Raw genomic sequence first — 55,042 nt, 5'->3', positions numbered from 1 at the left:
ATCCGGCCGACGCCGCCGACTATGTCACCGAGCGGGTTGGAGGTGGCCGACGGGGACGGCGCGGGTGCGAGGGCGAGGGTCAGCGCGAGAACGACGACGGTAGGCATGACGCCACCTCCGATGTGCCGATATGCCACGCACCGTACTTCATCGTGGGATCTCGTGGGTGACACCGGGCACACCGGGGCGGGGACGCGTCTGGCGCTCGCCCCCGCCCGCGATGTCGCTGATGGTCAGACCGGCAGGCCACCCACCTGAGTGGAGATCCACGATCGGATCGACGGCAGGTCGACGTAGATGGACGGGCCGGTGGCGCAGGTGGAGTTGTTGTTGCCGGCCCGACTCGTGGCGCCGATCAGGTTCCACACTCCGTTGACCCGGCGCACCTGCGGGCCACCCGAGTCGCCGTAGCAGGCGCCGGAGTTGCCGTTGGTGTTGTTGGTGCAGATCTCGTACGGGCCGTTGATGCCGGAGCACCGGCTGTCGGCCACGATGGACGTGTCGAGTTCGTTGGCCACCGCCGGGGCCGAACCACAGCCCCGCGGGGCGCAGGTCTGACCCCAGCCGATGATCCGGGTGGCAGTACCGACCGCACCCGAGGTGCTCGGGATCGGGGCCGGCGCGTACGTGACCGAACTGGCCAGTTGCAACAGCTTGACGTCGACGCTCGGGTGGTTCACCGCCCGGGTCACCCGCACCACGGTCCCGCCGCTGGAGCGGTTGATGCTGCCCACCCGCACCGAGGACGGCGTCGAACAGTGCTTGGCGGTGACCGCCCAGTTGCCCTTGATCAGCGTGCCGGTGCAGCCGGAGACGTACACCATGAAGGGGTAGTTCTCCGTGGCCGGCCGGCCGCCGACCACCAGCGGGCTGATGTCCGAGGCGCCGTTCCAGGTGTACGTCGTGCTGGCCGGCGCGGCCAGGGTGCCGGCGAACAGCGAGTTCACCCGGCTCGCCTCGGCCGCGCTGGGGTTCGCGTTGCGGCAGGAGACCGGTGCGCTGCTACCGGACATCAGGTCGGAGCAGAGGCCGGTGCGCCGGTCCGGCAGGCCCAGGATGTGGCCGACTTCGTGGGTGGCGATGCGGGTGCGGTCGTAGCCCTGGTTGACGGCCGTGCGGCCCATCCAGATCCGGCCCGAGCCGAGACCGCTCGGCTGCGCGCGGGGCCAGCCCTCGTCGACGTAGATGGTGATGCTGGCCGGGGTGCCGGCCAGGAGTCGGACGTTGCTGACCCGGCTGTTCCAGATCTGCGCCGCCTGGTCGAAGTTGGTGCGGAACTCGCCGGTCCGGCTCGCGTCGTAGTAGACGGTCCGGACGGCGGCGGCCGGCGTACCGGTGGCGAGCTGCATCCCGGCCGCCGCCAGGATCGCCACCAGCATGGCCAGCGCCGCGCGTCTCAGTTGTCCTCGGAACATCGGGCACTCCCCTGCGGTCGTCCGGCGGCCGTCGACCACCGGGTCATCGATGAACGTAGATATTAATGTGACGGCGGTCGATGTTCGGCATAGCGGAAGCGTCATATCGGCGACGTGGACGCTGTTACCCAGCGGTTACGCCGCGGCGAAGCGCCCGTGCCGGGGCAGGACGACGGTGGTGGCAGAGGGTCACCGGCAGCGCCGCCGCGACGTGACCCCGGTACCGAACGGAGAAACCACCATGAGGATCAGGAGCGCACTCACCGCATTGGCGGTCGTCCTCGCCGGGCTGGTCGCCAGCGCCGGCAGCAGCACCGCCGCGGGCACCACGACCACGGCGGCGTACTGCGGCATCACCTGGGGCAGCGCGGACAAGACGGCCGGCGCGCTGAGCGACGCCCCGCTGATCGACGTACGGACCGGCCGGCACGACTGCTACGACCGGGTGGTGTTCGAGTTCAACGGCCCGGTCGACGGTTACGCGATCGGCTACGGCGAGACGTGGACCGAGGGTGAAGGCCTGGCGCTGTCGCCGTACACCGCCGGCGGAGCGCTGTTGCGGGTCTCGCTGCGGGCCCCGACGTACGACGACGACCACCTCGGCACCGTGCAGTACGCGGTCGGCGAGCACGTGGCGAACCTGCTGCGCTACCCGACGCTGCGCGACGTGGTGTTCGGCGGCAGCTTCGAGGGCTACAGCACCTTCGCCGTCGGCGTACGGGCGCGGTTGCCCTTCCGGGTGCTCGTGCTCGCCGGTCCCGGCACCCACAGCCGGGTGGTGCTCGACGTCGCCCACCAGTGGTGATCGGAGCCGGCCGATCCGCTTGGCCGTCCGCCCAGTTGAGGCGGACGGCCAGGCGAAGCGCTAACCCGGCTGGGCGCGGCGAGCCGTAGCGAACCGGCGTTGGTAGGCGGCCGGGCTGATCGACAGCTTCCGGGCGAAGACCCGTCGCATGCTCTCGTAGCTGGGGAAACCGGCGAGGGTCGCGGCCTGCGTCGCGGTGTGGCCCTGGTCGAGCAACGCCCTCGCCAGGTCGAAGCGGATGTTCTCCACGTAGCGGGCCGGCGTGGTGGACAACTCGTCGTGGAAGAGTCGGGTGAGCTGCCGGGTGCTCACGTTGAGGTGTCTGGCGAGTTCGGTGAGCGAGTGCTCCCCACGGGGGTTCGCCGTCACCACGTCGGTGATCGTCCGTAGCGCCGCCGAGCGGGGCGGCGGTCCCTGCAGAGGCGCGGAGAACTGGGACTGGCCACCCGCGCGCTGCATGTACACCACCAGGGCGCGTGCGACGTCGCGCGCCAGGTCGGGCCCGTGGTCCTCCTCGACCAACGCGAGCGCCAGGTCGATACCGGCCGTCACCCCCGCCGAGGTGTACGTGGTGCCGTCGCGAACGTAGATCGCGTCCGGCTCGACGCGGCACGCTGGGTACCGCGCGGCGAGCTCGTGCGCGACCTGCCAGTGCGTGGTCGCACGCTTCCCGTCGAGGACACCAGCGGCGGCGAGCACGAACGCCCCGGTGCAGATCGAGGCGACCCTTCCCGCCGCCGCCACCGGTAGGCGTACGGCGTCGGCCAGGTCCGCGGGCACCTGGGCGCGCGGATAGTGGTCGGACCCGGCCACCAGGAGCGTGTCGAAGGCGGGCTCGGCAGAAACGGCACCATCGACCGCCAACCGAACCCCGAGACTTGACGTGACATCTTCCCCGGTCGGCGACAGCAGCACGATCCGGTAGTCGGCGCCGAAGCGGTTCGCCTCCTTGAACACCTCCGCCGGACCGGCGACATCCAACAACGTCACCCCGTCGTAGACGAAGATCGCGACGCGATGCGGTCCGGTGTTCAGCACCGCTCATTGGTAGCACGCCGTTACCGACCATGAACCGTGTCCGGATATGAGGGATTCCTGGCCGGACGAGGGCGGCGGCGTAGAACGATCGGTGGGCAGCATGGACGACGTCAGCACGTCCGCACACTGCCGGAAGGTCGGAGGACATGTCAGAGGTCATCGGGGGATTGGAGATTCCTGAGACGGCGGCGGTAGCCGCAGCGACCAGGCACATCCAGGAAACGACCAGACCGGTCATTTACCACCACTCCCGGCGGGTCTTCCTCTTCGGTCTGATTCACGCTCGCAGGCTTGGCGTGAAACCGGACCCGGAGCTGCTCTATCTGGCGGCCATGTTCCACGACACCGGCCTCCTGACCCCGTTCTCCGACGTCGAGCAGCGCTTCGAGATCGACGGCGCCGACCACGCGCGCGCGTTCCTTCTGGGCCGGGGTTTCTCCACCGCCGCCGCCGAGACCGTGTGGACGGCGATCGCGCTGCACACCTCGCCGGGCATTCCGGACCGGATGGGTCCGGAGATCGCCACCACGTACCTCGGCGTCCTGACCGACGTGCTCGGCCTCGGTCTGGACGGGCTGGAACACGATCAACTGGGCGACATCCTCGCCGCCCACCCGCGAGGGGACTTCAAGAACGAGTTCCTGCGTGCCCAGGTCGACGGGCTGAGGAACCGCCCGGAGACCACGAACGGCACCGTGAACTCCGACATCCTCGAACACTTCATCCCCGGCTTCCAGCGCGTGACGACGGTCGAACGCATCGTCGGTTCGCCCTGGCCGAGTTGATTGGACGCCCATGCGAGCGATCACCGTAAGCGACCGTCACGCGGGTGTCGGCGGGCTCACCCTCACCGACATGCCGTACCCCCATGCCGCGGAGAACGACGTCATCGTGCGCGTCCACGCCGCCGGTTTCACCCCCGGCGAACTCGACTGGCCGGCGACGTGGACCGATCGCGCCGGCCGCGACCGGACACCCACCATCCCCGGGCACGAGCTGTCGGGAGTCGTTGTCGAACTCGGTTACGGAACCACCGGGCTCACCGTGGGCCAACGGGTGTTCGGGCTGACCGACTGGGCGCGCAACGGATCCCTGGCCGAGTACACGGCGGTGGAGGCTCGCAACCTCGCTCCGCTGGCGGCAGACATCGACCACGCCGTGGCCGCGGCGCTGCCCATCTCCGGACTGACCGCATGGCAGGCACTGTTCGACCACGCCCACCTCGCGCCGGGCCAGACCGTCCTGATTCACGGTGCCGCGGGCGGCGTCGGCTCGATCGCCGTTCAACTCGCGCGGGAGGTGGGCGCCCACGTGATCGGCACCGGCCGAGCCGACGACCGTGATCTCGCGCTCGCTCTCGGCGCGCAGACCTTCGTCGACCTGGACGCTGACGACCTGCACCAGGTCGGCGAGGTGGACGTGGTGCTCGACGTGATCGGCGGTGACATCCTCCAGCGATCGACCGACCTGGTACGCCCGGGCGGCACCGTCGTCACCATCGCCGCGCCACCCACCGTTCAACCGAAGGACGGGCGAGCCGTCTTCTTCGTCGTCGAGCCTGATCGCGCCCGGCTGATCGACCTCGCCCAGCGTCTGCGGAGCGGACGGCTCAAACCCATCGTCGGCGGCGTCCGGCCGCTGCACGAAACGGCCTCGGCGTTCGCCCGTCACCACCGCGCGCCGGGCAAGACGATCATTCAGGTCGCGGACGTACAAGCACCGCAGCACCCGAGCATGGACAGCTGACTTGCGCGGGTGCCGACAGGCTGGGCTGTTTTTCCGTTTGGGCAACCACGTCGACATGAGGAGACGCGCATGGCCAAGGTGATAGTTGGAGCGACCCCCTTTCAGGGGCACGTGAGCCCAGTCCTCACGGTCGCGGCGGACCTGGTCGGGCGTGGTCACGAGGTGGTCGTGTACACCGGTTCCCGGTTCGCGGAGCGCGCTCTGGCGATCGGGGCGCGGTTCCAGGCGCTACCTCCGGAAGCCGACCTCGACGACCGGAGGTTGGACACACTCTTTCCGGCACGGGCCACACTGCCGCCAGGGCCAGCCCAGCTGTCGTTCGACTTCGAGAACTTCTTCCTGGGCCACCTGCCCGCCCAGCTACGGGGTCTGCGGGCACTGCTGGCCGAGTTCCCCGCGGACGTGGTGCTGGGTGAGCTCGGATTCTGGTCGATACCGGCGCTCAGCCTCGCCATGGCGCCGGAGGAACGCCCCACGCTCGTGACGCTGGGCTCGGTTCCCCTGCTGATCCAGAGCGAGGACACTCCGGCGTTCGGCCTCGGAATACTGCCGACGTCGGGCGAGGAGGCACGCGCCCGCAACCGAGCGATGAACGCTGAGGCGCGCCAGATCTTTGCCGCTCTGCAGACAATCGGCGAGGCAACGCTCGCGTCATTGGGCGTGACGCTGCCGGACTACCTTTTCGACGCGCCCTTCCGCCGTACGGACCACTACCTGCAGCTGACCGTGCCTGGCTTCGAGTACCCCCGCAGCGACCTTCCGGCGCACCTGCGCTTCGTCGGTACGCTTCCTCCTTCCCGCAGTGACGAATACGAGGAGCCGGCATGGTGGGCTGAGCTGTCGTCCGGTCGGCCGGTGGTTGTCGTCACCCAGGGAACTGTCGCCAACAGCGATCTGAACGACCTGGTCATCCCCACAGTGCGCGCCCTTGCCGATCTCGACGTCCTCGTCGTGGCCGCCACCGCACGGGAGGACGGCCCGGCCCTGGTACGCCAGGCCCTGCGTGACGTGCCGGACAACGTGCGGGTGGCCAGCTTCGTACCGTTCGACCGGCTGCTCCCGCACGCCGACGCGCTGGTCACCAACGGCGGTTACGGCGGGGTGCAGACCGCCCTGTATCACGGAGTGCCGTTGGTGGTCGCCGGTGCCAGCGAGGACAAGCCGGAGGTGGCCGCCCGCGTCGAGTGGACCGGCACCGGAGTCAATCTGCGTACCAGCACGCCGGGGATCACCGAGTTGCGCGCCGCGGTGCGGACGGTGCTGAACGACCCCGGCTACCGCTCCCAGGCGGAGGTCTTGGCCAAGGAGATTGGGCAGTACGACCCGTTCGACGCGATCGCCGACATCATCGACGGGGCGGCGTTTCTCAAGCAGGGGTAGCGGTGCACGGATGACTCAGACGTGCAGGGTGGGCCGATAGACGAGCTCCTGGGTGCGACCGTCGAGGGTCCGGCTCTCGATCAGCTCCAGGTCGAAGTCGGCCGCTCCCTGGAAGATCGGCTCGGTGCCGGTCTGTCCGGTGATCACCGGGAAGAGCGTCACCTGGACGAGGTCGACCAGCCCGGCGGCCATCAGCGCCCGGTTCAACGACAGACTGCCGTGCGATCGCAGGGGCACGTCGGACTCCTCCTTGAGCCGGGCGACGACGTCGACCGCGTCACCGCGCACGACGGTCGCGTCCGGCCAGTCGAGGGGGCCTTCCAGCGTGTTCGACACCACGGTCGCCGGGAGGTTCCTCATCTGGGTCACCCAGGCGTCGCGGACCTCGGACTCCTCGGTGCTCGCGGCCAGCATCTGCGCGAACACCCGGTACGTGTGGGCCCCGAAGACCATGCGCTGCTCCGCGCTGTAGACGGACAGGCGGTGCGCGAGCAGTTCGGGGCCCTGCTTCCCCCAGTAGCCGCCCCAGTTGCCACTGGTGGTTCCGAAGCCGTCGAGGCTGGAAAAGACGTCGACGGTGTAGGTAGCGGTCATGATGTTCTCCGTTCACGGGTGAGTTCGGTGCGACGGGTCTGCAGGTAGGCCCGCTCGGTCTCGTTGGTGGCCAGTGCCGCGGCCTGGTCGTAGGCGGCTCGGGCCTCGTCGTTGCGTCCGAGCCGGGCGAGCAGTTCGGCCCGGGTGGCGGGCAGCCGGTGATAGCCCGGGAGGTCGATGCCCTCCAACGCGGCGAGGGCCACCGCCGGTCCGTGCACCTCGGCGACGGCGACCGCACGGTTGAGCGCCACGACCGGGGTTGGCGCGAGAGCGAAAAGCTGGTCGTACAGTGCCAGGACCTGCGGCCAGTCGGTGGCGGCGCCGTCGGTGTGCACCGCGCTGATCGCGGCCTGGATCTGGTACGGGCCGGGCCGGTTACGGCGCAGGCAACGGCGAACGAGGTCATGGCCCTCGGCGATCAGCGGCCGGCTCCACAGTGATCGGTCCTGGTCGGCCAGCAGCACCAGGTCGCCGGTCGGGCCGAGCCGGGCCGGGCGGCGCGCCTCGGTCAGCAGCAGCAGGGCGAGCAGGCCCAGGACCTCGGGCTCGTCGGGCATCAACGCGGCGAGTTCGCGGGCCAGCCGGATCGCCTCGGCGCACAGGTCCGTTCTGATCAACGGGCCGGCGGTGGACGCGTAGCCCTCGTTGAACATCAGGTAGAGCACCGCGAGGACGGGCGGCAGCCGGTCCGGCAGCTCATGTTCGGCCGGCACCCGGTACGGGATCGCGGCGTCGCGGATCTTCTTCTTGGCGCGCACGATCCGCTGGGCGATGGTCGCCTCCTGGACCAGGTAGGCACGGGCGATCTCCGGTACTTCGAGGCCGCCCAGCAGGCGCAGGGTGAGAGCCGTCCGCGCCTGCGGAGCCAGCGCCGGGTGACAGCAGGTGAAGATGAGTCGCAGCTGGTCGTCGCGCACCGGTCCCACCTCCGAGGGCTCATCCTGGTGATACAGCAGCAGGGCCTGGGCGTGCCGGGCCTCGCGGGTCGACTCCCGGCGAAGACGGTCGACGGCACGGTTGCGTGCCGTGGTCACGATCCAGGCCCCCGGGTTCGGCGGCAGGGTCTGCCACTTCTGCAGTGCCGTGGTGAAGGCGTCCTGGACGGCCTCCTCGGCGAGGTTGATGTCGCCGAGGAGGCGGGCCAGGGTGGCGACGCAGCGGCCGTACTCCGCGCGGTAGATGCTCGCCAGGTCCATGTCGGGAGACCGGCTGCTGGTCAGGCCTGGGACAGGTCGTCGAAGGGGCGCACCTCGATCGGGCCGCAGGCCGCCGCGCACCTCTCGGCCCAGGCCAGCGCCGCGTCCAGGTCCGCGCACTTGATGACCCAGAACCCGGCGATGTGCTCCTTCGTCTCGGCGAACGGCCCGTCGCTCATGGCGGTGGTGCCGTTCTCGACCCGGACGACGGTGGCGCTGTCCGGCGAGGTGAGTCCCCCGCTGAAGACCCAGGCGCCCGCGGCCTGCATGTCGTCGTTGATCCGGCCGGTCTCCCTGAACATGGTCTGCGTCTCCTCGTCGGACGGCGTCGGTGCGCCCTCGACGAAATGCACGGACAGCAGGTACTGCTTCATGACGATCCTCCGGTAGCTCGGTGGGAAGGGAACAGGTCAGGCGGCCAGGCGGCGCGCCACGGCGGGGATCACGATCGCTGCCGCGACGAGGTGGGTGAGCATCAGCAGCGTCTTGGTGGTCGCCCCGGCGTCGGCGATCACGTCCGGCACCAGGGACAGGACCGTCAGGACCACGGTCGTGCGGACGAACGTGAGCCGGGGGCGCCGGGCGAAACGCGCCAGCGACGCGGCGATGATCACGCCGATCAGCGAGAAGACGGCGGTCAGCACGCCGAACCCCGTCACGGGGATCGGGGCGCCGCCCAGCTCGAGGCTGATCCCGGCCAGGTGTCCGGCGGCGGCGACGGCCATGGTGGCGATGCTCGCCGCGACCGTGGCGGCGACACCGGTCCGGATCAGCGCACCGACGTTCGACGTGGTGGCGTGGGTCGTGTTCGCAGTGTCGGTCATCGTGCCCTCCAGTGGGTGTGCGGCCCGTCGTGATGCCGGGCTCTCACCAGGGCTACGAACTGAACCGATCCCAATCGACAGCACGCCCACAATTCTTTCGACAATTTTCGAGACGACGCAGTCTCGGGACATAGCGGACGAGCCAGACCACCGATTCTCGCAGCTCGGCTGCCCAACGGCCGACGGCACGCTGGCTTCGAGGACTACAGCGCGTTCGGCGCGGTTGCCCGCGTGCTCGTGCACGCCGGCACCGGCAGCCACAGCCGGGTGGTGCTCGGCGTGGGCCACGCGGTCGACCCACCATGGACGGTGAGTAACGAGCGCCGAACTCCCCGCCTCGTCGATCATGGAGTTGTGGTGGGCGACAAAGCGACCGCCAGTCCCCGAAACGGGCACCACAACTCCATGATCGACACTGTTGACCTAAGCCTCGTCGGCCAGGTGCCAGACCTCGCGCATCGGGGCCCACCAGTCGCCCGAGCCGGGCTCGGCGATCGACTCCTGGCACGGGTCAGTCAGCTTCCACCACTCCTGCGTCTGCGGGTCCGCCGCGATCAGCCGCAGGTCGGCCTCGTAGTCGTCGCCCACGTACTCGTAATAGCCGAAGAGCAGGTCGTCGTGGAGAAAGATGGTGTAGTTGCGGAAGTTCGCCTCGCGCAGCGTCTTCTCCACGCTCGGCCAGACGGCGGCGTGCAACCGCAGGTAGGTCTCCCGCTGCTCGGGGCGGAGTCGGATCACGCAGCCATGACGTTTCACGTCGTGCCCTTTCGTGTGAGCTGGTTCAGGGGTGCCGAAGGCACTGACCGTAGCGGTCGGGCAGTGCCGGGAGGGGGCCAGCCGGCCGCCGATGTCGACCGTTCTGCCAGGACTACGCATGGTGGCGCCGGGTCTACCCTCGGGTGATGGAGGGCCGCGTGTTGGTGGTCGAGGACGACTTCTCGATCCGGGAGGTCACCGCCCTCGGTCTGCGCCGCGCCGGTTTCCGGGTCGAGACCGCGGTCGACGGGCGGCAGGCCCTGGCCGCGTTCCGCGCCCACCCGGTCGACCTCATCGTGCTCGACATCATGCTGCCGGGCCTGGACGGTCTGGAGGTCTGCCGGGAGATCCGGCGGACCAGCCAGGTGCCGATCCTGATGCTGACCGCGCGCACCGACACCATCGACGTGGTGGTCGGGCTGGAGTGCGGCGCGGACGACTATCTGCGCAAGCCCTTCGACCTGCCCGAGTTGGTGGCCCGGGTTCGCTCGGTGCTGCGCCGGGTGAGCGTGCCAACCCCCTCGACCGTCATCGAGGTCGGCGGCCTGGCGATCGACCCGGGCGGCTTCGTGGTCCGCCGGCACGGCCAGGAGGTGGCGCTCACCGCCACCGAGTTCCGCCTGTTGCTGGAGCTGGCCCGCCGGCCCGGTCAGGTCTTCACCCGGGAACTGCTGCTGGACCTGGTCTGGAACCACGACTTCCTCGGCGACTCCCGACTGGTCGACGTGGCGGTGCAGCGGCTACGCGCGAAGGTCGAGGACGACCCTGCGCAGCCACTGCTGATCCGGACCGTACGCGGCGCCGGCTACAAACTGTCGACGGGCTGACGGGGGGGGTCGGCGATGGCCGGACGCGCGGTGTTCCCCGGCCGCCTGCGGCGCCGGCTGACGATCGCGTTCGTGCTGGTCGCCGGCGTCTCGGCCGGGCTGCTCGCCGGCGGGACCGGGCTGCTGCTGCGGCAGTCCTGGTTGGACGCGTCGGTGCACGAGGCCGCCGCCGACGCCCGCTACCAACTCGTTCTCGCTGGGCAGTTCCTGCCGCTGACCGAGCAGCGCAGCACCGAACTGCTCACCAGCTTCGAGGCCAGCGGTCGGCACGTGCTGCTCGTCGACGGCCCGACCCGCGCCTCGCACCCCGCGTACGCCCCGGTGTTGGGCACCCGGTTGCGGGCCGTCGTCGCGGACGGGCGGCTCGGCTATCAGCGCTCCGCGCCGGAGGAGCGTCCTCGGCTGCTGGTGATCGGTGGGCGCATTCCCGGCTCGACCGCCGAGCTGTACGTCCTCACCGTGGAGGACGACGTCGCCACCGACCTGGGTCAGCTACGCACCGCGCTGGTGGCCGGCTGGGTGCTCGTGGTGTTGCTCGCCGCCGCTGTGGGTCACGCGTTGGCCCGCCGCACGTTGGAGCCGGTGGGCCGGGCCAGCAGGGCCGCCCGGGCGCTCACCGAGGGCCTGCTCGCCACCCGTCTGCCGGTACGCGGGCGCGACGAGTTCAGCGTCTGGGCGGCGACCTTCAACGAGATGGCCGAGGCCCTGGAGTCGAAGATCGCGGCGCTGTCGGCCGCGCAGGCCCGCGAGCGGCGGTTCACCGCCGACGTCGCGCACGAGCTGCGTACCCCGGTGACCGCGTTGGTGGCCGCGGCGTCGCTGCTGCGCGAGCACCTCGACCAGCTGCCCGACGACGCCCGGCCGGCGGCCCGGCTGCTGGTCGGCGACGTGGTCCGGCTGCGCCGGTTGGTCGAGGATCTGATGGAGATCTCCCGGCTGGACGCCGGGCGGGAGCAGTTGGCCGTCGGGCCGGTCGACGCGTTGGCGCTGCTGCACGGCATCGTCGCGGCGCGCGGCTGGTCGCCGCAGGTGCGGGTCACCGGTGATCCGGTCGCGGCGCGCACCGACCCGCGTCGGCTGGAGCGCGTGCTGGCCAACCTGGTCGCGAACGCCGTCGAGCACGGCGGTGGCGAGATCACGGCCAGCGTGGCGGGTGCGGGCCCCCTGGTCGTCTTCGAGGTCACCGACGAGGGGCCGGGCATCCCGGCCGAGCATCTGCCCCGCGTGTTCGACCGGTTCCACCAGGTCGATCCGTCCCGCTCCGCGCCGGGCAGCGGGCTCGGGCTGGCCATCGCCCGGGAGCACGCCGAGCTGCTCGGCGGCGCGCTGAGCGTGCGCAGCGAACCGGGCGAGGGCACCCGGTTCCGGCTGGAGTTGCCCGCCGACGGTCCCGCCGGCCCGCACGGCGACGTGCCGCACCCGGACGACCGCGCCCAGCCGGGTCCGGTTGGGCGTACCGCCGGCACGCCGGGCGGTGCGGGATGACCGGCCGCGGCGCGGTCGGGCTGGGCGTACCGGCGCTGGCCGCGGCGCTCCTGCTCGGCAGCTGCGGCACTCCCCGCTCCGGCGACCTCGGCCCGGCGCCCACCGCGCCGCCGCCGAGCGTCGCACCCACCGACCGCCCGGAACCCACCCCGACCCGGGTCGCGGCACCGACGCCACCACCCACGAACCGGCCGCCGGGTCCGTCGACGGCGGCGTCCACCGCCACGCGCCGGCCGGACCCGGTGACCATCGAGCTGTGGTACGTCCGAGCCGGGCTGCTCGTGCCGACCCGGCGCACCCGGCCGGCCACGGTCGCGACGTCCCGGCTGGCGCTGACCGAACTGGCCGCCGGGCCGAGCCCGGCCGAGGCCGCCACCGGGATGATCACCCTGCTTCCGGCCGGCGTCGAGGTCACCCGCATCGCCGACGGCGTGGCGACGCTGCGGGTGCCGTCCGTCGGCGACCCGGCCGCCCGGCGGCTGCGCGAGGCGCAGGTGGTGTGGACCCTCACCCAGTTCCCCAGCGTGCGTCAGGTCCGCCTCGACGGCGCGGCCCCGGTCGACCGGGCGGACTACGCGGACCTGCTGCCACCGATCGTGGTCACGGGCCCGATCCCCGGCGAGCGCGTCTCCGCCCCACTCGTCGTCACCGGCACCGCCACCGTGTTCGAGGCCACTGTGAGCGTCCGGGTGCTGGACGCCGCCGGCCGGGAGGTGGCCACCGGTTTCGGCACCGCCAGTTGCGGCAGCGGCTGCCGGGGTGGCTACCGGGTCCTGGTCGGCTGGCGCACGGTCCGCGAACAGAAGGGCACGGTCGAGGTGTACGAGGTGTCCGCCGAGAACGGCGCGCGGATCAACACGATGGCCGTGCCGGTGGTCCTCGCCCCCGGCGGCTGACCACCCGTTCACCCGCCGGACTCCCGGTGGAAACGCAATCGTTTCGCCGCATGGGTGCGAGGCAACTCACGAAAGCCTGCACGATCAGCCAACCGCGAACTAGGGTCAGTACGACATCGTTTCGCGGGGGGTCGGGATGCTGGGTGGTCAGCAGGTGGGCGCGGGTGCCGGGGTGCCGGCAGCCCGGGCTCCGCGCTGCACCGACAACGACCTGTTCGCCGTCGTCATCGACACCCTGCGCGAGGTCGGCTTCGACCGGATGACCATCGACGCCGTCGCCGCCCGCGCCCACGTCAGCAAGGCCACCATCTACCGACGCTGGGACGGCAAGGCCGAGCTGGTCGTCGCCGCCCTGCGCGACCGGCAGGTGGGTGTGCACAACCCGCCCGACACCGGCTCCCTCCGCGGTGATCTGATCGAGTTGCTGCGGGCCACGGCCGCGATCTGCACGGCCGACTGCGACCTCATGCAGGCGTTGACCTTCGCCATGCGGACCAACCCCGAGCTGGAACGGCTGGTGCGTCACCAGGTGCTGCCGGCCGAGCGGGTGGCAAGCACCGCCGTCCTCGTCCGGGCCGCCGCCCGCGGGGAGATCCCGCCGGAGGCCGGCGAGCGGGAGCTGTTCCACGACCTGGCGCCCGCGCTCACCATGTCCCGCATCGTCGCGCACGGCCTACCCGCCGATGACGCGTTCCTCACCCAGGTCGTCGACCAGGTGCTGATCCCGGTACTCCGCTATCAGCACGACCGTCCGTCGCCGGCCTGATTCACCGATATTCGCAACACGGAAGGCTTCACCATGCCCGGAACCACCTCGACCGCGCCCGGCGCGCCCAACGCCGGGGCGTCGACAGGCGCACCGCACCCGCGGCGCTGGATCGCGCTGGCGGTCATCGCGGTCTCACAGCTGATGGTCGTCCTGGACGCCACGATCGTGAACATCGCGCTGCCGCAGGCCCAGGCCGACCTGGGGATCACCGACGCGAACCGGCAGTGGGTGATCACCGCCTACACGCTGGCCTTCGGTGGTCTGCTGCTGCTCGGTGGTCGCATCGCCGACTACTGGGGGCGCAAGCGCACCTTCCTGGTCGGCATGACCGGTTTCGCGCTCGCCTCCGCCCTGGGCGGTCTGGCGACCACCGGTGAGATGCTCTTCGCCGCCCGCGCGTTGCAGGGCGCCTTCGGCGCGCTGCTCGCCCCGGCCGCGCTGGCGCTGCTCACCGTCCTGTTCACCGAGGCCACCGAGCGGGCCAAGGCCTTCGCGGTGTACGGCGCGATCGCCGGCGGCGGGTCGGCGGTCGGCCTGCTGCTCGGCGGGGTGCTCACCGAGTACGCCGACTGGCGCTGGTGCCTGCTGGTCAACATCCCGGTCGCCGCCATCGCCATCGCCTTCGCGCTGCCGCTGGTGCCGGAGAGCCGGGCCCACGGCAACACCCGCTACGACGTGCCCGGTGCGATCGTGGTGACCGCCGGCCTGGTCTCCCTGGTCTACGGCTTCACCAAGGCCGCCGAGGACGGCTGGGACGCCACCGCGACGCTCGGTTTCATCGCCGCGGGCGTGGTGCTGCTCGCCGTCTTCGTGGTGATCGAGCTGCGCTCCAGCCACCCGCTGCTGCCGCTGCGGATCCTGCTGGACCGCAACCGGGGCGGGGCGTTCCTCACCTCGACGCTGATCGGCGCCGGCCTGTTCGGGGCGTTCCTCTTCCTGACCTTCTACTTCCAGGTGGTGTTGCAGTACAAGCCCCTCGAAGCCGGTCTCGCGTCCCTGCCGGTCACCGCCGGTGTGCTGATCGCCGCGGGTGGCGCCAGCCAGCTGATGCCCCGGCTGGGTGCCAAGCCGCTGATGGTCGCCGGTTCGGCGCTCGCCGCCCTGGGCATGCTGGTGCTGACCCAGATCGACGTGGACACCTCGTTCCTCACCCACCTGCTGCCCGCTCAGGTCGTCCTGGGCCTGGGGCTGGGCTTCACCTTCGTCCCGCTGTCCAGCCTCGCCCTGGTCGGGGTGCCGGAGCACGACGCCGGTGCGGCCAGCGCGACGCTCAACGCCACCCAGCAGATCGGTGGCTCGCTCGGCACCGCGCTGCTGAACACCTTCTACACCAGCGCGGTCGCCGCCTATCTGGTCGGACGGGCGCCGAACCCGGTCAACCAGGTCGAGGCGCTGGTGCACGGCTACCGGGTGGCCTTCGCCTGGGGCGCGGCGCTGATCGTGCTCGCCGGACTGGCCACCCTGGTCCTGGTGAAGGTCCGCAAGGAGGACATCCCGACCGGCAACACCGTGCACATGGGCTGAGCCTGACCGACGTGGCCGCCGGCCGGAGCGCCCCGACCCCGGGGCGGGCCGGCCGGCGGCCATCGTCCGGTAGCGTCCCGACCATCGTCGAAAATCCGTTTGAGGAGATCCATGTCGACCCCTGCTGACCAGATCATCACCGCTCTGCGTGCGGGCCACGAGGAGCTCGCCGCGCTCGTACGGGACCTCAAGGAGGACGACCTGCTCCGGCCGTCGGGGGCCAGCGAGTGGCAGGTCTCCCAGGTGCTGAGCCACCTGGGCAGCGGCGCCGAGATCAACCTGGCGACGCTGGACGCCGCCCGTTCCGGAGCGCCCGGCCCGGACGGCGACTTCAACCGTGGCGTCTGGGCACGCTGGGACGCGATGTCCCCGGCCGAGCACGCCGCCGGGTTCCTCGCCACCAACGAACGGCTGGTCGAGGCGTACGAGGCGCTGGACGCGGAGACCCGGGCCTCGACGCGGATCGACCTCGGCTTTCTGCCGGAGCCGGTCGACGTGGCCACCGCGGCCCGGTTCCGGCTCAGCGAGTTCGCCCTGCACCAGTGGGACGCCGAGGTGGCGTTCAACCCGTTCGCGGCGGTGACGCCGGGCGCGGTGGCGCTGCTGCTCGACCAGATCGGCGGCATGCTGGCCTGGACCAGCCGACCGCAGGAGCTGGCCGGCCGGGAGGCCACGGTGCTGGTCCGGCTGCACGCGCCCGAGCGGACGTTCGGGCTGCGGCTGGGCGAGAAGGTCGAGATCGTCGACGCGCCGGAGCGCCCCGACGGGGAGCTGGTGGCCCCGGCGGAGTCGTGGCTGCGGCTGGCCACCGGACGGCTGGGCGCCCAGCACACCCCCGACGGGGTGCAGGTGACCGGCTCGGTGACCCTGGACGACCTGCGCCGAGTCTTCGTCGGCTTCTGACCAGCGGCCGTGCGGGCCGGTCTCCCCGGCCCGCACGGCACGTCAGCCCTTCACGCAGACCACCTGCTTGAGGTGCGCCACCACCTCGACCAGGTCTTCCTGCTGGGCCATCACCTCGGTGATGTCCTTGTACGCGCCGGGGATCTCGTCGACCACCCCGGCGTCCTTGCGGCACTCCACCCCGGAGGTCTGCGCGGCCAGGTCCTGCGTGCTGAACGTCCGCTTGGCCTGGGCCCGAGACATCCGACGCCCCGCCCCGTGCGACGCCGAGCAGTACGCGTCGGTGTTTCCCCGCCCCCGCACGATGTACGACCCGGTGCCCATCGACCCGGGGATGATGCCCAGGTCACCCCGGCCGGCCCGGATGGCGCCCTTGCGGGTCACCAGCACGTCAACGCCGTCGTAGCTCTCCTCGGAGACGTAGTTGTGGTGGCAGCTGATCGGCTCGTCGTAGCCGACCTGCGGGAAGTGCTCACGCACCACACCGCAGAGCAGTGCCAGCATGACCGCCCGGTTGCGCCGCGCGTACTCCTGCGCCCACCAGAGATCCCGCCGGTACGCGTCCATCTCCGGCGTCCCGGCGAGGAACACGGCCAGGTCCCGGTCCGGGAGGTCCGCGTTGTGCGGCAGCCCCCGGGCCACCCCGATGTGCCGCTCGGCCAGCTCCTTGCCGATGTTGCGGGACCCGGAGTGCAGCATCAGCCAGACCCGCCCCTCGTCGGCGCCGCCCTGCTCCAGGCAGACCTCGATGAAGTGGTTGCCCCCGCCGAGGGTGCCGATCTGCCGCTGCGCCCGCGTCTCCAGCTGCGCCACCCGCCGGTCCAGGCCGGCGAACCGGCCCCAGAAGTCGTCCCAGCCGGCCTGCTCCAGGCCCCGGATCCGACGGGTGTCGACCGAGTCCTTGCGCTGGGCGAAGCCGACCGGGATGGTGGCCTCGATCGCGGAGCGCAGCCCGGCCAGGTCGTCCGGCAGGTCGGCGGCGGTCAGCGAGGTACGTACCGCCGACATCCCGCAGCCGATGTCGACGCCGACCGCGGCCGGCGAGACGGCCTGCCGCATCGCGATCACCGAGCCGACCGTGGCGCCCTTGCCGAAGTGCACGTCGGGCATCACGGCGACACCCTGCACCCAGGGCAGTGCGCCGATGTTGCGCAGCTGCTTGGCGGCCTGCGGCTCGATGGCGTACGGGTCGGTCCAGACCCGGACCGGTGCCCGGGTACCGGCGAGGGGGGTGAATCCCATGGCGGACTCCTTAGGTCATGCCGTGACCGTTAATGATCAGATTTTGGTCGCCAGCGGCGGTGCGCGGATACAGAAGGGCCGCCCGATCCCGGTGGGATGGGCGGCCGGCGGACGCGTCAGCGTCGGCGTCAGTCGCGCCACCCCGGCTCGTTGCGCCGCGCTGGGCAGTAGGCACAGGTGCTGGCGGTGAGCTGCTGAGGGGTGCCGGTGGGGAGTAGGCACCAGCGGGCGTCGGTGCGGACACGTCGCGACATGGCGTACTCCCTCCGGGTTGCTCGGTTGACGGTGCACCGACGACAGTAGGAGGGCTGCGGCGCGTCCGCAATGGATATCGCCGCTACCGGCCGCCGACCCGGCGCGCGACCGCCAGCAGATACTCCGTGCGATCCAGCGGATTGTTGTCCCAGCGGGTCCGGACGGGGGCGGGGCCACGCACCGGCCGGTAGCAGTCGAACTCGGTCTCCAGCACGCCCTCCCCCCGGGTCAGCGCAGGCAGGCGACGCTCCAGCGCGTGCACCAGACCGGCCGGGATCTCACCCTGCACCAGGTAGGACGCGCCCCGCCCGGTGGTGTCGGTCGGGACCGCGTCCAGCCGGGTGAGCGCGGGCAGCAGCGTGCCGAGGACGTCACCCGGCACCTCCAGCCGGAAGCGGTGAACCGGCTCGTGGACCCGGGTGCCGGCACGGGCGAGTGCGGCCATCAGCACCAACGGTGTGAGACTGCGGAAGTCCCCCGCCGTGCTGGACATGCTCTTGTCGAAGGTGCCGTGGGAATGGCTCTGCCGCGCCCAGTAACCGGCGTGAGTCATCGTCACCTCGCAGTCGGGGACCTCCCACCCGTGAAGGCCCTGGCGCAGGGTTCGGCGCACGGTCTCCTCCACGGCGGTGAAGAAGGCCGGTGGCATCGAACCCAACTCGACGCCGAGCCGAAAAGTCACGCCGGCACCGGTCGGCGCCGGCGCGATCCGCAGCCCGACGGTGGCCAGGAACGGGTTGGGCGCCACCGCGATCACCTCCACCGCCGCACCGACGCCGCACACCCGCTCCACGTGCACCGTGCTGGTTTCCCGGAACGTCACCCCCACGCCGAAGTCGTCGGCAAGGGTGGCCTGGATGACCTCCTTCTGCACCTCGCCGTAGAGCGACACGGTGATCTCGTGCTGCCGGTCGTCCTGCCGCAGGTTGATGAGCGGGTCCTGCTCAGCGAGCTGGGTCAGCGCGGCGTGCAGCGCCACCCGGTCGGCGGGGCGCGTCGGCACCACCACGGTCTCCAGGGTGGGTGGCGCGAAGTGGCGGTCGGTGCCGGCACGTTCGGGTGGTACGCCCACCGGGTCGCCGATCCGAGCGTGCCGGAGGCCCCACAACCGGGCGATGTGGCCGGCTTCGACCGCCGACGCCACCACGTCGGCCCCGTGGGCGACGACTCGTACGGCAGTGACCAGTTCAGCGTCGACAGCGCCGACGCGGACCCGGTCGCGAATCCGGATCGTGCCGGCGAAGAGCCGGACCAGGGCGATCTTCTCTCCGGCTGGACCCCGTTCGATGGCGAACACGGTGCCCGAGACCGGGGCGTCGGCGTCACCCTGGACGGTGGGCAACAGCTCGGTGATACCGGCGATCAGCGCGTGCACCCCGGCACCTGTGATCGCCGAGCCGGCGTACACGGGCTGCACCAGCGCGCGGCCGGTCCGCGTCGCCAACGCAGCGCGTAGCCGTGAGTACGGCAGCGAGGACGTGTCCGCCACCCAGTCGGCGAGCAGCACGTCGTCCTGGCCGGTGAGCAGGTCGAGCAGCCGGTCGGTGAAGGCGAGGTCGGTGGGCCCGTACGTCGTGCAGTGGGCGCTGCGGGTCCCCGGCATCGCGACCGCGCCCATCGCCACGACGCTCGGCGTGAGCTTTTCCGCGACCGCCTGGAAAACCCGGTCGGGGTCTGCCCCGGCCCGGTCGACCTTGTTGATGAAGATCAACGTCGGGATGCGCAGCCGGCGCAGAGTTCGCATCAGCACCCGGGTCTGCGGCTGCACCCCCTCCACCGCGGAGATCACCAGCACCGCGCCGTCGAGCACACCAAGCACCCGCTCGACCTCGGCGATGAAGTCCGGGTGACCGGGCGTGTCGATCAGGTTGACGGTCACGTCGTCCAGCACGAAGGAGACGACAGCCGAACGGATGGTGATCCCGCGTTGCCGTTCCAGTGCCAGGGTGTCGGTCTGGGTGCTGCCCGCGTCGACCCGGCCGAGCTGGTCGGTCACACCGACGTCGTGCAACAGCCGCTCGGTCAGGCTGGTCTTACCGGCATCGACGTGAGCCAGGATGCCGAGGTTCAGGGTTTTCACGCAGCGTCAGGTCCTTCAGGTAGGCGACAGATCGCTTCTGGTCGGACATCGACGCAGCGCGCATTGGTGCTCCCTGGAGGTTGGTGGCGGTGTCGGGTAGTCCAGCAGGCCGTCGTCGGGTCGAGCAACCGAATAACCGGCGCTCCCACACCCCGTCGGCGGTCGCTGGCAGACTCGACGGGATGGTGGAGACCTCGGTGCGGCTGCTGCGGTTGCTGACCCTCCTCCAGGTCCGCCGGGAGTGGTCCGGCGCGGAGCTGGCCGAACGGTTCGCGGTCACCACCCGCACGGTGCGCACGGATGTGGAGCGGCTGCGGGTGCTGGGCTACCAGATCGAGTCACACCCGGGGGTCGCCGGCGGCTACCGGCTCGGTGCCGGGTCGGCGCTGCCACCGCTGCTGCTCGACGACGACGAGGCCGTGGCGGTGGCCGTCGGGCTGCGAGCGGCCGCTGGCGGCTCGGTGACCGGCATCGAGGAGACCTCGCTGCGGGCGCTGGCCAAGCTGGAGCAGTCGCTGCCGTCACGGCTGCGGCACCGGGTGGACGCCCTGCGCTCGGCGACGGTCTCCGCCGCCGGCGGTGGCCCGACCGTGGACGCCGACACGCTCACCGCCGTCTCCACGGCCGCGCACCGCCGGGAGCGGCTGCGGTTCGACTACGCCGGCCACGACGGCACGGTCAGCGTGCGCGACGTCGAGCCGTACCGTCTGGTCTACACCGGGCGGCGGTGGTACCTGCTGGGGTGGGACACCGACCGGGCCGACTGGCGGACGTTCCGCGCCGACCGGATCCAACCCCGGGTGCCGACCGGCCCACGCTTCGCGCCGCGGGAGCCGCCAGGTGGCGACGCGGTCGCGCACGTGCTGCGCGGCGTCGGCTCCGCGGCCTGGCCACACCCCGCCCGGGTACGCCTGCACGCCTCGGCCGAGACCATGGCGCAGCGGATCCCCACCACGGCGGGCCTGTTGGAGGCGATCGACGAGCGGGCCTGCCTGTTGCACACCGGCGGCGAGTCGCTGGGAAATCTCGCTGCCTTCCTCGGCACTCTGGCTGTCGACTTCGACGTGCTCGACCCACCGGAGCTGCGCGCCGTCATCCGGGACGTCGCCGCCCGGTTCGCTCGCGCCGCCGGGTCCGCGCCGGGGCGAGTCGCGGTTCACCCCGGCGCGGACGTGGCGGTGGAGCTATGACTGCGGCACCAGCCGGAAGGACTGCGCAGCGGTGCCGTTGCAGGTGTACTGGACGAGCTGGACGCTGTCGGCCGTGGACGCTCCCGGCACGTCGAGACACTTTCCGCTGGAGCGGTTGACCAGGCGGTAGTAGCCGCCACCCTCGGGCTCGGCCCGCCACTGCTGGTTGTTGCCGCCGCTGTAGGACCAGAGCTGAATCGGCGCCGAGTCGGCGGTCGACCGGTTCGTCACGTCGAGCACCTGGGCGCTGTTGTTGCGGTTGTTGACCCGCAGGTACCCACCGCTGGTCGGCACGAACTGGTACTGCTGCGCGGTGCTGCTGTTGCACGCGTACTGCTGGATGGCCGTGCCGTTCGCGCTGGCCGCGGCCCGGGCGTCCACGCACTTGCCGTTGCCACGGTTGACCACGGTGTGCCAGGCGGTCGGCGAGATGCCGTCGGACGGCGGGGGCGTGGTCGGTGGGACGGTGCCGACGCCGGCCAGCCAGTGCAGCCCGTCGATCAGCAGCTGGTTCTGTTGCGCGCTGTCGAAGGTGGAGGACAGCCCGGTGTTGGTGCTGTAGTTCATCGCGTTGTGACCGAAGTTGGCGTAGAGCATCTTGTACTGCCGGTTGCTCCAGACCAGCGGGTAGTAGCCGCCGTACCAGGACTGGTTGGGGTCCGTGCCGACCGGGAAGCTGGACGGGTCGACCGAGGCGAGGATGTCGATGTTGGGGTTCTGCCGCAGGTCGTTGCTCCAGGAGTACCACTCGCTGATCGACGACGGGAACGTCGCCGGGAGGTTCCGGGTGGCGGCGTGGGTGCGGTTGTCGGCGCGCATCGTGACCCGGGTGGGTCCCCAGGTGTTCGTCTGGAACGAGCCGGTGCCGAGGAAGGTGTTGTAGTACCAGCTCCAGCTCGACGGGTTGTCGGTCCACGCGCTGACGTGGAAGCCCAGCCACGCCCCGCCGTTCTGCATGTACTGCTGGAACGCGGCCCGCTGCGCGGTGGGCGGCGCGTCGTCCAGGAACATGACGACCTTGTACTGGGCCAGGTTGGCGGTGTTCAGCAGGCCCCAGTTGTTGGTGGCCTCCCAGGAGAAACCGTGCTGGGCGGCGGCCTGCGGGAACCAGGCCCGGGCGTCCTTGACGAAGTCGATGTGCGCGGCGTCCCAGGTGCCGTTGTAGAAGGCCAGGACCTTGAACGTCGGGGCGGCCTGCGCACTGCGCGAGGCGCTGACAGCGACACCGGCGGTCAGCGCGACGACCAGGGCGACGAACAACGACAGGATTCGTCTGGTACGGGATGAGAGTTCTGCGATCACCTGATCGTCCCTTCGGTGGGGACGCGCGCCGCCGCGTCGAGATACATCTGTTCACAAGGTTTACAGATAGACGAAAGGTTATTCCTCTGACCTGATCGCGTCAATCGCCGATCGCCCGAACGGGTGGGATTCCTGCGGCAGCGGGTACCCCGGCCCGGTGACCAGCCCGGACGGCGTCGACGTCGACCAGCCGCTCGCCGTGGACGTGCCCGCCGCGCCGCACGACGCCAGTGGCGAACGCGTGCCGACCCGCGACCTCGCCGGCCTCGCGCCGCCGACCCGCTCGGCGCGCCGCTGGACCCCGAGCCGGGTGGTGGCCACCCCGGCCGCGCTCGACCACCCGCACGGCCAACGGATCGTCGAGCGGGTGCGGGCACTCGGCATCGAGGTGGAACCCCTGCGCGCCAACCGGCTCACCGGGGTACGCGGACAGACCGACCGGGAGACCTACGCCCGGGCCAAGTCGGCAATGGCGATCGTGGTGAGCCCACCCTCGCGGCGCGTCCTGCAACCCATCGCGCCCAGCGCCGACTGGCGGGTCGACCTGGCCGAGGGCTGCCCGGCGCACTGCCAGTACTGCTACCTCGCCGGATCCCTGTCCGGCCCACCGGTGACCCGGGTGTACGCGGACCTCGACGACATCCTCACCGGGCTGGCCGCGTACGCCGGGCGCGGCACGGTGACCAGCCGCAACGCGCGGCGCGCCGACGAGGGCACCACCTTCGAGGCGTCCTGCTACACCGACCCGCTCGCCCTGGAGCACCTGACCGGCAGTTGGCGGCGCGCGGTGCAGCACTTCGCGGACTGGGACGCCCCCGTGCAACTGCGCTGGACCACCAAGTACGCCGATGTGGACACCTTCGTGGGGCTGCCGCACGCCGGCCGGACCCGGGTCCGCTTCAGCGTCAACTGCGCCCCGGTGAGCGTTCGGTTCGAGGGCGGCACCGCCCGGGTGTCGGACCGGCTGGCCGCGTTGCGCCGGCTCGCCCTCGACGGCTACCCGGTCGGGCTGACCATCGCGCCGATCATCGCGCTGCCGGACTGGCGGGAACGCTACGGCGAACTGCTCGACCAGGTCCGCGCGGCGGTCGACGGGGTGCCGGACCTGGACCTGACGGCCGAGCTGATCACCCACCGGTTCACGCCGGGCAGCAAGGAGGTGCTGCTCGGCTGGTACCCGCGCACCCGGCTGGAGATGGACGAGGAGTCCCGCACCCGCAAGCACGGCAAGTTCGGCGCGGTGAAGTACGTCTACCCTCGCGAGCAGATGACCGAGCTGCGCGACTGGTTCACCGCCGAGCTGACCGCCCGCGTGCCAGCCTGCCGGGTCCTCTACTGGACCTGACCGCTCAGCCAACCGACGAGCGGGCGACCGGGGCGGCGAAGAACGTGTCCGGGTACGGCTCGTCGCGCAGGCTGTAGTGCCACCACTCACGGTCGTAGTTGACGAACCCGGCGTCGGTCATCAGCCGCTGCAACAACCGACGGTTGTCCCGCGCCGTCGGCGTGACGCGGGGGTCGGCGGTGTGCGCCCGTGGGTCGAAACAGTCGAAGCCCGTGCCCATGTCGATGCTGTTGTCGGCGAAGCGCTGCCCGCGCGGCGCGGTGCAGGCGACCAGTGGTTGCCCGACCCGGTACGGAGGTTGGCTGGCGGCGGGCTCGTCGACAAGGGTCAGGTCCAGGGTGCTGCCGCGGCTGTGCGCGGTGGGCGCGCCGATGTAACCGTCGGCGAAGAGCCGGTTCTTGGCCAGGTCCGGGTAGAACTCGGCCTTGGTCTGCTGCTCACCAGGGCGCTTCGACCAGGCGACGAAGTCGTCCACCGCCGGTTGCGGGCGGTAGCAGTCGTACACCTTGAGGCTGTGCCCACCGGTCAGCGCGGCGTCCTGTACGCGGCGCAGCGCCTCGGCCGCCTGCCGGGTGAGCAGGCACAGCGGCTCACGGTAGCCGGTGATCGGTCGGCCGACGAAGTTGTGCGGCGTGGCGTAGCGGATGTCGGCGTGGATACGCGGGTCGAGGTCGGCCAGCACCACGAACCCGGGCAGCCGCTCGGCGGGGCTCGGCGACGGGGTGGGGCGCACCGGCGTCGGCTGCGGCGTGGCCGGCACGGGCCGAGGCTCCGGCCGTGAGCAGCCGCCGAGCAGCACGGCGAACGCGAGCACGACGGCGACGCGGGTACGCACCGGTCCTGTCTATCAGCCCCGGCCGGGCCCCGCGCCGGATCGGCCGTCGACCGGTTCGGCCACGCCCGCCGGACGAGCCGGCTCGACCAGGTCAACGGACCAGCAGCGCGTCCTGCATACGTTCGGACAGCCAGTCGCCGAACGAACCCTCGGTCCAGCCGCAACGCAGCACCAACGCGTCATAGTGCGCCGGGTCGTTGAAGATCCACAGAGCGTCGATCGCCCGCTCGACGTCGGAGCCTTGGCGCAGCGGACCGAGCGATCGAACCCGGTCGACCACCATCCGAGCGCCCGCGCGACGGTTGCGCAGCAGCGTCTCCCACACGTCGGCGACCTCAGCCGTCTCGTCTGCCGCCCGCCGCACGGTCTCGAAGATCCGCGCTGCGCGCCTGCCGATCAGGGTGCACACGCCGGCGTAGGCGTGCAGGACGTCGGCCTGCGTGTCGGCCTCGAAGACCGGCCGGAACCAGGGTCGTTGGGCGACAGGCACCGGCTCGTCGTCGCCGGCGAGCGCCTCGTCGAGGACCTGTCGTAGCAGCGCCGCCTTCGACCCGAACGCGGCGAACACGGTCGGGCGCGCGACGCCCGCGGCGACCGCCACGTCAGCCAGCGAGGTGCCGGCGTAACCACGTGCGGCGAACAAGTCGGCTGCCGCGCCGACCACCGCCCGCCGGGTACGCCGCGCACTCTCCTCACGCACCGCGGACCGGTAGCGCCGAGTCGGCTTTTCGTCCTTGACATCGCCCATGGCTTCGCCATACTAGCAACATATTCGCCAGACAATGGCTAGTGAATAGACGCCATCTATCCGGCGACCACCCCCAGCGCTGAGTGAATCGACAGGAGGCCAGCACATGACGGACGGAAAGGTTCGATGGCGGGGTCGGTGGTTGATGGGCGTCGCCGCAGTCGTGCTCAGCGGCCTGACGGCCTGCGGGTCCACACGGGCGAACCAGCCGGCCACGGCGGGCGCCGACCCGTCCCGGTCGGTCGGTGCGGCGGGGATCGAGGCGAAGCCGGTCGACGCCTGCGCGCTGCTGTCCATCGACGAGGTCACGCAGGTGATCGGGGCCACGGGCGACAGTGGCCCGCAGGCAGGCAGCACCGGCGACGGAGGCAGCTCCTGCGCCTGGGAGAACCCGGACACCTACCACTCGATCACCATCAAGATCAGCAGCCCTGGCACCGCCGTCGGCGGCAACCTGCCGACCGAATCCGCGTACGGACAGACCGAAGCAGGATCCGACGGCATCCGCTTCGCCTCGGGCGGCGTTGCCGAGTTCTCCCTGCGGGACCGCGCCTGCGAGATCCAGGTCGTCACCAGGGTCACCGACAACACCGACCGGTCCACCGCGGTTCGGCTGGTCGGCCTGGTCCGCGACCGCGCCTGAGATCCGGCGCAGACAGTCCGATGAGCAGTGTCCACGCAGCTTCGGCCACCGGAGACGAGGACTGCGGCCGATCAGAGGAGGAGGTACCTGTGCGACGACTACCAGTGCTCACGCTAGGCCTGTTGCTGGTGGTGCCGGCGGGGTGCAGTGCCGCATCCGACCCGGCGGCGGACGTACGTGGTGAAGGAGATCGCCTGCAGCCCTCTGTCGACGCACCGGCCAGCACCGGTGACCACGGTGACGTCACCGCGACCCCGGCACGGGCAGCCGACCCTTGCGCGTTGGTGCCGAAGGCCGCCGCCGAGCGCCTGGCCGGAACACCCCTGCAGGACCCGGTCGCAGCCCCGGAATCCTGCACCTACACCGGCCCGACCAGCGGACCCACCGCCCAGGTCGAGGTCTACGCCGGCGCTGGGGCCAAGAAGATCCTCGACATCGACCGCGACCTCGGCCATGAACTGAAAGCCGTCGTCGGCGTCGGTGACGAGGCGTACATCGAGGACGGCGCGGTATTCGTCAACGTCGACGACACCTGGGTCGCCATCCGGCTGGTGAGCCTGGCCGACCCGGCCGCTTCCCAGCAGGCGCTGGCGAACCTGGCTCGGGACGTGGTGACCCGGTTGTGAATCCCACGACGCGGCGAACCCGTACGGTCATCGCTGCCGCGAGCGTCCTGCCCGTCCTGCTCGCCCTGACAGCGTGCCGGGGCGCGAAGCCGAGCACGCCTGGCGATGACGGCGATGATCTGCGCTACGGGGCCGCGCCCGCCCCACACCCGGACGTGACCCTCCACCCGGACGTCGTCATCGTGTCCGGCGGCAGTGGCGTGGTGCGTTCGGTCACCGACGGGGGCCTGACCTGGCGACTCGACCCCGACGCCGGCAACGCCGACCTGCTGGCACCAGGCAAGGTCATGTTCGTCACCGGGCGCGGGGTGGGGCGGGTGGTCGACGCCCGGCGTGACGACCGGGACCTCGCGGTCACCATCGGCCCCGTGGACATCACCGACGTGATCCAGGACGGCGAATTCACGTCCGAACAGCCCGTCTCCCTGACCGAGGCGGCCGCCTACCAGTTCGACGACACCTTCTGGGTCTCCCCGAGCACCGAAGCGCGATCCGAACCGGCGGCGTCCGCGACCCCGGGCCGCACCCCAGCCGTGACCGGCAACGCGCTGACACGTACCGGCCTCCGGTCGAGCACCGCCGCCGCGCCGGCCACCACGGGCGCGCTGGACGTCGAGGGTCTCTGCTGCGCGGACGGGGTCGGCGCCCGCTTCTCCTACCGTGACAGTGGGCTCAGCCTCTCCGGCACCATCGCCTTCGTGATGAAGCAGCCCACGGCCAAGTTCCACCTGGTGATCGACGGGTCCACGATCACCGTGGCCGAGTTGCGGATCCACGGCGCGGCCGGGGTCCGGATCCAGGTCGACGCCACCACCACAACCGGCCAGAACGTCCATCCAGTCGCCTTCGTCCCGGTCAACTTCAGCGTGCCTATCGAATCCATACTGGGCATTCCGCTCTCCGCGACCGTTCGGCAGTCGATCGGCATCCGCACCGGTTTCAGCGCCGGGCACACCACGATCAGGGCCTCCGGTGAGTACTCGCTCGGCGGCACCATGGGCTTCGGATACGCCGACGGCAGGTTCGGCGCACGCTGGCCCGGCGGTCTGCAGGTGAAACGCAACCTCGTCGACTCCGTCGACGGCACTTCGGTGGGGGCGAACGCACTGCTCATCGACTACGACGTGAAGTTCTTCGTCGGCCTCGGCGCGGTGGTCTTCAGCGCCGGACTCTACGCCGGGCTCACCACCACGATGGGGATCACCCGAGGCTCGAGCATCGGTTTCGGTGGCCTACAGGGCCTCGCCAACCGCGAGGGCTGCAACCGCGCCGACCTCACCATCAACGCGAGATACGGCATCGGCTACACCATCCCGGCCCTGGTTGCCAAGGTGATCAACTTCTTCCTGAAAATCTTCAACGCCAAACCCATCGCCGCCGAGGGCGGGATCCCCAACCCGCCGCCAGTCGTCAACCTGGTCAACAAGCACTGGGTCACGAACCGGCCGGTGTGTCAGCACTGAGATCGCCACCAACGACGAGGACCCGGCTGCCCAGGCGTCGCTTCTCGCAGCCGGGGTCTCATCAGGCTCCGTGCACGAACCGTGGTTGAGCCCCGAGAGCCCTTTCCCGGTGGCGGAAAGCCGGCCGACACGGAACTGCGCGGGCCGGTGCGGCGAAAGGTAGCCGAAATATTTCCGGAATACTTCCGTAACTCCGCCGAGCGCTGGAACCAACCGGGCGTGTCGTCAACCCCTATCGGTGAGGCAAGATGACGCGAGGAACGGTGCACGCCGTTCCGGGACACACGGTGGCGACGGCATGCTGGCGCTTCCGGAGCGGTGAAGGAGACGCGGGTGGGCGCGGACGACGGACGCAGGGTGACCATCACCGCGATCGCACGGGAGGCCGGGGTGTCGGTGCCGACCGTGTCACGGGTGCTGAACGGGCGCTCCGATGTGGCCCCGGACACCCGGGAGCGGGTCGAGGAGTTGTTGCGCCACCACGGCTACCGGCGTCGCACCAGCCGCAGTGTTCGCCGTGCCGGTCTCGTCGACCTGGTCTTCAACGACCTGGACAGCCCCTGGGCCGTGGAGATCATCCGCGGCGTGGAGGATGTCGGGCACGGCGCGGGCGTCGGCACTGTGGTCTCCGCGATCCACCGGCAGCCCACCGCGGCCCGGCAGTGGTTGCAGAACCTGCGCACCCGGGCCACCGACGGCGTCATCTTCGTGACCTCGCACCTGAGCCCGCCGCTGCACGCGCAGCTGCGTCGCCTCAACGTGCCGGTGGTGGTCGTGGACCCGGCCGGTGTGCCGGCCATGGACGTGCCGACGATCGGCGCCACCAACTGGGCCGGCGGGCTCGCCGCGACCGAACATCTGCTCGCGATCGGGCACCGGCGCATCGGATTCGTGGCCGGGCCGACGCACCTGCTGTGCAGCCGGGCCCGGCTCGACGGTTACCGGGCCGGGCTGGAGGCCGCCGGGGTGCCGGTGGACGACGCGCTGATCTACCCGGGCGACTTCTACCACGCCTCCGGGTTCGCCGGCGGGACCGCGCTGCTCGACCTCGCCGACCCTCCGACCGGCATCTTCGCGTCCAGCGACCAGATGGCCTTCGGCGTCTACGAGGCCATCCGGCGCCGAGGGCTCCGCGTGCCGGACGACGTGAGCGTGGTGGGGTTCGACGATCTGCCGGAAGCTCGCTGGGCCTCACCGCCACTGACCACCGTGCGCCAACCGTTGGTCGAGATGGGACGGTTGGCGGCCCGGACCGTGCTGCGCCTGGCCCAGGGCGAGGGCATCGACTCGCCCCGGGTGGAACTCGCCACCGAGTTGGTCGTTCGGGACAGCACCGCCGCCCCGCTGACCGGGTCGCCCGCCTCGACGTGACGGCCGGAACCACGGCGGAAACCGGTTGGACCGGTCCCGGTCCGTTCCCGAAAATTCCGACGAGGCCGGGCCCGACCGAAAGTCACCCCACGGCGGGCGCGGTGAGCGACCGACGGTCTCCCACCGCGCCGCACGGTCAGTGGTGGTGGTGCCAGCGGAGGGCCTTGCGGATGGTCACCGGCAGTGCGGGCGCGCCGTCGACCGGCGCCGGGTCCTCGGCGGTCGGTGCCACTCCCCCGGCGGCGATCCGGTCCAGGGTGGCCAGGCCGGCCCCGTCGACCTCGCCGAAGATCGTGTAGTTGGGGCGCAGCGCGGAGTTGGCGTAGACCAGGAAGAACTGGCTGCCGTTGGTGTCCGGCCCGGCGTTGGCCATGGCCAGCACGCCCCGGGCGTACACCCGGCGTTCCCCGGTCGGGTCGGTGGGCGCGGGCGGCAGGTCGGTCGGCAACTCGTCGCGGTACCGGTAGCCCGGACCGCCCTCACCGGTGCCGGACGGGTCACCGCACTGCAGCACGCTCAGCGTCGGGTACGCGGTGAGCCGGTGGCACGGGGTGCGGTCGTAGAACCGCTTGTTCACCAGGTGCAGGAAGCTCTGCACCGTGCACGGCGCGGCGGCCCGGTCCAGTGTCAGCCCGATCGGCCCGTGGTTGGTCGCCAGGGTCACCCGGACGCTGCCCCGGGCCGGGGTGCGCCGCGGGTCGGGCGGCAGTGGCACCGGCCGGGCCGCCGGCTCGTCCGGGGTCTCGGTGTATGCGCACGGGCCGTGGGTGGTGCGTGGCGGTCGGGTGGCGGCGTCGGCGTCGGCGGGTGGCGCGGCGGAGACGCGCACCGTGTCGGCCGACGGGCCCGGGGCGGCCAGCGCGGTGGCGGACGAGCCGACGAGCAGCGCCCCGGCGAGCACTGTCACCCCCGCGAGGCGGGTCAGGGCGCGCACCGGCCGGCGGGGTGCCGCCACTGCGGGGCGCGGTTCGAGTTCACTCGACACAGGGATCCTCCTGGACTGGTGGTGCCAGAAAGACCGGAGTCTATGGAGGGCGGCGCCCGATGTCGATCCGTCAGGACATCCGGCGGCGACGCCGCCACAGCAGGCCGCCCAACAACGCCACCACCGTCGCACCGCTCACCGCGGTCACCGACCAGAGCCACTCCGAGCCGGTACGCGCGGGTCCGCTGGCCGCCGCCGGTCGGGGCGCGCCGGGCGCCGCCAGCGCGGACGGCGCCGCCGACGGGGTGGCGGTCAACTCGCCGGGCTCGACCAGTCGACCCACGGCGGCGTCCCGGGGCAGCGTGAAGCCCCAGTCCAGGAGGGCCGCGCCCTGCTCCCATCCGCGCGCCGGTGCCGATTCGGCGCCCAGCAGGGTCACCACCAGCCGCCGCCCGCCGCGTTCCGCCGCCCCCACGTAGGTGTGCCGGGCCAGGTCGGTGAAGCCGGTCTTGCCGCCGAGCGCCCCCGGGTACCGGTAGATGAGCTGGTTCTCGTTCTGGATCTCGAAGCCCTTGGTGCGTTGCGCCGGCTGGACCGGAATCGACGTCTGCTCGGTCAGCGCGTACCGGCGGAAGGTCGGCTGGGCGAAGCAGGCCCGGGCGATCAGCGCCAGATCGTACGCGCTGGTGAACTGCCCCTTGCCGTCCAGCCCGGACGGGGTCACCGCGTGCGTCTGGAGCGCGCCGAGGTGGTGCGCCTGCTCGTTCATGGCGCGTACGCCGGCGGCGCTGTCCGTCCCGCTGCCCAGTCGGGCCAGCGCGTTGGCGGCCTCGTTGCCGGAGTTGAGCAGCAACCCCAGCCAGATGGTCTCGATGGTGTACCGGCCGCCCGCGACCAGGCCCACGGCCGAGGAGCCGGGTTCGATGTTCATGTCCGCGTCGGTGACGGTGACCGTCTGCTTCGGGTCGAGCTTGGGCAGCATCGTGGCCGCCAGCAGGAGCTTCTGCACGCTCGCCGGTGTGCCGTACTCGTGGGGGCCGCAGCCGCCGAGCACCTGGCCGCTGTCCAGGTCGGCGACCAGCCACGACGTGGCGGTCACCCTCGGCGGCGCGGCGACGCCGGCCGGCACGACCAGGCCGGCCGTGTCCAGCGCCGCGCCGCCGATGATCCGCTGCGCGGGGACGGCGGGCGGGGGCGACGGCCGGGGTGGGCGAGACGCCGCCGGCGCCGGGACCCGGGGGCAGCGCACCGTCGGCGCGGCGGACGCTCCCGTCGCACCGACCGGCACGGGAGCGAGCAGGACGGCGGACGTCGTGGCCGCCAGCAGCGCAGCTCTCATGTGCCCGACCCTAGTCAGGAGGATCGCCCGGCGGGACGGGATGCCGGTCAACTCGCGTCGCCGCGACCGCGCAGGTAGTCGTGCAGCGCGGCGCTGCCCCGCAGCCGGCGCAGGCTGCGGGTGTGCAACTCCTGCTCGCGGCGGCCCAGCTCGGCGCGGACCCGCTGGGCGCTGCCGGTGGTCCGCAGCTCGCCCAGCACCGCGGCGATGATCTCGAAGGGGTACGCGCCCCGGCGCAGCAACGCGACGACCTGCGCCGCGCGTAGCTCCGCCTCGTCGTACACCCGGTAGTTGGTGCCCGGGGTGCGGCCCGGCCGCAGCAGCTCGCGCTCCTCCCACAGCCGCAGCTGCGAGGTCCGGACCCCGACCAGGGCGGCCACCTCGCCGATGCGGGCGCCGTGGCGTGGCGCGGGCCGGACCGCCGGTGGGCTGGCCAGCACGGTCTCGAAGGCGCCGAGCACCCGGCGGATCTCGGCGCGTTCCCGGTCCAGCTCGGCATGGCCGCCGTCGAGCGCCGCCAGGGCCGCCGGCAGGTCACCGGAGTGCACCGCCGCCATGATCTGCCGGGTACGGCTCCAGCCGTGCCCCTCGGCCAGCCGCCGCGCCACGTTCAGCGCCCGGGCGTGCTCGGTGGTGAAGATCCGGTAGCCGCTGGCGGTGCGGCGCACCGGCGGCAGCACCCCCAGCTCGACGTAGTTGCGCACCTGCTGCACCGAGATCCCGACGGTGGCCGCCAGGTCCACGGCGCGCAGCCGATCCTTCGAAGCGACGTCCACGCGAGCCACCGTACCGCTTGCGACGTGATTTGAGACTTTCCTGGACGCGCTGCCTCAGTGCACGCTCAGTTGTCGGGGAAAGTCTCTATGCGAGGATGAATGAGACAATTGAACCCGCCAGTGCTCGGCGGGGCAAAGTCCCGCCACGATTCCGTGAAGGGTTCGTATGTCGCAGCCAGCATGGTCCGCCGCCGACAGCCACGACATGATCGAAGTACGCGGGGCGCGGGAGAACAATCTCGCCGACGTCTCGGTGGACATCCCCAAGCGCCGGTTGACCGTCTTCACCGGTGTCTCCGGATCGGGCAAGTCGTCGCTGGTCTTCGGCACCATCGCCGCCGAGTCCCAGCGCATGATCAACGAGACCTACAGCGCGTTCCTCCAGTCGTTCATGCCGAACCTCAACCGTCCGGACGTCGACTCGCTGCGCAACCTCAGCGCGGCCATCGTCGTCGACCAGGAACGGATGGGCGTCAACTCCCGCTCCACCGTCGGCACCGCCACCGACGCGTACGCCATGCTGCGGATCCTCTTCAGCCGGCTCGGCCAGCCGTCCATCGGTGGCGCCGGGGCGTTCAGCTTCAACCTGCCCGAGGGCATGTGCCCCACCTGCGAAGGCCTGGGCCGGGTCTCCGACCTCGACATCAACGAGTTGGTGGACGTCGAGCGCTCCCTCAACGACGGCGCCATCACCGTGCCGAACTTCGCTGTCGACTCCTGGTACTGGCAGACCATCGTCGGCTCCGGCCTGTTCGACCCGGACGTCAAACTCCAGGACTTCACCCCGCAACAGTGGGAGGACTTCCTGCACAAGCCGGCCACCAAGATCAAGGTGGGCAGCAACAACTGGACGTACGAGGGCCTCGCCGTCAAGGTCAAACGGCTCCTCCTGGCCAAGGACCGCGAGTCGATGCAACCGCACATCCGCGCCTTCGTCGACCGGGCGGTCACCTTCACCAGCTGCGGCGACTGCGGCGGCACCCGACTCAACGCGGCGGCCCTGTCCTCACGGATCGCCGGGCACACCATCGCCGACTGCTCGGCCATGCAGATCAGCGACCTGGCCGCGTTCGTCCGCACCGTCGACGACCCGGGGGCCGCGCCGCTGGTCGCCAACCTCCGTGACCTGCTGGACTCCCTGGTCGAGATCGGCCTGGGCTACCTGAGCCTGGACCGTGAGTCGGCGACCCTCTCCGGCGGCGAGGCGCAACGGGTGAAGATGGTCCGGCACCTCGGCTCCAGCCTCTCCGACGTCACGTACGTCTTCGACGAGCCGACAGTCGGCCTGCACCCGCACGACATCGCCCGGATGAACGACCTGCTGCTGCGGCTGCGCGACAAGGGCAACACCGTGCTGGTGGTGGAACACAAACCGGAGACCATCGCCATCGCCGACCACGTGGTCGATCTCGGACCGGGCGCCGGCACCGACGGTGGTCGGATCTGCTTCACCGGCGACATCCCCGGCCTGCGCCACTCCGACACGCTCACCGGGCGGCACCTGGACCACCGGGTGACAGTGCGCGAGACCGTACGCCAACCCACCGGGCAGCTCGCCATCCGCCAAGCCGACCTGCACAACCTGCGCGACGTGGACGTGGACATCCCCTTCGGGGTCCTCACCGTGGTCACCGGCGTGGCCGGCTCCGGCAAGAGCTCACTGATCCACGGGTCGCTGCGCGGGCGGTCCGGGGTCGTCATCGTCGACCAGTCCCCGATCCGTGGCTCACGACGCAGCAACCCGGCCACCTACAGCGGGCTGCTCGACCCGATCCGCACCGCCTTCGCCAAGGCCAACGGGGTCAAGGCCGCGCTGTTCAGCGCCAACTCCGAAGGCGCCTGCCCGAACTGCAAGGGAATCGGCCTCATCTACACCGACCTGGCCATGATGGCCGGCGTCGCGAGCGTCTGCGAACGGTGCGAGGGGCGGCGCTTCACCGACGAGGTGCTCACGTACACGCTGCGCGGCAAGAACATCCACGAGGTGCTGACCATGTCGGTCACCGAGGCGTACGCGTTCTTCCCCAGCGGGGCGGCGCACCTCATCCTCGGCCGGTTGGTCGACGTCGGGTTGGGCTATCTCAGCCTCGGCCAGCCACTGACCACCCTGTCCGGCGGGGAGCGGCAACGACTCAAGCTCGCCATCCACCTGGCCGAGAAGACCACCACGTACGTCCTGGACGAGCCCACCACGGGCCTGCACCTGGCCGACGTGGACCAACTGTTGGCCCTGCTCGACCGGATGGTCGACGCCGGAAACACGGTGATCGTCATCGAGCACCACCAGGCGGTCATGGCACACGCCGACTGGCTCATCGACCTCGGCCCCGGCGCCGGTCACGACGGTGGCCGCATCGTCTTCACCGGCACACCGGCCGAGCTGGTCGCCACCGGCGACACCCTCACCGCCACCCACCTCCGCGAGTACGTCACCGGCCCGGCGATGGTCGACCACGGCTGACACCGGCATGCGTCGCCCCCGGGCGGGTCGGCACGAGCGGTGGTGATCCGGCAGCGGCGGCGGTCAGGTGACGCGGCGCAGCCAGCGCCGCTGCCAGGGGGTCTCCACCGCCTTCGGGTGGTAGCCGGCCCGAACCCACGGCACCGCCCGCTCCACCGGCAGACCGTCGAGGATCGCCAGCGCGGCCAGGGCCGTTCCGGTGCGACCCACCCCACCCCGACAGGCCACCTCGACGCGTTCCCCGTCGTGCGCGCGCCGCAGCGCCTCCCGCAGGGCGTCGAGGGCGTCGGCGCGGTCGAGCGGCACCCAGAAATCGGGCCACCGGATCCGCCGGTGCGGCCAGGCCGGGTCCGGACCAGGGGCCAGCAGCACGGCGAAGTCGGCGGGCGAGGTCGCGGCAGCAACACGGCGTCCGCGCACCGTCGCCCCACTAGGGAGTACGAGTACGCCCGACTGCTCGGACCACGGCTGTGCGTCAGTCACCCGCACATTGTGCCGCGGTTCCACCCACGGACGGCTACAGACAGCGCCGCCCCCGGCCGGTGGGCCGGGGGCGGCGCTGGTGTCGGTGTGCAGGTCGCCTCTCGGCGAGTGGCACGACGCGGCTCCAGCCGAACGGTGTTCCGCGAAGGCGATATTAGGTGAGGCCCGGGGACACTGAGTCACACCGACACCCTCCACAACCAGCCCGCACCCCGCGTTGTTCCCGCACCCCGCCTTGCCCACCCATCCGATGGCCGCCCGGCAGCCCCGCCGCCGGGTCCCCTCGCTTGCTGCACGCCGGTCGCCTCGCGACCACGACACTCGCCATCGCGCCGCGCTTCGGCCACAACCCACGAGATCTTGGACAGTTTCCGTTCACGCAGAACGGAAACTGTCCAAGATCTGCGGGTGCCGAACACGGAGATGCCGCTGGCCGGCACCCCGGGTTGGGGGTGCCGGCCAGCGGTCGGTGTCGTGCGGGTGGTGCTGTGCTGTTGTTCTGTGCTGGTGCGGGTCAGCTGTTCCAGTACTGGCCGACCAGGTCGGTGGCCTGCTGCTCCCACTGGGCGTAGGCGTCCGGGTAAGCCGACACCTGCACCGTCTGCGCCGCGTCGGTCAGCGGCATGTCCTGCCACCCGTCAACCTGCTTCAAGCCCTTGAGGAACGCGGTCGTCGAGTAGGCCGGATCGGTGATCTGCTCCGGCGTACCCCAACCCGAGCTCGGACGCTGCTGGAACAAGCCCAGCGAGTCGTGGTCGTTCTTGTCGCCGAGGTGGCCGAGGTTCTCGAGCTTCGACTCCTGCAGGCTCGTCGCGATCGAGATGACCGCGGCCCGCTCCGGCAGACCGGCCTTCTTCGTGGCGGCGATGATCGCCTTGACGTTGGCGCTCTGCTCGTCGTTGAGGCTGATGTGGGACTGCTCGCCCTGCGGCTTCGGCGCCGCCGACGGCACGGCCACCGCGACGGGCTTGGCATCCACGGCCGGGGTGGCGGCGTGGGCGGCGATCGGGCCGGCGAACACACCACCGGCGAACGCGAGACCAGCAACAGACAGCATGCTCTTACGGAAGATCGTGTTCATCAGGGGTAGCTCCTTCGGGGGTAGGACACCCGACCGCCAAAAGAGGGGGCGGCGGCAGGGTGTGAGCACCTCGTCCGGCGCTGCACAAACAAAGGGGGGAAAGTTTGGGGGGTGACACCCGTGTCGGGCGTCGGGGTCGGCGACCTGGCGAGCCGGGGGCTCGTGGCGCCGGGTCCCTGTGTAACGACCGGGGGCCGAGGTCATTCCGGGGCTGGCCCATCCATTGGCACGCTCGTCGAGGCGATGCCTGCGCTCGGTCGTGGGGACTGTAACGACCGGGCGTTGGCCGGCATTCCAACCGGCGCAACCGGCCCCCAGGGGCGGGCGGCGGGCCCGTGGTGCTGCGATCGTCAGAGTATGTAACGACCCCGCCCCGGCCATGATTCCAGGCCACCGGTGCGCCCGGTCCGCCACTCACACCACCCATAACTGACAAAACGCCCACCTGACGCCGGACGGGCGGCGTCGAATCGCCCCTCACCCGCCGTGATCCACTCGGGTTCACGGAAGTCGGGGCATCCGGGACGCCCGGACACCCCGACATCAAGAAACCCGAGTCGATCAAGCCGATCTGCCCGGTTCCGCGGCCCCGAATGCTCGGCCCGGTCGCAGATCGGTCAGCTGCCCAGGTAGCGCAGGATTGCGAGGATTCGTCGGCTGTAGCCCGTGGTGTGCGCGAGGTCGAGTTTCTCGAAGATGGCGTTGACATGCTTCTCGACCGCGCTCTGCGACACGTGCAGTCGCTGGGCGATGGAGAGATTCGTGTGCCCCTGGGCCATCTCGTGCAGTACGTCCCGTTCCCGCGGCGTGAGCCGACCGAACGGGTCGGGCCGTTCCGAGCCGGCCACCACCTGTCGGACCACCTCCGGGTCGAGGGCGGTGCCTCCGGCGGCGACCCGGTCGAGGGCGTCGAGGAAGTCGTCCACCTGGGCAACCCGGTCCTTGAGCAGGTAGCCGACCCCCTCGGGGCGGTCCGCTAGCAGCCGCCCGGCGTATCGCCGCTCCACGTACTGGGAGAGTACGAGGACGCCGGTGTCGGGCCACCGACGACGGATCTCCAGGGCGGCCCGCAGCCCGTCATCGGTGTGGGTGGGAGGCATCCGGACATCGGTGACGACCACGTCGGGACGGGTCCTCCCGACCGCCTCGACGAGCTGGTCAGCGGTCCCCACCGCCGCGAGCACCTCGTGGTCCTCGTCGGCGAGCAGCCGCGTCAGGCCCTCCCGGAGCAGTGTCGAGTCTTCGGCGAGGACTAGTCGCACGGCAACTCGGCCAGCACGGTCGTCGGACCGCCGGGCGGGCTGGTCACCCGTAGCCGGCCGTCCAGTGCGGCGACCCGCCGCGCCAGCCCGGACAATCCGCGTCCGGTCGGCTCCGCCCCGCCGACGCCGTCGTCGTGTACGCGCATCCGGATCCACCCATCCCGTACGCCGATATCAACCGTGACCAGGGTAGCGGCGGCGTGTTTCGCGGCGTTGGTGAGCGCCTCGCAGGCCACGAAGTACAGCACCGTCTCGACCTGCCGCTCGGGGCGGACGGGCAGCTCGCAGCGGATCCGCACCGGCACTTCGGCGCCGCGGGCGACGAGGGCCAGGACCTCACCCAGATCGCTGTCGTCCAGCGCTGACGGGTAGACCCGCCATGCCACCTCGCGCAACTCTTCGATGGCCCGCTGCACATCCTCGTGTGCCTGGGCGAGCAGTGCGTGTGTGCGGTCGGCGTCCCGGGCGCGCCGGGCCCGGCCGAGCAGCATGCCGAGGGCGACCAGCCGCTGTTGGAGGCCGTCGTGCAGGTCGCGTTCGATGCGCTGCCGTTCGGCGTCGACTGCGGCGATGACCCCGGCTCGACTGGTGGTCAGCTCGTGGACCCGCCGGGTCAGCTCCGCCCGGCTTCCCGGGCCGAGCAGTCGTCGAGCCAGCCGGACGTCCAGTGCGGCGATGCTGGCTACGGCTTGGACGTTGAGCAGCAGCAGCACCGCCCCGACGGCCATCTGGGACAGGGCGTCGAGGAGGGTCAGCTCTCCGCGCACCGCCGCGCGCAGCACGATCCCGGCCAGCACCACGCCGACGCCGAGCACGGCGTACGCCAGCAGGCCGAGTGCGCCGGGTAGCAGTCGGGCGGCCAGGTAGCCAATCTGCCGCCGGGTCGCCACGGTGTTCGGCGCGGGCAGATCCGCCGCGGCGAGCAGGCCGGTGAGGCGGCCATGTTCCATCCGCACCAGGCGCCCGCCGTACCGGTCGGTCAGACCAGCAACCCGACGGCCGGCCGCAGGCGCTACCACGCGCACGCTGGACGCGGCGGCCGCGACGACGAGGAAGGCGAACTCGACGACGGCCGTCGCGATTCCGGTGGCGACACCGAGCGGGAGCCGAAGCCGAAGCCACCACCTGCCGGTCTGCCCCTCCCTCACCACCTCGCCCACCTTCCGCACCGAGCGTGCCCCCTTCTCCGCTTCATCTGACGCGCGCAGGAAACGCCGGCGCCATTCAGGGCATCACCTGTCGTGCCGGAGTCGCACCTTCGAGGCGGGGCGTCACGTGACCCGTCCGCACGCGACGCCGGTGCAATGTGGGGTGCAGAGCAAAGGAAACCAGACGGGCTGGCTAGCGCTCGTCCGAGGTCCACGATCCGCTTCGGTAGAGGGTGCCGCGACCGCCCGGGTCGGGCATTCCGTCCAGTGCGCTCTGCTCGGGTTCGGTCGGCTCGGGGTTGCGGGCAGCGCGGCGGGCTTTCAGCACGCGGGACCCGACGAACCAGGCGGCTGCCGCCGCGCAGACGACGATCACCACCTTCTGGAGCATGCCGGCGTAGCCCTCGACGAGATGCCAGTTGTCGCCCAGCAGGTAGCCGGCCAGTACGAAGGTGGTGTTCCAGATCAGGCTGCCCAACGTGGTGTAGAGCAGAAACGTGCTCACCGGCATCCGCTCCACGCCGGCCGGGATGGAGATCAGGCTCCGGAAGATCGGGATCATCCGGCCGAAGAAGACCGCCTTCACACCGTGCCGCAGGAACCACGCCTCGGTCCGGTCCACGTCGCTGAGCTTGACCAGCGGAAGCCGGGAGACGATGGCGCGCATCCGGTCGCGCCCCAGGGCCGCGCCGATCAGGTAGAGCGCGAGCGCGCCCACCACCGAACCCAGCGTGGTCCAGAAGATCGCACCGACCAGACTCATCCGTCCCTGCGCGGCGACGAACCCGGCCAGCGGCAGGATCACCTCACTGGGGATCGGCGGGAAGAGGTTCTCCAACGCCACTGCCAGGCCGGCACCCGGCCCGCCGAGTCGTTCCACCAGGTCAGTGACGTAGCCGACGATCCCGTCCTGTGGTGGCTCCGCTGCGGCGGCGGGGGTTCCGGTGGCGAACACGGCGTGGGACGTTCGAATCATGCGCCCACGTTACGAAGTCATCCTGAGAGTCGACCATGGGGCCGACCGCCCGACCGCGCGGGTCGACCACACCGGTGGGGGTGCGGAGAGCCGCACCCCGCTGCGGCTCGCGGTGGTCCAGCCGCCGTGCGTACCCCTGGATGTCGCGGCGAACGCGCGGGCGCACGCCGCCGCGGTCCGCGCGGCGCGCGCCCGGTTGGTGGTCTTTCCGGAGCTGTCGCTGACCGGGTACGAGTTGGACGCGCCGGTCGTGTCGGTCGACGACCCGCGGTTGGCGCCGCTGGTCGAGGCGTGCGCCGAGGCGGGGGCGCTGGCGCTGGCCGGTGCGCCGGTCACCGGCGACCACATAGCGATGCTGGCGGTGACCGGTGGTGGTGTGACGGTGGCGTACCGGAAGATGTGGCTGGGGGACGCGGAGGCCCGTCGGTTCCGGCCCGGCGACACCCCGGTCGTGCTCGATGTGGACGGTTGGCGGGTGGGGCTGGCGATCTGCAAGGACACCGGCGTGGCCGCCCACGCGGACCGGACGGCCGCGCTCGGGATCGACGTGTACGCGGCGGGCGTCCTGGAGTCGGCCAGCGACGCCGCCGTGACAGACCAGCGGGCGCACCGGATCACCACCGCGCACCGGGTCTGGGTGGCGGTGGCGAGCTTCGCCGGGTCGACCGGCGGTGGCTACACCGAGGCGGCGGGGCGGTCGGGCGTCTGGACGCCGGACGGCGAAGAGTATGCCCGCGCGGGCACCGACCCGGGCGAGTCGGTCAGTGTCAACCTCACGTCCCCGGACCGGGGCGGCGGGCGCGGTTAGGGTGACGTAATGATCTCCGGACGAGTCGTGCAGCTACGGCGGTACCCGGTGAAGTCGCTGCTCGGAGAGCGGACCTCGGCCGCCGACATCGGCGCGACCGGTATCGCGGGTGACCGCGTGCTGGCCCTGCTGGATCAGACAAGTGGACGGGTGGCCAGCGCCAAGCAACCCCATCGCTGGCGCGGCCTGCTCACGCTACGAGCGACCGGCGGGGTGACCGATCCGGTACGGATAACCCTGCCTGACGGTCGACACCTGTCAAGCGAGGACCCCGGCATCGACACGGCGCTGAGCGCGGCGGTAGGCCGCCCGGTGACCCTCGTCGACGCCGTACCGCCCGGTGCCACCCTGCTGCGGTCCCACCCGGAGGCGGTGCTCACGGCCGGCCTCACCGAAGAGGTCCTGGCCGACGAGAGCCGGCTCGGGTCGGTTCTGCCCGGGACCTTCTTCGACTTCGCTCCGATCCACCTGGTCACCACCGCGACCCTGGATCGGATCGCCGGGCACGTATCGCCTGGGGCGGGGACTGTGGAGCGCTACCGGCCCAACCTGGTGCTCGACACGGACACGGACGCCTTCGCCGAGAACGACTGGGTCGGCCGGGAACTGCGCGTCGGCCCGGACCTGGTGCTCACCGTGCTGGCCCCGACGCCGCGCTGCGCGGTGCCCACGCTCGCGCACGGCCCGCTGCCCCGCGAGACCGAGGCGCTGCGGGCTCCCGCCCGGCTCAACCGGATCGAACCGCTGCCCGGGATGGGTCCCCAGCCGTGTGTCGGCGCGTACGCCACCGTGCTCCGCTCCGGGCGGGTGGCGGACGGCGACCACGTTACGGTCGGCTCATGAGCACCGTCCCCTCTCGACTGTCCGTGGTCACACTGGGAGCACGCGACGTTGCCGCGCTGCGGTCGTTCTACCGGTCGTTGGGGTGGCCCGAGCTGCCGGCCAGTGACGACGGCTGGTCGGCCTTCCTGCTCGGTGGTGTGCTGTTCGCGCTCTACCCACTGCCGGAGTTGGCCGCCGAGGCGGCACCGGGCGTGCCCGCGCCGGCCGGTGGCTGGTCGGGGGTCACCCTGGCCTGCAACGTCGACAGCCGCGACGAGGTCGACGCGGCGTTCGAAGCCGCCGTCGCGGCGGGGGCGACGGTGGTGGCGGAGCCGACCGACCGGTCCTGGGGTGGACGCTCCGGCTACATCGCCGACCCGGAGGGCAACCGCTGGGAGATCGCCTGGGCGGGCACCGCCCGCTTCGACGAGCGCGGCGCTCTTCTCTCCTTTGGCTGAATATGCTGTTTGCGCGGCGGCACTGACCTTGAAATGCTTCGGGAATGACCTCCTTTCCCCCGACCTTCGCCGATGATGTCGTCGGCCAGTCAGCCCAGGCGCAGTTCGAGGCGTTCATCGACGAGCACCGCAGAGCGCTCAACGGCTACCTGGACGGGCTGACCGAGGAACAGTCGCGCCGGTCGTTGGTGCCGTCCCGGACGACGCTGCTGGGTCTCGTGAAGCACGCCGCGTTCGTGGAGAAGGTCTGGTTCGACGAGGCCGTCACGTGTCGGCCCCGGGCCGAGATCGGCATCCCGGCGACGCCGGACGAGTCGTTCATCCTCGACGACGGCGACACGATCGCCACCGTCCAGCGCGCGCACCGGGAAGCCTGCGAAGCCTCCCGCCGCGCCACGTCCAGCCTGGGCCTCGACGACCTGCTTCGCGGCAACCGGCGCGGCCCGCTGCCGCTGCGCTGGGTCTACCTGCACGTGCTGCGCGAGTTCGCCCAGCACTGCGGGCACGCGGAGATCCTGCGCGAGCAGATCCTGGCCGCCGACTAGCACCGCCGCAGGCCCGCTCCGGTAGCAGGCGGCGTGGACTGGATCAGCCTCTGGCCCACCCGCCGGTGTCGGCGAAGCGACGCAGCGTCCAGCGGGCCGGCGGCCAACCGCCGGGGTCGTGGTCGGTGGTCCATTCGGTGATCGAGGCCGGGGGCACGTCCAGGTCGAACGCCCGGAAGACCGGCTGCGCGCCGAGCGCGTGGAAGGCGCCCTCGACGGTCTCGCTGTGGCCGACCAGGACCACTCTGGAACCCCGGTGCCGGTGGGCGATCTCCATGATCGCGCGGCTGACGCGGACCACCAGCTCGGCCCAGCTCTCGTTGCCCTCCTCGAACGGTCGGAACACGCCGCCACCTGCCACCGCGTGGTCGGTGCGGAAGAGGGCGGTCGGCAGGCCGTCGGCGTACGGGGGTGTGTGCCAGGTGCAGAGACCACAGTCGGCCACCGGCCGGACGCCGAACGCCGCGCCGATCGGTTGCGCGGTCTCGACGGCCCTGCGCAGCACGGACGAGTAGACCGCCACCGGCCCGTCGGCGGCGACCTCACTGGTGAGCCGGTTGGCCAGGTCGTGTGCCTGCTCGTGGCCGAGGGCGGTGAGGCCCCGACAGCCACGTGGCCCACCGACGATTCCTTCGAGCTGGTGGACCGACTCGCCGTGTCGCACGAAGATCAGACGTGTCCGCATCGGGACATCATGCCAGCGGTATCGACCGAGGTATCAGTCGTCCGTACGGCTGGTGGAGAAGGTGTCGGCCCGGGCGAGCAGAGAGTCCAGTTTCGCGCCCGTCTGCGCTGGTAGGCGGTCCCGCCGCACCAGCTCGGCGATGTGGTCCCGGAGGTCGGCGACGCGCTCGGCGCGGTCCCTGGTGCGGCGGTTGAGGTCGGCGAGGTCGTCACGCAGGTCTTCGGCGGTCTTCGGGTCGACGTCACGGCGGGCGACCGCTGCGGCGAGGACGGCGGCGAACTCGCTGCTCACCTCCCGGAAGCTGACCGGTAGCTGCTGCCCGACGGTCGAGGGCGCCGTGCTGGCGGCGGGGGGTGGCGAGGACGGTGCGGCCGGCGTCGGCGACTGCGTCGTGGGCGTGGGGGCCGGGGCGGAGGTCGACGGCGCGGCGGCGATCTCGGCCGGGTCGGGTGTGCCCGGGTTGTCGAGCGGATTCTCCGCGAACAGGGCGCCGACGCCGATCAGTACGGCGAGCACGGCGGCGACGAGCGCGGCCACAGGGCGACGCGACCGGCGTCGGGCCGGCGCGGCGGTTGCCGGGACGGGGCGGGCCACCACCGACCGGTCGATCAGGGTGGGTGGATGGGCGGCCGGCCGGATGCGCAGCAGTTCGGTGGGCGGCTCGACCGGCTGGCCGGCGCCGAAGCGGCGGGCCAGATGCGCGGCGCTCGGCCGGTCGGCCGGGTTGGCGGCGAGGCAGGCGACGGTCAGCTCGGCGATGTCGGCGGGCAGGCCGGGCACCCGCAGCGGCGACACCGGGGTGCCCCGCCGGTGCACGTCCAGCGCGTCCTCCCAGCTCTGCACGGGCAGTGGCGCCCGCCCGGTGAGGGTGCGGTAGAGCAGTGCGCCGAGGGCGTACACGTCGCTCGCCGGGTCGGGCGGGCCGGCGGTGAGCCGTTCCGGGGCGAAGTAGGCGGGGGTGCCCATCAGCGGTTCGCCGGACTGGCTGTCGAGGCCGCCGAGCGCGGCGATGCCGAAGTCGAGCACCTTGGCGCCGGTGTCGGTGAGCATGACGTTGCCCGGCTTGACGTCGCGGTGCACGACGCCGATGCGGTGCGCGGCGGCCAGCGCGGCGGCGATCTGCCCGGCCACCCGGACCGCCTCCGGCCAGGGCAGCGGCCCGGTCCGCAGCCGGTCGGCCAGGTTGTGACCGTCGACGAGCTCCATCACCAGGTACGGGACCACGACGCCGCCGGCCAGGGTCGCCTCGGCGTAGTCGTACACCTGGGTCACGTGTGGGTGGGTCAGCCGGGCGGCCGCGCGGGCCTCGCGTTGGATGGTGGCCCGCAGTTGCGGGTCGGTGGCGAACTGCCCGGCGAGCACCTTGATCGCGACCGGCCGCCCGAGCACCTCGTCGTCGCCTCGCCACACCTCGGACATGCCACCGAGACCGATCCGCTCGTGCAGTACGTAGCGGTCGTGGAGGCGGAGAGTGGGCGTGAGCGGCGACATGGCTTCACCAGTCTGCCTGGCAATGCCGCCCACGACCACTCTGCGTGCCCGGCCCCACACTGTTCGTCCCGTGCGTGCCGGAATGGGATTGGTGCGGGTCAGGAGCAGCGCGGGGTGCTGGGCAGCGGTCGCGGCTGGATGCGGTCGGCGAGCCGGCGAAGGGCGAGGGCGGTGGCCTGCCGGGTCGGGGCGAGCAGGGCCCGACGGGGGCGCTCGACCTGGACCGGAGCGTCCGGCCGGGCCGAGTTGACGTGCCGGTTCATGGCGTCGAGCGCGGTGATGTATCCGGTGGGCAGTTCCATGGTCAACTCCTCGGGACAGGTCCGGTGGAGCCCCGGACGACGAGTGCGGTGGGCAGCAACACGTGACCGGCCGCGGCGTCCGCGGGCGGGTCGAGCAGCAGTTCGGCGGCGATCCGGCCTTTTTCCTCGGCCGGTTGCCGGACGGTGGTGAGGCCGGCCGCAGCGGCCTCGGGCACGTCGTCGAAGCCGGTCACCGAGATCGGGGGACGATCATGGGCGGGCCGTGCGGCCAGAGCGTCCAGCACACCGAGCGCGAGGACGTCGGAGCCGGCCAGTACGGCGGTCGGCGGCGCGGGTTGGTCGAACAGCCCGGCGATGGCCGCGGCTGCCGCCGTGCGGCTGTTGCCGGGGACGTTGACCACTGTCAGCTCGGCCCAGCCGACGCCGACCTCGGCGAAGGCGTCGGCGAACCCGCGGAGCCGATCTCGGGTGGTCGGATGCGGCACCTGGTCGACCCCGGCCAGGGTGAGCGGGCCGGCCGGCGCGTCGGGCAGCACGGAGTCGGCGATCAGCGCCACCCGACGGTGCCCGAGCCCAGCGATGTGCGCGGCGGCGCTGCGTGCGGCGGCCCGCTCGTCGATGCCGACGAACCGTTCGTCGGCGCCGGCGTCGTCGCGGGCGGCCGTGCTGACGAACGGCAGCCCGCGTTGGCGGATCACGTCCAACGCCCACTCCTCGTCGGCGACGCAGTAGACGCAGAACCCGTCGACGGCGGCGTTCTCCACCGCCCGTCGGGCGTCGGTCACCGCCGGAGGCAGTGGCACCAGCAGCATGCTGGTGCCGTGCCGCTCGGCCGCCGCGCCGACACCGGCGAGGAAGCGGACCGCGAACGGGTCGGTGAAGGCGTACGACAGTTGCGAGGTGAACAGCACCCCGATCGACCCGACGAAACCTCGGCGTAGGGAGCGCGCGGTGGGGTTGGGTCCGGGGTACCCGAGTTGCCGGGCGGCGTCCAGGATCCGCTCGCGCAGGGTGGCGGAGAGCTGGTCCGGGCGGCTGTAGGCGTTGGAAACGGTGCTGCGCGAGACGCCGACGGCGTCGGCCACGGCTTGCAGTGTTGGCTTCACCGGCACCTCTCTGTATCGATCCAGTCTGTATCGATACAGAGACTAGCCCGGCCGGTCGGCGTTGGTCAATACGTTCGTTGAGAGTCCTCCGCCGGAGCCGCAGCGGTCAGGGCAGGCGGGCTGACGCCGGCCCACTGTCCACGGTCGCCGACCAGGCCAGGGCCGTCGCGGTCCGGAGTCAGGCCGGGTAGAGGTCGTCCAGCAGGCCGCCGAGGATCTCCGCCGTACGCTCGGGCGGCTCGGCCTCGACGCAGAGCCGCTCCATGGCCACCGCGTAGTAATCCAGATCGTCGCGCTTGTCCAGGTAGATGGCGCTGGTGAGCTGTTCGATGTAGACGATGTCCGGAAGCTCCTGGTCGCCGAAGCGCAGGATGGTGAAGGCGCCCCCGGCGGCGGCATGGCCACCGGCGGCGAACGGGATGACCTGCAACCGGATGTGGGGCGACTTGGTCGCCTGGATGAGCGCGGTGAGCTGACCCCGCATGACCTCGGCGCCGCCGATGGGCCGGCGCAGCGCCGCCTCGTCCACCACGGCCCAGAGCTGCGGCGGGTTCTGCCGCTGGAGCAACTGCTGACGCTGCATCCGCAGCGCGACACGCCTGTCGATCTCGGCCGGACCGGCCGCGCCGTGCCCGAGAAGCACGACCGCCCGGGCGTACTCCCGGGTTTGCAGGAGGCCGGGCACGAACTGCACCTCGTAGGTGCGGATCAGCGCGGCGGCGGCCTCCAGGCCCAGGTACGACTGGAACCAGGACGGCAACACGTCGCCGTAGCGGTGCCACCAGCCGGGGCTGTTCGCGTCACGCGCGAGCTTGAGCAGCGCGTCGCGTTCGTGGTCCTCGGTGACGCCGTAGAGGGTCAACAGGTCGGCGACGTCACGCTCCTTGAAGCCGACCCGACCCAGCTCCATCCGACTGATCTTGGATTCGGAGGAGCGGATCTCCCAGCCGGCGCCCTCCCGGGTCACCCCGCTGGACTCCCGGAGGCGGCGCAGTTGGGCACCGAGCAGCATGCGCAGCACGGTCGGCCCGGTTGTCGGGCCACCCTCGGCGGGAACCATCGTCACGTGCGGACCTCCGGACACCGACCCACGACGGCCGGGCGCCCCGGCCCGGCCGACGTGTAAGCATGCCATGGACCGACAGTGAGGTGAACTCCTCCGCGCCGGTGAATCAGTCCCGTCACCGGGACGACCCACCCCCGGACGGTCAGTTGATCAGGTGGTCGAAATCTCCGTCCCGCGCACCGAGAACGAAGGCGGCGATCTCATCGACCGTGTAGATCAGCGCCGGCCCTTCCGGGTGTCGTGAGTTGCGGACCGCGATGCCCGCTCCCTCGGGCAGTTCGGCCAGTTCGACGCAGTTGCCGCTGGGGTTGCTGCGACGACTCTTCTGCCAGCTCAGCGGAGGCAACTGGTGGATCGGTACGCCATTGGGTGGCTGCTGCATGGGGGCGTCTTTCTGTTACGAGCCCGCCGGTGGCCGTGGGAGGAGCGGTGACGGCGAGGGGGTGCGGTATCGACATTGGACGGTTCTGCACGTGCATCTGCTATTGCATCTGCATCCGACGGCGAGCATGATAACGCACATGATCGGTGCCCATCCGTTCACTTTGAGTTACCCCCACACGGGCAACGATCAGGCAAAACTGGGCCCGACGCGGCGCGCCGCGTCAACCGAAGGCTGGAGGCGGTCGCGGCGATGGGAGGGTTCGTGCCGGATCCGATGAGTGTCGCCTCCGGCGTCTGCGCGGCGGGCGCGCTGCTCTCCTCCTGGCAGTTGCGCCGACGGGCGGTGCGCGCCGAGGCCGAGATCGGTCACCTCCAAGCCGAACTGGCCGCCGAACGGCACGCCGCCAGTCACGACCCGCTCACCGGGCTGCCCAATCGGCGCGCCTTCTACCGCCTGGCAGCCGCCCTGCTCACCGACGCCGCCGGCCAGCCGCTGATCGCCGTGGTGCTCGATCTCGACGACTTCAAGCAGATCAACGACCGGTACGGGCACGCCGCCGGCGACCAGGTGCTGATCAGTGTGGCCGAACGGCTCGCCGGCTTCGCCGGGGACAACCTCGTGGCCCGCCTCGGCGGTGACGAGTTCGCCGGGCTGCTCTCCAGCCCCACCGTCGACCGGCGCTGGATCGAGCATTCGACCCGCCGGCTCAGCGAGACCGTCGCCGCGCCGATCCGGTTGAGCGGGTGCAGCGTCCGGGTCACCGCCTCCGTCGGGCTCGCCCCGGTGACCGGCCCGGCCCAGCTCACCGACGCGCTCAGCCGCGCCGACGCGGCCATGTACCAGGCGAAGAGCCTCGGTGGCACCCGATCGCCCCGCCAACTGGTCGACAGCGCGTTCCTCGGCGAGCGCTGACCGTTCAGGTGACCGGCGCGCCGAACCACCTGGGCAGCTGACTGAGCAGGTCGCTCTGATCGTCGCCGACCCACGCCACGTGACCGTCCGGCCGTAACAGCACGGCGGGCACCTCCAACTCCTCGCTGACGTCGACGACGTGGTCGACCCGCTCCGCCCACCCGGCGACCGAGAGCCGGCCGGTCTGGTCGAGCAGGAGGCCGCGGCCGCCGTGCATCAACTCGTAGAGGCGCCCCCGCTTCAGCCGTACGTCACGCATGTGGCGCCCGAGCATGTCGTGGCCCGCGCCGAAGTCGTAGCGCACCCCGATCGCGGTGATCTTCTCGATCAGGTACCGGTTGACGTCCTCGAAGTCCAACAGCTCCGACAACAGTTGGCGCACGGACCGCGGCCCCGGCTCGGGTGAGAGCAGCAACATCTGCGCCCGGGTGTTGGTCAGCACGTCCGCGGCCACCGGATGCCGTTCGCTGTGGTAGCTGTCCAGCAGCCCGTCCGGCGCCCAGCCGTTGAGCTCGGCGGCCAGTTTCCAGCCGAGGTTGAACGCGTCCTGGATGCCGAGGTTGAGCCCCTGCCCACCGGTCGGCGGGTGTATGTGCGCCGCGTCGCCGGCCAGCAGCACCCGGCCGACCCGGTAACGCTCGGCCAGCCGGGTGGCGTCACCGAAGCGGGAGAGCCAGCGCGGTGAGTGGACACCGAAGTCGGTGCCGGCGTACGCCCGCAGTTGTCGCTTGAACTCCTCGATGGTCGGCGGGACCGAGCGATCCTCGACCACCCCCTCGGCGGGAACCAGGACGCGGTAGATCCCGTCGCCGAGGGGCCCGAGACCGAACCGCAGGTGCGTCCTGCGGACCTCGGTCACCACCTCGGCCACCGTCTCCGGCGGCACGCCCACCTCCATCTCGCCCAGCAGCGTCTCGACGCTGCTGGGCTCGCCGGGAAAGCCGACACCGAGCAGCCCGCGTACGGTGCTGCGACCGCCGTCGCAGCCGACGAGGTAGCGCGTACGCACCTGCGTGCCATCGGCCAACCGCACGGTCACCCCGTGGTCGTCCTGGCTCAGCCCGACGAGTTCGCTGCCGCGCCGGATCTCGACGCCGACCTCGCTGGCGTGCTCGCTCAGGAGACGGTCGGTGGTGGTCTGCGGAATGCCGAGGACGTACGGATGGGCGGTGTCCAGCCCGCTCGGCGACGGCTTGGGAATGGCGGCGAAGAAGCCCCCGACCGGGTGCTGCTGTCCGAGGGCGAGGAACCGCTCCAGCAGACCTCGCTGGTCCATCACCTCGATGCTGCGTGCGTGCAGGCCGAGCGCACGGACGTACGGGGTCGGCTTGGTTTCCCTTTCCACCACGAGCACGTGCGCCCCGTGCAGCCGCAACTCGCTGGCCAGCATCAGGCCGGTCGGCCCGCCGCCAGCAATGATCACGTCGATCATGAAATCCCCCGATTTTCCCAGTTATGGGCTCAGGGTGGTGATTCTGCGGCACACCCCGGGTCTTGCCGCAAGGCCCGGGGTGCGATATATGTTGGAGGTGGCAAGGAGCGCATGTGCTCCTTGCCTTTGTTGTGTCCCAGTGCGGACGGCCCTGGTTTCCGGTCAACGTCGCCGGTCAAGGTCGCGCAGGGCAGCGTCGGCGAGGGTGATCAGACCCACCGGCGACACCAGCCCCCGCACGATCCGCGCCGCCCGATCCCGCTCGGCCACGGCGGCGTCCGGGTCCAGCGCCTGGCAGGTCCAGTCGCTGAGGTCGTCGAGCGCCCGGACCGCGAGGAACCAGGCCAGGCGGGCCGGGTCGATGTCGGCCGGGCCGTAGCCGGCGAGAACGGCCTTCTGCTGACGGGCGCTGATCGGCGCGAACGCGAGCACCCCGCCCAGGACGAACATCAGGTCACACTCGGGCGGCGCGAGCACCGCGTCGTCCCAGTCGATCAACCAGACCTGCCCGTCCGCGCCGAGCAGCAGATTGCCCAGGTGCGGGTCGCCGTGACAAACGACGTTCGCGCCGGGTCGGTCGCGCTGGTCGACGGCGAGGCGTTCGACGTCGCGGGTCAGTGTGGCCACCGGGTCGGCCACCGCGGACCACACGTACGCCATCTCCACGGCCAGCGGCCCGGCGGGGTCGTCCGCCGGGCCCGGGTCGCGCAGCCGCTCGGCCACCGCGCGGGTCCTGGCCACGATCGAGGGGTACGCGGCACCGCCCGCCGGTAGCAGCCGGCTCAGCTCGTCGGTCACCGGCACCGCGTGCACGGCGGCCAGCACCTCGCCGTACGCGCGCCAGTGCGCGTCGGTCATCGGACCGTCGAGCGCCCGTTGGTCGGAGACCCACGGCACCACCGAGAGGCGGCGGCCGTCGTGGTCGATCGACAGCCGCCCGTCGTCGGCCCGCAGCGGCGCGACGATGCCCGGCACACCCTGCCCGGCCAGGTACGCCGTCACCACCAGGCCGGCCGGGGTGCCACCACCGCTCAGCTTGACCGCGTACCGACCGCCGTCGGCGGTCTGTGCGAGCCACAGTCGGGCGCGCTGGTCCGCGCCGGAGGTGACGAGCTCCATCGTGGACAGTTGCAGGCCGAAGCCCGTCCGCACCTGTCCGGCCACCTGCCGTGCGTCGTCCTGCACCATGCGGACACCCTGCCAGCGCTCCGTCCACCGACCCAGCGGTTTTGCCGGCCTCCGGGGTGTTCTGAGACGTCTTATCCGGGTATGGCAAGCCAGTACTCGAATCACGACCGCCGAGAGGACCCGACGTGGCGACCATCCGCGCCCTCGTACTCAACTGCACCCTCAAGCCGTCACCTGCGCCGTCGAGCGCCGAGCAGCTCGGTCGGGAAGTGCTCGCCGAGTTGGCCGGGCAGGGGGTGGAGGGCGAACTGATCCGGGTCGTCGATCACGACGTGCGTTTCGGGGTGTCCACCGACGAGGGCGACGGCGACGGCTGGCCGGCGATCCGCGCCAAGCTGATGGCAGCCCAGGTGCTGATCATCGCCACGCCGATCTGGCTCGGCCAGCCCTCCAGCGTCTGCAAGATGGTCCTCGAACGCCTCGACGCCGAGCTCTCCGAGACCGACGCCGAGGGTCGGCTCCGCACCTACGGCAAGGTCGCCGGTGTTGCCGTGGTCGGCAACGAGGACGGCGCCCACCACACCATCGGCGAGGTGCAGCAGGCCCTCAACGAGGTCGGGTTCACCATCGCCGCCGCCGCCGCGACCTACTGGGTCGGCGAAGCACTGCACACAGTGGACTACCGCGACGCCGGCCCCAAGCTCGACACCACCGGCCGCACCACGAAGGCCCTGGCGCTCAACACCGCACACCTGGCCCGGCTCCTCGCCGACCAGCCGTACCCGCCGCCGGACGCGAAGGGTGCCGCGGTCGGCCCGAGCCGCGAGTGAACCTGACCGCCGGGCCCGTCACGTTCAGGCTGGCCCACTGCTGATGCCGCCCGGCGTCGGTCAGCGCCAGCCGTAGCCGGCGCGCAACGCCTGCCCGACCCGGTCGAACCGGGGCCGATCCAACACGGCACCCTCCCGGCGGATGCTGTCCTCGCGCATGGTGAGCACCCGGTCCAGCCGGACCCAGCTCGGCCGGTTGTCCCGGTCCCACTCCCCCGGCCCGAGCGCGAACCAGTGCCGCTGTCCGTCCCGCTCGCTCTGGCTGGACAGCATCAACCCGAACAGGGTCCGGCTGTGCCGCCCGACGACCAGCACCGGCCGGTCCTTGCCCTGGCGGGGGTCGTCCTCGTACGGCACCCACGTCCAGACGATCTCGCCCGGGTCGGCCTGACCGTCGCGCTCCGGAGCGTAGGTCAACTCCCGACGCTGCAAGGCGCTCACCTGACGGCGGCGGGCCACCTGCGCGGGCGCCGGCCCGGTACGCCGGGGCGACGGGATCACCGCACCGACCCGAGAGATACGTGCCGCGACATTCCTCAACAGACCAGCCACGGCGGGCAGCCTACCCGCCGCAGAAGCGGGCGGTACGACAGACTGGCCCGATGAACGAGCCGCCCCGCGACCTGCCGATCCTGGAGCGACGCGCGGTGCGGGTGGTGGTCACCGACGGCACCGACCGGGTGCTGCTGTTCCACACGCACGACCCGGACCACGCCCGGCTGGGCACCTGGTGGGAGCTGCCGGGCGGTGGCATGGATCCCGGTGAGACCTATCGCGACACGGCGGTGCGGGAGCTGCGGGAAGAGACCGGCATCGTGATCACCGCCGACCAGGTGGGCGCGCCGGTGTGGCGGCGGCGGTCGAGCTTCCTGCACCGCCAGGTGCGGCACGTGCAGGACGAGGTTGTCGTCGCCGTACGGCTGGCCGGCCCCGGCCCGGACGTGGACGAGGCGCACCGGCTCGACTACGAGAGGGAGGACTACTTCGGCTTCCGCTGGTGGCCGTTGCCCGAGGTGGTGGCCAGTCGGGAACGCTTCTACCCCGGGCAGCTCCCCAGGCTGATCACCCCCTTTCTCGCCGGCACGGAGATCGACGAGCCGTTCGAACTGTGGTCGTGAGCCGGGTCGCCGGGCAGAGTGTGGGAATGAGGAGCAACCTGCACGGCCCGTTGTCCGCGTACGCCGCGCGACTGCACGCGACGGTCGGCGACAGGCACCACGTCGCCTCCCCGCTCGGCGCCTGGCTGCTACTCGCGGTCACCGCCACGACGGCCGACCCTGATCCGGCCGTAGCGGACGAAGCCGCCGCGAAGCTGGCGCAGGCGCTGGGCACCGACCTGCCGAGCGCGGCCGAGGTGGCCCGAACACTGTTGGACGCGCCGCACCCGCTGGTCGGGTCCGCCACCGCGCTCTGGCACACAGCGGGGCAGGGCGACGACGGATCGGCGGCGTGGCGGGCCGCGCTGCCCCGCACGACCGAGGTCGGCGCACTGCCCGATCAGGCCGGGTTGGACGCCTGGGCGCGCGAGCACACCCTCGGCCTGATCGAGACGTTTCCCCTGCGGGTCGGGCCGGACGTGGTGCTGGCCCTGGCCAGCGCGTTGGCCACCCGGGTGTCCTGGGCGACCCCGTTCGACGTCGCCGACGCACGCGCGCTCGGCGCTGGCAGCCCGTGGGCCGGTCGACTGCGGCAAGCACTGCGCAGTCCGGGCCAGGGCCACCGCTGCGCAATCGTGTCCACCGCGCAAGCCGGTGACGTGATCGTGCACGCCGCGCCGGCCCAGACGGCCGGCGGCGCAGGGCTGGTGGTCCTCTCGGTGGCCGCCGCACCGCAGGTGCCACCGGCCGAGGTGCTGGCCGTCGCGTACGACCTCAGCGCCGGCGCGGCCGACGGCGCGCAACCGGCGGGCAGCCGCTCGCTGTTCGACCTGCCGCTCGGCGAGACTCCGCTCTGGACGCTGACCGAGGAGCGGGTACGCACCCGCGCCCACGACGGCCGCGAAGAGCGGCACACCGCCGTCCTTCCTTGCTGGTCGGCCCGGAGCGACCATGACCTGACCGGGCCGGCGCTCGGCTTTCCGGCCGTGGCGGCCACGCTGGCGACGGCGCTGGCGCTGCCGGCGGAGCGCTTCGAGGCACGGCAGACGGCGGTGGCCCGGTTCGACCGGTACGGCTTCGAGGCTGCCGCCGTGACCGCCATGTTCGGGTTGACCAGCCTGCCGCCGGAGGGTGTGGCCCGCACCGCCGAGCTGCGCTTCGGCCACCCGTACGCGGTGGTGGCCGTCGCCACCGACACCGGGGCCGACGGCGTCACCGGCCCCTGGCACGGGGTGCCGGTCTTCTCCGCCTGGGTCGCCGAGCCCGAGGAGGTGCCCGAGGCATGAGTCACCTCGCGGAGGAGCAGGTCGCCGGGGTGCTCCGGCAGTGGATCGGCACGGACACCCCGAAGCTGCCGGGGCGAGGGCATGGAGGGCGCGGTCTTGACGTCTCGGGTCGGCCGAACGCGGTGCTGGACTGGGGCTTCCTGACCACCGAGGGAGACCCGGTGTTCGACGCGGCGGTCACCGCCGCGATCTTCGACGCCCAGGGAGCTGCCGGTGGCCGACGCCGACGGGCGATTCAGGCCGAGGAGTCGTAGCCCGATCAGCCCTGTGGCCTCATTGGTCGGCGAGCAGAGCGGCGGTCGGCAACCGCCGGATCAGGATCGCCGGGACCAACGCGGCGAGCACGGTGAGCAGCAGCGCCGCACCGGTCACGGCCAGCGCCAGCATCGCCAGCCGACCATCCACCGTGCCGACCAGCAGGGCGACGGAGCCGAGGCCGGCGGCGACCCCGAGGATGCAGCCGAGCACTCCGACGCCGAGCGCCTCGTAGATCAGGAGCCGGTTGAGCGCGGAATCAGGCCAGCCGATGGCCCTCAGCGTGGCGAACTCGGCCGCTCGCTCCCGCACGTTGAGGTACAGCACGTCGGCAACGCCGAGCACCCCGAACAGCAGCACTCCGCCGACGGCCACCAGGTCCACCCCGCGCACCCGCACAGAGACCGCCTCGCCGAGCAGCGAGCCGACCATGCCGTCGTCGAACGCCCAGAGCGCGGCGGCGATCAGTGTCACCGCACCGACGCCGGCCGCCAGGCTCGTCGCGCCGGCGAAGGTACGCGCGGGCGTTCGTACGAGATTGGCCACCGCAAGCCCGGCAAGGCTCCGTGCCGAGGCTCGCCGGGCAGGTGCCGCGCTCGCCTGCAGCGCCTCCGCCGACCGGGTACGCGCGGCCCGCACTGCGGGCAGGGCGCTGGCCACTGCCGTCAGCAGCACCGCGATCGGCACGCACAGCATGGTCACCGTGCCGGAGATCTGCACGCCGGCCAGCCAACCGAGCGGCACCGACAACCCCGCGCCGAGCA

At 71.6% G+C, this 55,042-nt stretch carries 58 protein-coding genes and 1 pseudogene (2 of these 59 running past the window's edge); 26 read left to right on the top strand and 33 right to left on the bottom strand.

Annotated features, from left to right (window positions below):
• From ACFYP0_RS16530 to ACFYP0_RS16520, 3 genes and pseudogenes are all read right to left on the bottom strand, one after another.
• Positions 1-107: the 5' end (the start) of a hypothetical protein gene (locus ACFYP0_RS16530; protein WP_355501737.1), read on the bottom strand. The gene continues 550 nt to the left of window position 1, outside the view; only the first 107 of its 657 coding nucleotides appear in the window; it begins with the start codon at positions 105-107; its stop codon lies beyond the left edge, outside the window.
• Between the two features lie 126 nt (positions 108-233).
• Positions 234-938, bottom strand: a complete 705-nt coding sequence (locus tag ACFYP0_RS16525) for a S1 family peptidase (RefSeq protein WP_425271323.1) — start codon at positions 936-938, stop codon at positions 234-236.
• Positions 939-941: 3 nt separating this feature from the next.
• Positions 942-1,349, bottom strand: a pseudogene (locus tag ACFYP0_RS16520) (snapalysin family zinc-dependent metalloprotease); the annotation flags it as partial.
• A 307-nt stretch (positions 1,350-1,656) separates the two neighbouring features.
• Here ACFYP0_RS16520 and ACFYP0_RS16515 point away from each other — a divergent pair.
• On the top strand, positions 1,657-2,220 hold the full coding sequence (locus ACFYP0_RS16515; protein ID WP_124858047.1) for an AMIN-like domain-containing (lipo)protein: 564 nt from the start codon (positions 1,657-1,659) through the stop codon (positions 2,218-2,220).
• 60 nt (positions 2,221-2,280) lie between these two features.
• Here ACFYP0_RS16515 and ACFYP0_RS16510 read toward each other — a convergent pair whose 3' ends face one another.
• Positions 2,281-3,258 (bottom strand): GlxA family transcriptional regulator, encoded by a 978-nt coding sequence (locus tag ACFYP0_RS16510; protein WP_208741191.1) that lies wholly within the window; start codon positions 3,256-3,258, stop codon positions 2,281-2,283.
• 146 nt (positions 3,259-3,404) lie between these two features.
• On the opposite strand from ACFYP0_RS16510, the gene ACFYP0_RS16505 reads away from it, so the two are divergent.
• From ACFYP0_RS16505 to ACFYP0_RS16495, 3 genes are all read left to right on the top strand, one after another.
• Entirely contained in the window at positions 3,405-4,043 is a 639-nt protein-coding gene (locus ACFYP0_RS16505) for an HD domain-containing protein (protein ID WP_124858049.1), read from the top strand.
• 70 nt (positions 4,044-4,113) lie between these two features.
• Positions 4,114-5,004 carry an NADP-dependent oxidoreductase gene (locus ACFYP0_RS16500; RefSeq protein WP_244219008.1) on the top strand — a complete coding sequence of 297 codons (891 nt, stop codon included), beginning with the start codon at positions 4,114-4,116 and terminating at the stop codon, positions 5,002-5,004.
• A 111-nt stretch (positions 5,005-5,115) separates the two neighbouring features.
• Positions 5,116-6,384: a nucleotide disphospho-sugar-binding domain-containing protein gene (locus ACFYP0_RS16495; RefSeq protein ID WP_158629608.1), complete on the top strand. Its 1,269-nt coding sequence runs from the start codon at positions 5,116-5,118 to the stop codon at positions 6,382-6,384.
• A gap of 15 nt (positions 6,385-6,399) precedes the next feature.
• Here ACFYP0_RS16495 and ACFYP0_RS16490 read toward each other — a convergent pair whose 3' ends face one another.
• The 5 genes from ACFYP0_RS16490 to ACFYP0_RS16470 all read right to left on the bottom strand — a co-directional run bounded on the left by ACFYP0_RS16490 (position 6,400) and on the right by ACFYP0_RS16470 (position 9,754).
• Positions 6,400-6,978, bottom strand: coding sequence for a dihydrofolate reductase family protein (locus ACFYP0_RS16490; RefSeq protein ID WP_124858055.1), 579 nt, complete (start codon positions 6,976-6,978; stop codon positions 6,400-6,402).
• Entirely contained in the window at positions 6,975-8,174 is a 1,200-nt protein-coding gene (locus ACFYP0_RS16485; RefSeq protein WP_124858057.1) for an RNA polymerase sigma factor, read from the bottom strand. Before ACFYP0_RS16485 ends, ACFYP0_RS16490 begins: the two co-directional genes overlap by 4 nt.
• Before the next feature lie 20 nt (positions 8,175-8,194).
• A complete protein-coding gene (locus ACFYP0_RS16480; protein WP_124858059.1) occupies positions 8,195-8,548 on the bottom strand; it encodes a YciI family protein in 354 nt (117 codons plus the stop codon).
• 36 nt (positions 8,549-8,584) lie between these two features.
• The gene (locus tag ACFYP0_RS16475; protein WP_356980463.1) at positions 8,585-9,346 is read right to left on the bottom strand and encodes a DUF6069 family protein; all 762 of its coding nucleotides are present in this window, start codon (positions 9,344-9,346) and stop codon (positions 8,585-8,587) included.
• Positions 9,347-9,421: 75 nt separating this feature from the next.
• Complete coding sequence (locus ACFYP0_RS16470) at positions 9,422-9,754, bottom strand: L-rhamnose mutarotase (RefSeq protein WP_112587778.1); 333 nt, start codon at positions 9,752-9,754, stop codon at positions 9,422-9,424.
• Between the two features lie 146 nt (positions 9,755-9,900).
• On the opposite strand from ACFYP0_RS16470, the gene ACFYP0_RS16465 reads away from it, so the two are divergent.
• From ACFYP0_RS16465 to ACFYP0_RS16440, 6 genes are all read left to right on the top strand, one after another.
• Positions 9,901-10,581, top strand: a complete 681-nt coding sequence (locus tag ACFYP0_RS16465; RefSeq protein WP_124858065.1) for a response regulator transcription factor — start codon at positions 9,901-9,903, stop codon at positions 10,579-10,581.
• 15 nt (positions 10,582-10,596) lie between these two features.
• A complete protein-coding gene (locus tag ACFYP0_RS16460) occupies positions 10,597-12,066 on the top strand; it encodes a sensor histidine kinase (RefSeq protein ID WP_124858067.1) in 1,470 nt (489 codons plus the stop codon).
• Complete coding sequence (locus ACFYP0_RS16455; RefSeq protein WP_124858069.1) at positions 12,063-12,962, top strand: Gmad2 immunoglobulin-like domain-containing protein; 900 nt, start codon at positions 12,063-12,065, stop codon at positions 12,960-12,962. The genes ACFYP0_RS16460 and ACFYP0_RS16455 overlap by 4 nt, the downstream gene beginning before the upstream one ends.
• A 136-nt stretch (positions 12,963-13,098) precedes the next feature.
• On the top strand, positions 13,099-13,728 hold the full coding sequence (locus tag ACFYP0_RS16450) for a TetR/AcrR family transcriptional regulator (RefSeq protein WP_355501727.1): 630 nt from the start codon (positions 13,099-13,101) through the stop codon (positions 13,726-13,728).
• Positions 13,729-13,761: 33 nt separating this feature from the next.
• Positions 13,762-15,255: an MFS transporter gene (locus tag ACFYP0_RS16445; protein WP_355501724.1), complete on the top strand. Its 1,494-nt coding sequence runs from the start codon at positions 13,762-13,764 to the stop codon at positions 15,253-15,255.
• A 111-nt stretch (positions 15,256-15,366) separates the two neighbouring features.
• On the top strand, positions 15,367-16,158 hold the full coding sequence (locus ACFYP0_RS16440; RefSeq protein WP_124858075.1) for a maleylpyruvate isomerase family mycothiol-dependent enzyme: 792 nt from the start codon (positions 15,367-15,369) through the stop codon (positions 16,156-16,158).
• A 42-nt stretch (positions 16,159-16,200) separates the two neighbouring features.
• Here ACFYP0_RS16440 and ACFYP0_RS16435 read toward each other — a convergent pair whose 3' ends face one another.
• From ACFYP0_RS16435 to ACFYP0_RS16425, 3 genes are all read right to left on the bottom strand, one after another.
• Positions 16,201-17,400 carry an RtcB family protein gene (locus ACFYP0_RS16435; RefSeq protein ID WP_124858077.1) on the bottom strand — a complete coding sequence of 400 codons (1,200 nt, stop codon included), beginning with the start codon at positions 17,398-17,400 and terminating at the stop codon, positions 16,201-16,203.
• Between the two features lie 128 nt (positions 17,401-17,528).
• Complete coding sequence (locus tag ACFYP0_RS16430) at positions 17,529-17,654, bottom strand: hypothetical protein (RefSeq protein ID WP_279635887.1); 126 nt, start codon at positions 17,652-17,654, stop codon at positions 17,529-17,531.
• 83 nt (positions 17,655-17,737) lie between these two features.
• Positions 17,738-19,735, bottom strand: a complete 1,998-nt coding sequence (locus ACFYP0_RS16425; RefSeq protein ID WP_124858079.1) for an elongation factor G — start codon at positions 19,733-19,735, stop codon at positions 17,738-17,740.
• Between the two features lie 182 nt (positions 19,736-19,917).
• Between ACFYP0_RS16425 and ACFYP0_RS16420 the strand changes: the two genes are divergently transcribed.
• Positions 19,918-20,925: a helix-turn-helix transcriptional regulator gene (locus ACFYP0_RS16420; RefSeq protein ID WP_124858081.1), complete on the top strand. Its 1,008-nt coding sequence runs from the start codon at positions 19,918-19,920 to the stop codon at positions 20,923-20,925.
• Here the strand turns inward: ACFYP0_RS16420 and ACFYP0_RS16415 are convergent.
• Positions 20,920-22,227 (bottom strand): RICIN domain-containing protein, encoded by a 1,308-nt coding sequence (locus tag ACFYP0_RS16415; RefSeq protein WP_244219009.1) that lies wholly within the window; start codon positions 22,225-22,227, stop codon positions 20,920-20,922. The genes ACFYP0_RS16420 and ACFYP0_RS16415 overlap by 6 nt on opposite strands.
• A gap of 157 nt (positions 22,228-22,384) precedes the next feature.
• On the opposite strand from ACFYP0_RS16415, the gene ACFYP0_RS16410 reads away from it, so the two are divergent.
• Positions 22,385-23,572 (top strand): spore photoproduct lyase family protein, encoded by a 1,188-nt coding sequence (locus tag ACFYP0_RS16410; protein ID WP_208741193.1) that lies wholly within the window; start codon positions 22,385-22,387, stop codon positions 23,570-23,572.
• 4 nt (positions 23,573-23,576) lie between these two features.
• On the opposite strand, the gene ACFYP0_RS16405 is transcribed toward ACFYP0_RS16410, so the two are convergent.
• Both ACFYP0_RS16405 and ACFYP0_RS16400 read right to left on the bottom strand, forming a co-directional pair.
• Positions 23,577-24,407, bottom strand: a complete 831-nt coding sequence (locus ACFYP0_RS16405; RefSeq protein ID WP_355501718.1) for a M15 family metallopeptidase — start codon at positions 24,405-24,407, stop codon at positions 23,577-23,579.
• A 91-nt stretch (positions 24,408-24,498) separates the two neighbouring features.
• On the bottom strand, positions 24,499-25,155 hold the full coding sequence (locus ACFYP0_RS16400) for a TetR/AcrR family transcriptional regulator (protein WP_355501716.1): 657 nt from the start codon (positions 25,153-25,155) through the stop codon (positions 24,499-24,501).
• Positions 25,156-25,261: 106 nt separating this feature from the next.
• Between ACFYP0_RS16400 and ACFYP0_RS16395 the strand changes: the two genes are divergently transcribed.
• The 4 genes from ACFYP0_RS16395 (at position 25,262) to ACFYP0_RS16380 (ending at position 29,258) form a co-directional block, all read left to right on the top strand.
• Positions 25,262-25,798: a DUF3558 family protein gene (locus ACFYP0_RS16395; protein WP_355501713.1), complete on the top strand. Its 537-nt coding sequence runs from the start codon at positions 25,262-25,264 to the stop codon at positions 25,796-25,798.
• An 89-nt stretch (positions 25,799-25,887) separates the two neighbouring features.
• Positions 25,888-26,424 (top strand): hypothetical protein, encoded by a 537-nt coding sequence (locus ACFYP0_RS16390; protein ID WP_355501710.1) that lies wholly within the window; start codon positions 25,888-25,890, stop codon positions 26,422-26,424.
• Positions 26,421-27,887, top strand: coding sequence for a hypothetical protein (locus ACFYP0_RS16385; protein WP_355501708.1), 1,467 nt, complete (start codon positions 26,421-26,423; stop codon positions 27,885-27,887). The genes ACFYP0_RS16390 and ACFYP0_RS16385 overlap by 4 nt, the downstream gene beginning before the upstream one ends.
• A gap of 333 nt (positions 27,888-28,220) precedes the next feature.
• A complete protein-coding gene (locus ACFYP0_RS16380) occupies positions 28,221-29,258 on the top strand; it encodes a LacI family DNA-binding transcriptional regulator (RefSeq protein WP_124858085.1) in 1,038 nt (345 codons plus the stop codon).
• A 136-nt stretch (positions 29,259-29,394) separates the two neighbouring features.
• On the opposite strand, the gene ACFYP0_RS16375 is transcribed toward ACFYP0_RS16380, so the two are convergent.
• The 3 genes from ACFYP0_RS16375 to ACFYP0_RS16365 all read right to left on the bottom strand — a co-directional run bounded on the left by ACFYP0_RS16375 (position 29,395) and on the right by ACFYP0_RS16365 (position 32,298).
• The gene (locus ACFYP0_RS16375; RefSeq protein ID WP_355501705.1) at positions 29,395-30,243 is read right to left on the bottom strand and encodes a peptidylprolyl isomerase; all 849 of its coding nucleotides are present in this window, start codon (positions 30,241-30,243) and stop codon (positions 29,395-29,397) included.
• A gap of 70 nt (positions 30,244-30,313) precedes the next feature.
• Entirely contained in the window at positions 30,314-31,522 is a 1,209-nt protein-coding gene (locus ACFYP0_RS16370) for a D-alanyl-D-alanine carboxypeptidase family protein (protein ID WP_355501702.1), read from the bottom strand.
• Between the two features lie 47 nt (positions 31,523-31,569).
• Positions 31,570-32,298, bottom strand: a complete 729-nt coding sequence (locus ACFYP0_RS16365) for a MerR family transcriptional regulator (RefSeq protein WP_355501699.1) — start codon at positions 32,296-32,298, stop codon at positions 31,570-31,572.
• A 166-nt stretch (positions 32,299-32,464) separates the two neighbouring features.
• Between ACFYP0_RS16365 and ACFYP0_RS16360 the strand changes: the two genes are divergently transcribed.
• Positions 32,465-34,759, top strand: a complete 2,295-nt coding sequence (locus ACFYP0_RS16360; RefSeq protein WP_355501696.1) for an excinuclease ABC subunit UvrA — start codon at positions 32,465-32,467, stop codon at positions 34,757-34,759.
• 63 nt (positions 34,760-34,822) lie between these two features.
• Here ACFYP0_RS16360 and ACFYP0_RS16355 read toward each other — a convergent pair whose 3' ends face one another.
• From ACFYP0_RS16355 to ACFYP0_RS16335, 5 genes are all read right to left on the bottom strand, one after another.
• Positions 34,823-35,242, bottom strand: coding sequence for a protein-tyrosine phosphatase family protein (locus ACFYP0_RS16355; protein WP_356980451.1), 420 nt, complete (start codon positions 35,240-35,242; stop codon positions 34,823-34,825).
• Between the two features lie 514 nt (positions 35,243-35,756).
• On the bottom strand, positions 35,757-36,323 hold the full coding sequence (locus ACFYP0_RS16350; protein ID WP_386996517.1) for a hypothetical protein: 567 nt from the start codon (positions 36,321-36,323) through the stop codon (positions 35,757-35,759).
• Between the two features lie 617 nt (positions 36,324-36,940).
• The gene (locus tag ACFYP0_RS16345; RefSeq protein WP_356980328.1) at positions 36,941-37,585 is read right to left on the bottom strand and encodes a response regulator transcription factor; all 645 of its coding nucleotides are present in this window, start codon (positions 37,583-37,585) and stop codon (positions 36,941-36,943) included.
• Positions 37,576-38,733, bottom strand: coding sequence for a sensor histidine kinase (locus ACFYP0_RS16340; RefSeq protein WP_356980330.1), 1,158 nt, complete (start codon positions 38,731-38,733; stop codon positions 37,576-37,578). Before ACFYP0_RS16340 ends, ACFYP0_RS16345 begins: the two co-directional genes overlap by 10 nt.
• A gap of 193 nt (positions 38,734-38,926) precedes the next feature.
• Positions 38,927-39,709: a DedA family protein gene (locus ACFYP0_RS16335; RefSeq protein WP_356980332.1), complete on the bottom strand. Its 783-nt coding sequence runs from the start codon at positions 39,707-39,709 to the stop codon at positions 38,927-38,929.
• Here ACFYP0_RS16335 and ACFYP0_RS16330 point away from each other — a divergent pair.
• From ACFYP0_RS16330 to ACFYP0_RS16315, 4 genes are read left to right on the top strand one after another with little or no spacing between them, the layout of a single operon-like run.
• Positions 39,708-40,517, top strand: a complete 810-nt coding sequence (locus tag ACFYP0_RS16330; RefSeq protein WP_356980334.1) for a carbon-nitrogen hydrolase family protein — start codon at positions 39,708-39,710, stop codon at positions 40,515-40,517. The genes ACFYP0_RS16335 and ACFYP0_RS16330 overlap by 2 nt on opposite strands.
• A gap of 9 nt (positions 40,518-40,526) precedes the next feature.
• Entirely contained in the window at positions 40,527-41,360 is an 834-nt protein-coding gene (locus tag ACFYP0_RS16325) for an MOSC domain-containing protein (RefSeq protein WP_355493450.1), read from the top strand.
• Positions 41,357-41,797 carry a VOC family protein gene (locus ACFYP0_RS16320; protein WP_208741290.1) on the top strand — a complete coding sequence of 147 codons (441 nt, stop codon included), beginning with the start codon at positions 41,357-41,359 and terminating at the stop codon, positions 41,795-41,797. The genes ACFYP0_RS16325 and ACFYP0_RS16320 overlap by 4 nt, the downstream gene beginning before the upstream one ends.
• A gap of 44 nt (positions 41,798-41,841) precedes the next feature.
• A complete protein-coding gene (locus tag ACFYP0_RS16315; RefSeq protein ID WP_355493449.1) occupies positions 41,842-42,342 on the top strand; it encodes a DinB family protein in 501 nt (166 codons plus the stop codon).
• 43 nt (positions 42,343-42,385) lie between these two features.
• Here the strand turns inward: ACFYP0_RS16315 and ACFYP0_RS16310 are convergent, their stop codons facing one another.
• The 6 genes from ACFYP0_RS16310 to ACFYP0_RS16285 all read right to left on the bottom strand — a co-directional run bounded on the left by ACFYP0_RS16310 (position 42,386) and on the right by ACFYP0_RS16285 (position 47,335).
• A complete protein-coding gene (locus ACFYP0_RS16310; RefSeq protein ID WP_355493448.1) occupies positions 42,386-43,027 on the bottom strand; it encodes a histidine phosphatase family protein in 642 nt (213 codons plus the stop codon).
• A 33-nt stretch (positions 43,028-43,060) separates the two neighbouring features.
• Positions 43,061-44,518 (bottom strand): serine/threonine-protein kinase, encoded by a 1,458-nt coding sequence (locus ACFYP0_RS16305; RefSeq protein WP_356980337.1) that lies wholly within the window; start codon positions 44,516-44,518, stop codon positions 43,061-43,063.
• A gap of 98 nt (positions 44,519-44,616) precedes the next feature.
• Complete coding sequence (locus tag ACFYP0_RS16300) at positions 44,617-44,820, bottom strand: hypothetical protein (protein WP_167493710.1); 204 nt, start codon at positions 44,818-44,820, stop codon at positions 44,617-44,619.
• A 2-nt stretch (positions 44,821-44,822) separates the two neighbouring features.
• A complete protein-coding gene (locus ACFYP0_RS16295; RefSeq protein WP_356980339.1) occupies positions 44,823-45,866 on the bottom strand; it encodes a LacI family DNA-binding transcriptional regulator in 1,044 nt (347 codons plus the stop codon).
• 199 nt (positions 45,867-46,065) lie between these two features.
• Positions 46,066-46,947 carry a helix-turn-helix domain-containing protein gene (locus tag ACFYP0_RS16290; protein WP_386996615.1) on the bottom strand — a complete coding sequence of 294 codons (882 nt, stop codon included), beginning with the start codon at positions 46,945-46,947 and terminating at the stop codon, positions 46,066-46,068.
• 148 nt (positions 46,948-47,095) lie between these two features.
• The gene (locus ACFYP0_RS16285; RefSeq protein ID WP_091406718.1) at positions 47,096-47,335 is read right to left on the bottom strand and encodes a DUF397 domain-containing protein; all 240 of its coding nucleotides are present in this window, start codon (positions 47,333-47,335) and stop codon (positions 47,096-47,098) included.
• Between the two features lie 264 nt (positions 47,336-47,599).
• Between ACFYP0_RS16285 and ACFYP0_RS16280 the strand changes: the two genes are divergently transcribed.
• Positions 47,600-48,250, top strand: coding sequence for a GGDEF domain-containing protein (locus ACFYP0_RS16280; protein ID WP_124857357.1), 651 nt, complete (start codon positions 47,600-47,602; stop codon positions 48,248-48,250).
• A 4-nt stretch (positions 48,251-48,254) separates the two neighbouring features.
• Here ACFYP0_RS16280 and rox read toward each other — a convergent pair whose 3' ends face one another.
• Positions 48,255-49,682: a rifampin monooxygenase gene (gene rox / locus ACFYP0_RS16275; protein WP_124857355.1), complete on the bottom strand. Its 1,428-nt coding sequence runs from the start codon at positions 49,680-49,682 to the stop codon at positions 48,255-48,257.
• Positions 49,683-49,844: 162 nt separating this feature from the next.
• Positions 49,845-50,870: a phosphotransferase enzyme family protein gene (locus tag ACFYP0_RS16270; RefSeq protein ID WP_124857353.1), complete on the bottom strand. Its 1,026-nt coding sequence runs from the start codon at positions 50,868-50,870 to the stop codon at positions 49,845-49,847.
• A gap of 125 nt (positions 50,871-50,995) precedes the next feature.
• Between ACFYP0_RS16270 and ACFYP0_RS16265 the strand changes: the two genes are divergently transcribed.
• Complete coding sequence (locus ACFYP0_RS16265; RefSeq protein WP_124857351.1) at positions 50,996-51,640, top strand: flavodoxin family protein; 645 nt, start codon at positions 50,996-50,998, stop codon at positions 51,638-51,640.
• Positions 51,641-51,700: 60 nt separating this feature from the next.
• Here ACFYP0_RS16265 and ACFYP0_RS16260 read toward each other — a convergent pair whose 3' ends face one another.
• Positions 51,701-52,192, bottom strand: coding sequence for a type II toxin-antitoxin system PemK/MazF family toxin (locus ACFYP0_RS16260; RefSeq protein WP_030336385.1), 492 nt, complete (start codon positions 52,190-52,192; stop codon positions 51,701-51,703).
• Positions 52,193-52,242: 50 nt separating this feature from the next.
• On the opposite strand from ACFYP0_RS16260, the gene ACFYP0_RS16255 reads away from it, so the two are divergent.
• Genes ACFYP0_RS16255 through ACFYP0_RS16245 form a run of 3 tightly spaced genes read left to right on the top strand, consistent with a single transcriptional unit; the run spans position 52,243 to position 54,277 of the window.
• Complete coding sequence (locus ACFYP0_RS16255) at positions 52,243-52,758, top strand: NUDIX hydrolase (protein ID WP_386996507.1); 516 nt, start codon at positions 52,243-52,245, stop codon at positions 52,756-52,758.
• Between the two features lie 26 nt (positions 52,759-52,784).
• A complete protein-coding gene (locus ACFYP0_RS16250) occupies positions 52,785-54,023 on the top strand; it encodes a hypothetical protein (protein ID WP_356980345.1) in 1,239 nt (412 codons plus the stop codon).
• Complete coding sequence (locus tag ACFYP0_RS16245) at positions 54,020-54,277, top strand: hypothetical protein (protein WP_356980347.1); 258 nt, start codon at positions 54,020-54,022, stop codon at positions 54,275-54,277. The genes ACFYP0_RS16250 and ACFYP0_RS16245 overlap by 4 nt, the downstream gene beginning before the upstream one ends.
• A gap of 19 nt (positions 54,278-54,296) precedes the next feature.
• On the opposite strand, the gene ACFYP0_RS16240 is transcribed toward ACFYP0_RS16245, so the two are convergent.
• Positions 54,297-55,042: the end of an ABC transporter permease gene (locus tag ACFYP0_RS16240; protein ID WP_356980349.1), read on the bottom strand. It continues 2,029 nt past the right edge of the window; 746 of the gene's 2,775 nt are visible here — the last part of the coding sequence; the start codon falls outside the window, past its right edge; its stop codon occupies positions 54,297-54,299.

The organism is Micromonospora arida, assembly GCF_042873195.1.
Classification (GTDB): Bacteria; Actinomycetota; Actinomycetes; order Mycobacteriales; family Micromonosporaceae; genus Micromonospora; species Micromonospora arida.
The sequence above is the reverse complement of the archived record's forward strand: the minus strand, read 5'-3'. Positions and strand labels throughout refer to the sequence as shown.

Coding starts and splice junctions, on each gene's coding strand:
- ACFYP0_RS16515 (WP_124858047.1), top strand. CDS start 1,657: ATGAGGATCAGGAGCGCACTCACCGCATTGGCGGTCGTCCTCGCCGGG.
- ACFYP0_RS16505 (WP_124858049.1), top strand. CDS start 3,405: ATGTCAGAGGTCATCGGGGGATTGGAGATTCCTGAGACGGCGGCGGTA.
- ACFYP0_RS16500 (WP_244219008.1), top strand. CDS start 4,114: ATGCCGTACCCCCATGCCGCGGAGAACGACGTCATCGTGCGCGTCCAC.
- ACFYP0_RS16490 (WP_124858055.1), bottom strand. CDS start 6,978: ATGACCGCTACCTACACCGTCGACGTCTTTTCCAGCCTCGACGGCTTC.
- ACFYP0_RS16485 (WP_124858057.1), bottom strand. CDS start 8,174: ATGGACCTGGCGAGCATCTACCGCGCGGAGTACGGCCGCTGCGTCGCC.
- ACFYP0_RS16480 (WP_124858059.1), bottom strand. CDS start 8,548: ATGAAGCAGTACCTGCTGTCCGTGCATTTCGTCGAGGGCGCACCGACG.
- ACFYP0_RS16475 (WP_356980463.1), bottom strand. CDS start 9,346: ATGATCGACGAGGCGGGGAGTTCGGCGCTCGTTACTCACCGTCCATGG.
- ACFYP0_RS16465 (WP_124858065.1), top strand. CDS start 9,901: ATGGAGGGCCGCGTGTTGGTGGTCGAGGACGACTTCTCGATCCGGGAG.
- ACFYP0_RS16460 (WP_124858067.1), top strand. CDS start 10,597: ATGGCCGGACGCGCGGTGTTCCCCGGCCGCCTGCGGCGCCGGCTGACG.
- ACFYP0_RS16455 (WP_124858069.1), top strand. CDS start 12,063: ATGACCGGCCGCGGCGCGGTCGGGCTGGGCGTACCGGCGCTGGCCGCG.
- ACFYP0_RS16450 (WP_355501727.1), top strand. CDS start 13,099: ATGCTGGGTGGTCAGCAGGTGGGCGCGGGTGCCGGGGTGCCGGCAGCC.
- ACFYP0_RS16445 (WP_355501724.1), top strand. CDS start 13,762: ATGCCCGGAACCACCTCGACCGCGCCCGGCGCGCCCAACGCCGGGGCG.
- ACFYP0_RS16440 (WP_124858075.1), top strand. CDS start 15,367: ATGTCGACCCCTGCTGACCAGATCATCACCGCTCTGCGTGCGGGCCAC.
- ACFYP0_RS16435 (WP_124858077.1), bottom strand. CDS start 17,400: ATGGGATTCACCCCCCTCGCCGGTACCCGGGCACCGGTCCGGGTCTGG.
- ACFYP0_RS16430 (WP_279635887.1), bottom strand. CDS start 17,654: ATGTCGCGACGTGTCCGCACCGACGCCCGCTGGTGCCTACTCCCCACC.
- ACFYP0_RS16420 (WP_124858081.1), top strand. CDS start 19,918: ATGGTGGAGACCTCGGTGCGGCTGCTGCGGTTGCTGACCCTCCTCCAG.
- ACFYP0_RS16400 (WP_355501716.1), bottom strand. CDS start 25,155: ATGGGCGATGTCAAGGACGAAAAGCCGACTCGGCGCTACCGGTCCGCG.
- ACFYP0_RS16395 (WP_355501713.1), top strand. CDS start 25,262: ATGACGGACGGAAAGGTTCGATGGCGGGGTCGGTGGTTGATGGGCGTC.
- ACFYP0_RS16370 (WP_355501702.1), bottom strand. CDS start 31,522: ATGAGAGCTGCGCTGCTGGCGGCCACGACGTCCGCCGTCCTGCTCGCT.
- ACFYP0_RS16360 (WP_355501696.1), top strand. CDS start 32,465: ATGTCGCAGCCAGCATGGTCCGCCGCCGACAGCCACGACATGATCGAA.
- ACFYP0_RS16350 (WP_386996517.1), bottom strand. CDS start 36,323: ATGAACACGATCTTCCGTAAGAGCATGCTGTCTGTTGCTGGTCTCGCG.
- ACFYP0_RS16330 (WP_356980334.1), top strand. CDS start 39,708: ATGCGCCCACGTTACGAAGTCATCCTGAGAGTCGACCATGGGGCCGAC.
- ACFYP0_RS16335 (WP_356980332.1), bottom strand. CDS start 39,709: ATGATTCGAACGTCCCACGCCGTGTTCGCCACCGGAACCCCCGCCGCC.
- ACFYP0_RS16325 (WP_355493450.1), top strand. CDS start 40,527: ATGATCTCCGGACGAGTCGTGCAGCTACGGCGGTACCCGGTGAAGTCG.
- ACFYP0_RS16320 (WP_208741290.1), top strand. CDS start 41,357: ATGAGCACCGTCCCCTCTCGACTGTCCGTGGTCACACTGGGAGCACGC.
- ACFYP0_RS16315 (WP_355493449.1), top strand. CDS start 41,842: ATGACCTCCTTTCCCCCGACCTTCGCCGATGATGTCGTCGGCCAGTCA.
- ACFYP0_RS16310 (WP_355493448.1), bottom strand. CDS start 43,027: ATGCGGACACGTCTGATCTTCGTGCGACACGGCGAGTCGGTCCACCAG.
- ACFYP0_RS16305 (WP_356980337.1), bottom strand. CDS start 44,518: ATGTCGCCGCTCACGCCCACTCTCCGCCTCCACGACCGCTACGTACTG.
- ACFYP0_RS16300 (WP_167493710.1), bottom strand. CDS start 44,820: ATGGAACTGCCCACCGGATACATCACCGCGCTCGACGCCATGAACCGG.
- ACFYP0_RS16290 (WP_386996615.1), bottom strand. CDS start 46,947: ATGGTTCCCGCCGAGGGTGGCCCGACAACCGGGCCGACCGTGCTGCGC.
- ACFYP0_RS16285 (WP_091406718.1), bottom strand. CDS start 47,335: ATGCAGCAGCCACCCAATGGCGTACCGATCCACCAGTTGCCTCCGCTG.
- rox (WP_124857355.1), bottom strand. CDS start 49,682: ATGATCGACGTGATCATTGCTGGCGGCGGGCCGACCGGCCTGATGCTG.
- ACFYP0_RS16270 (WP_124857353.1), bottom strand. CDS start 50,870: ATGGTGCAGGACGACGCACGGCAGGTGGCCGGACAGGTGCGGACGGGC.
- ACFYP0_RS16255 (WP_386996507.1), top strand. CDS start 52,243: ATGAACGAGCCGCCCCGCGACCTGCCGATCCTGGAGCGACGCGCGGTG.
- ACFYP0_RS16250 (WP_356980345.1), top strand. CDS start 52,785: ATGAGGAGCAACCTGCACGGCCCGTTGTCCGCGTACGCCGCGCGACTG.
- ACFYP0_RS16245 (WP_356980347.1), top strand. CDS start 54,020: ATGAGTCACCTCGCGGAGGAGCAGGTCGCCGGGGTGCTCCGGCAGTGG.